At 64.0% G+C, this 55031-nt stretch carries 65 protein-coding genes and 2 pseudogenes (2 of these 67 only partly in view); 52 read left to right on the top strand and 15 right to left on the bottom strand.

The genetic code is table 11. From position 1 onward, the window contains the following. Positions 1-409, bottom strand: partial view of a winged helix DNA-binding protein gene (locus LH19_RS26850; RefSeq protein ID WP_145923693.1) — the 5' portion only. Its footprint begins 29 nt before the window's first position; 409 of the gene's 438 nt are visible here — the first part of the coding sequence; it begins with the start codon at positions 407-409; the stop codon falls past the left edge of the window. A gap of 351 nt (positions 410-760) precedes the next feature. Here LH19_RS26850 and LH19_RS26845 point away from each other — a divergent pair, with 351 nt between their 5' ends. The 5 genes from LH19_RS26845 to LH19_RS26820 all read left to right on the top strand — a co-directional run bounded on the left by LH19_RS26845 (position 761) and on the right by LH19_RS26820 (position 4479). Beyond that, positions 761-1270: a sigma factor-like helix-turn-helix DNA-binding protein gene (locus LH19_RS26845; RefSeq protein ID WP_158514510.1), complete on the top strand. Its 510-nt coding sequence runs from the start codon at positions 761-763 to the stop codon at positions 1268-1270. A gap of 29 nt (positions 1271-1299) precedes the next feature. Next, a complete protein-coding gene (locus LH19_RS26840) occupies positions 1300-1731 on the top strand; it encodes a nucleotidyltransferase domain-containing protein (protein ID WP_054735349.1) in 432 nt (143 codons plus the stop codon). Positions 1732-1793: 62 nt separating this feature from the next. Then, positions 1794-2965 (top strand): IS3-like element ISSpma3 family transposase gene (locus tag LH19_RS26830; RefSeq protein WP_145923318.1). Its coding sequence is split into 2 segments (ribosomal slippage): positions 1794-2046 and positions 2046-2965, totalling 1173 coding nucleotides; the frame shifts between segments, so codons are not numbered across the junction. 9 nt (positions 2966-2974) lie between these two features. Further along, the gene (locus LH19_RS26825) at positions 2975-3487 is read left to right on the top strand and encodes a HEPN domain-containing protein (protein ID WP_054735346.1); all 513 of its coding nucleotides are present in this window, start codon (positions 2975-2977) and stop codon (positions 3485-3487) included. A gap of 86 nt (positions 3488-3573) precedes the next feature. Continuing rightward, on the top strand, positions 3574-4479 hold the full coding sequence (locus LH19_RS26820) for a HEPN domain-containing protein (protein ID WP_054724984.1): 906 nt from the start codon (positions 3574-3576) through the stop codon (positions 4477-4479). An 18-nt stretch (positions 4480-4497) separates the two neighbouring features. Here LH19_RS26820 and LH19_RS26815 read toward each other — a convergent pair whose 3' ends face one another. The 3 genes and pseudogenes from LH19_RS26815 to LH19_RS26805 all read right to left on the bottom strand — a co-directional run bounded on the left by LH19_RS26815 (position 4498) and on the right by LH19_RS26805 (position 7412). Continuing rightward, positions 4498-5499 (bottom strand): tyrosine-type recombinase/integrase, encoded by a 1002-nt coding sequence (locus LH19_RS26815; RefSeq protein WP_054724983.1) that lies wholly within the window; start codon positions 5497-5499, stop codon positions 4498-4500. A gap of 297 nt (positions 5500-5796) precedes the next feature. Beyond that, positions 5797-6084: pseudogene (locus LH19_RS29770) on the bottom strand (tyrosine-type recombinase/integrase); the annotation flags it as partial. Between the two features lie 335 nt (positions 6085-6419). Next, positions 6420-7412, bottom strand: a complete 993-nt coding sequence (locus LH19_RS26805; RefSeq protein WP_158514395.1) for a tyrosine-type recombinase/integrase — start codon at positions 7410-7412, stop codon at positions 6420-6422. Positions 7413-8009: 597 nt separating this feature from the next. Here LH19_RS26805 and LH19_RS26800 point away from each other — a divergent pair. From LH19_RS26800 to LH19_RS26770, 6 genes are all read left to right on the top strand, one after another. Next, positions 8010-9383 (top strand): RES family NAD+ phosphorylase, encoded by a 1374-nt coding sequence (locus LH19_RS26800; RefSeq protein WP_054735343.1) that lies wholly within the window; start codon positions 8010-8012, stop codon positions 9381-9383. Between the two features lie 887 nt (positions 9384-10270). Then, positions 10271-11485 carry an IS256-like element ISSpma2 family transposase gene (locus LH19_RS26790; RefSeq protein ID WP_006954973.1) on the top strand — a complete coding sequence of 405 codons (1215 nt, stop codon included), beginning with the start codon at positions 10271-10273 and terminating at the stop codon, positions 11483-11485. Next, positions 11451-11990, top strand: a complete 540-nt coding sequence (locus LH19_RS26785) for an RNA polymerase sigma factor (RefSeq protein WP_082396436.1) — start codon at positions 11451-11453, stop codon at positions 11988-11990. The genes LH19_RS26790 and LH19_RS26785 overlap by 35 nt, the downstream gene beginning before the upstream one ends. Then, entirely contained in the window at positions 11983-12999 is a 1017-nt protein-coding gene (locus tag LH19_RS26780) for a FecR family protein (protein WP_054735334.1), read from the top strand. Before LH19_RS26785 ends, LH19_RS26780 begins: the two co-directional genes overlap by 8 nt. Positions 13000-13095: 96 nt before the next feature. Further along, positions 13096-15645 carry a TonB-dependent receptor gene (locus LH19_RS26775; RefSeq protein WP_054735332.1) on the top strand — a complete coding sequence of 850 codons (2550 nt, stop codon included), beginning with the start codon at positions 13096-13098 and terminating at the stop codon, positions 15643-15645. An 8-nt stretch (positions 15646-15653) separates the two neighbouring features. Beyond that, complete coding sequence (locus LH19_RS26770) at positions 15654-17711, top strand: Atxe2 family lasso peptide isopeptidase (RefSeq protein WP_062913038.1); 2058 nt, start codon at positions 15654-15656, stop codon at positions 17709-17711. Here LH19_RS26770 and LH19_RS26765 read toward each other — a convergent pair. From LH19_RS26765 to LH19_RS26730, 9 genes are all read right to left on the bottom strand, one after another. Beyond that, complete coding sequence (locus LH19_RS26765) at positions 17708-19444, bottom strand: asparagine synthase-related protein (protein WP_082396435.1); 1737 nt, start codon at positions 19442-19444, stop codon at positions 17708-17710. The genes LH19_RS26770 and LH19_RS26765 overlap by 4 nt on opposite strands. Continuing rightward, a complete protein-coding gene (locus tag LH19_RS26760; protein WP_054735325.1) occupies positions 19441-20085 on the bottom strand; it encodes a lasso peptide biosynthesis B2 protein in 645 nt (214 codons plus the stop codon). The genes LH19_RS26765 and LH19_RS26760 overlap by 4 nt, the downstream gene beginning before the upstream one ends. Before the next feature lie 57 nt (positions 20086-20142). Continuing rightward, the gene (locus tag LH19_RS29120; protein WP_167346309.1) at positions 20143-20280 is read right to left on the bottom strand and encodes a hypothetical protein; all 138 of its coding nucleotides are present in this window, start codon (positions 20278-20280) and stop codon (positions 20143-20145) included. Positions 20281-20417: 137 nt separating this feature from the next. Next, on the bottom strand, positions 20418-21029 hold the full coding sequence (locus tag LH19_RS26755) for a GntR family transcriptional regulator (protein ID WP_054735322.1): 612 nt from the start codon (positions 21027-21029) through the stop codon (positions 20418-20420). 270 nt (positions 21030-21299) lie between these two features. Further along, positions 21300-21710: a MarR family transcriptional regulator gene (locus LH19_RS26750; RefSeq protein ID WP_062913037.1), complete on the bottom strand. Its 411-nt coding sequence runs from the start codon at positions 21708-21710 to the stop codon at positions 21300-21302. Beyond that, positions 21698-22183 (bottom strand): hypothetical protein, encoded by a 486-nt coding sequence (locus LH19_RS26745; protein WP_054735316.1) that lies wholly within the window; start codon positions 22181-22183, stop codon positions 21698-21700. The genes LH19_RS26750 and LH19_RS26745 overlap by 13 nt, the downstream gene beginning before the upstream one ends. Before the next feature lie 31 nt (positions 22184-22214). Next, positions 22215-22586 (bottom strand): hypothetical protein, encoded by a 372-nt coding sequence (locus tag LH19_RS26740; protein ID WP_145923692.1) that lies wholly within the window; start codon positions 22584-22586, stop codon positions 22215-22217. Beyond that, positions 22552-23112 (bottom strand): helix-turn-helix domain-containing protein, encoded by a 561-nt coding sequence (locus tag LH19_RS26735; RefSeq protein ID WP_082396434.1) that lies wholly within the window; start codon positions 23110-23112, stop codon positions 22552-22554. The genes LH19_RS26740 and LH19_RS26735 overlap by 35 nt, the downstream gene beginning before the upstream one ends. Before the next feature lie 246 nt (positions 23113-23358). Beyond that, positions 23359-23838: a hypothetical protein gene (locus tag LH19_RS26730; RefSeq protein WP_054735455.1), complete on the bottom strand. Its 480-nt coding sequence runs from the start codon at positions 23836-23838 to the stop codon at positions 23359-23361. Between the two features lie 28 nt (positions 23839-23866). On the opposite strand from LH19_RS26730, the gene LH19_RS26725 reads away from it, so the two are divergent. The 38 genes and pseudogenes from LH19_RS26725 (at position 23867) to LH19_RS26540 (ending at position 49162) form a co-directional block, all read left to right on the top strand. Next, positions 23867-24901: a deazapurine DNA modification protein DpdA family protein gene (locus tag LH19_RS26725; protein ID WP_054735307.1), complete on the top strand. Its 1035-nt coding sequence runs from the start codon at positions 23867-23869 to the stop codon at positions 24899-24901. A 95-nt stretch (positions 24902-24996) separates the two neighbouring features. Further along, complete coding sequence (locus LH19_RS26720; protein WP_054735304.1) at positions 24997-25419, top strand: hypothetical protein; 423 nt, start codon at positions 24997-24999, stop codon at positions 25417-25419. Then, positions 25416-26000, top strand: a complete 585-nt coding sequence (locus LH19_RS29570) for a hypothetical protein (protein WP_234716227.1) — start codon at positions 25416-25418, stop codon at positions 25998-26000. The genes LH19_RS26720 and LH19_RS29570 overlap by 4 nt, the downstream gene beginning before the upstream one ends. Beyond that, positions 25997-26641: a hypothetical protein gene (locus LH19_RS26710; protein ID WP_054735300.1), complete on the top strand. Its 645-nt coding sequence runs from the start codon at positions 25997-25999 to the stop codon at positions 26639-26641. The genes LH19_RS29570 and LH19_RS26710 overlap by 4 nt, the downstream gene beginning before the upstream one ends. A gap of 71 nt (positions 26642-26712) precedes the next feature. Beyond that, entirely contained in the window at positions 26713-27276 is a 564-nt protein-coding gene (locus LH19_RS26705) for a hypothetical protein (protein WP_145923691.1), read from the top strand. Then, the gene (locus LH19_RS26700; protein ID WP_234716226.1) at positions 27273-28526 is read left to right on the top strand and encodes a hypothetical protein; all 1254 of its coding nucleotides are present in this window, start codon (positions 27273-27275) and stop codon (positions 28524-28526) included. Before LH19_RS26705 ends, LH19_RS26700 begins: the two co-directional genes overlap by 4 nt. A gap of 59 nt (positions 28527-28585) precedes the next feature. Beyond that, positions 28586-28942 carry a hypothetical protein gene (locus LH19_RS26695; protein WP_054735294.1) on the top strand — a complete coding sequence of 119 codons (357 nt, stop codon included), beginning with the start codon at positions 28586-28588 and terminating at the stop codon, positions 28940-28942. Between the two features lie 63 nt (positions 28943-29005). After that, positions 29006-29464: a hypothetical protein gene (locus LH19_RS26690; protein ID WP_054735292.1), complete on the top strand. Its 459-nt coding sequence runs from the start codon at positions 29006-29008 to the stop codon at positions 29462-29464. 30 nt (positions 29465-29494) lie between these two features. Continuing rightward, positions 29495-29929, top strand: coding sequence for a DUF4262 domain-containing protein (locus LH19_RS26685; protein ID WP_054735289.1), 435 nt, complete (start codon positions 29495-29497; stop codon positions 29927-29929). 77 nt (positions 29930-30006) lie between these two features. Beyond that, positions 30007-30255: a hypothetical protein gene (locus tag LH19_RS26680; protein WP_054735286.1), complete on the top strand. Its 249-nt coding sequence runs from the start codon at positions 30007-30009 to the stop codon at positions 30253-30255. Positions 30256-30325: 70 nt separating this feature from the next. Next, on the top strand, positions 30326-31111 hold the full coding sequence (locus LH19_RS26675; protein ID WP_054735281.1) for a hypothetical protein: 786 nt from the start codon (positions 30326-30328) through the stop codon (positions 31109-31111). Further along, positions 31111-31782, top strand: a complete 672-nt coding sequence (locus tag LH19_RS26670) for an RES family NAD+ phosphorylase (RefSeq protein ID WP_054735279.1) — start codon at positions 31111-31113, stop codon at positions 31780-31782. Before LH19_RS26675 ends, LH19_RS26670 begins: the two co-directional genes overlap by 1 nt. Before the next feature lie 128 nt (positions 31783-31910). Continuing rightward, on the top strand, positions 31911-32843 hold the full coding sequence (locus tag LH19_RS26665; protein ID WP_234716225.1) for an adenine nucleotide alpha hydrolase family protein: 933 nt from the start codon (positions 31911-31913) through the stop codon (positions 32841-32843). 30 nt (positions 32844-32873) lie between these two features. Beyond that, positions 32874-33095 (top strand): hypothetical protein, encoded by a 222-nt coding sequence (locus tag LH19_RS26660; protein WP_054735273.1) that lies wholly within the window; start codon positions 32874-32876, stop codon positions 33093-33095. Positions 33096-33189: 94 nt separating this feature from the next. After that, positions 33190-34400: pseudogene (locus LH19_RS26655) on the top strand (helicase HerA domain-containing protein). 80 nt (positions 34401-34480) lie between these two features. Further along, on the top strand, positions 34481-35632 hold the full coding sequence (locus LH19_RS26650; protein ID WP_234716249.1) for a hypothetical protein: 1152 nt from the start codon (positions 34481-34483) through the stop codon (positions 35630-35632). Positions 35633-35700: 68 nt separating this feature from the next. After that, positions 35701-36384, top strand: a complete 684-nt coding sequence (locus tag LH19_RS26645; protein ID WP_145923690.1) for an N-6 DNA methylase — start codon at positions 35701-35703, stop codon at positions 36382-36384. Between the two features lie 168 nt (positions 36385-36552). Then, the gene (locus LH19_RS26640; protein ID WP_054735266.1) at positions 36553-36852 is read left to right on the top strand and encodes a hypothetical protein; all 300 of its coding nucleotides are present in this window, start codon (positions 36553-36555) and stop codon (positions 36850-36852) included. A 26-nt stretch (positions 36853-36878) separates the two neighbouring features. Then, positions 36879-37103, top strand: coding sequence for a hypothetical protein (locus LH19_RS26635; protein WP_145923689.1), 225 nt, complete (start codon positions 36879-36881; stop codon positions 37101-37103). 112 nt (positions 37104-37215) lie between these two features. After that, positions 37216-37647 carry an antirestriction protein gene (locus LH19_RS26630; RefSeq protein WP_054735260.1) on the top strand — a complete coding sequence of 144 codons (432 nt, stop codon included), beginning with the start codon at positions 37216-37218 and terminating at the stop codon, positions 37645-37647. A 94-nt stretch (positions 37648-37741) separates the two neighbouring features. Beyond that, positions 37742-39424 (top strand): ATP-binding protein, encoded by a 1683-nt coding sequence (locus tag LH19_RS26625; protein ID WP_054735452.1) that lies wholly within the window; start codon positions 37742-37744, stop codon positions 39422-39424. After that, positions 39421-39615, top strand: coding sequence for a hypothetical protein (locus LH19_RS26620; protein ID WP_054735258.1), 195 nt, complete (start codon positions 39421-39423; stop codon positions 39613-39615). Before LH19_RS26625 ends, LH19_RS26620 begins: the two co-directional genes overlap by 4 nt. After that, entirely contained in the window at positions 39612-39914 is a 303-nt protein-coding gene (locus LH19_RS26615) for a hypothetical protein (protein ID WP_054735255.1), read from the top strand. Before LH19_RS26620 ends, LH19_RS26615 begins: the two co-directional genes overlap by 4 nt. A gap of 142 nt (positions 39915-40056) precedes the next feature. Further along, on the top strand, positions 40057-40371 hold the full coding sequence (locus LH19_RS26610; protein ID WP_054735251.1) for a DUF7673 family protein: 315 nt from the start codon (positions 40057-40059) through the stop codon (positions 40369-40371). Between the two features lie 39 nt (positions 40372-40410). Continuing rightward, the gene (locus LH19_RS26605) at positions 40411-40611 is read left to right on the top strand and encodes a hypothetical protein (RefSeq protein WP_054735246.1); all 201 of its coding nucleotides are present in this window, start codon (positions 40411-40413) and stop codon (positions 40609-40611) included. A 151-nt stretch (positions 40612-40762) separates the two neighbouring features. Beyond that, positions 40763-41020 carry a ribbon-helix-helix domain-containing protein gene (locus tag LH19_RS26600; protein WP_054735244.1) on the top strand — a complete coding sequence of 86 codons (258 nt, stop codon included), beginning with the start codon at positions 40763-40765 and terminating at the stop codon, positions 41018-41020. A 2-nt stretch (positions 41021-41022) separates the two neighbouring features. Then, entirely contained in the window at positions 41023-41337 is a 315-nt protein-coding gene (locus LH19_RS26595; RefSeq protein WP_054735242.1) for a type II toxin-antitoxin system RelE/ParE family toxin, read from the top strand. Positions 41338-42062: 725 nt separating this feature from the next. After that, complete coding sequence (locus tag LH19_RS26590; protein ID WP_201258493.1) at positions 42063-42641, top strand: hypothetical protein; 579 nt, start codon at positions 42063-42065, stop codon at positions 42639-42641. 162 nt (positions 42642-42803) lie between these two features. Further along, positions 42804-43316 carry a DUF736 domain-containing protein gene (locus LH19_RS26585; protein WP_054735236.1) on the top strand — a complete coding sequence of 171 codons (513 nt, stop codon included), beginning with the start codon at positions 42804-42806 and terminating at the stop codon, positions 43314-43316. Positions 43317-43590: 274 nt separating this feature from the next. After that, the gene (locus LH19_RS26580) at positions 43591-43836 is read left to right on the top strand and encodes a type II toxin-antitoxin system Phd/YefM family antitoxin (RefSeq protein WP_054735233.1); all 246 of its coding nucleotides are present in this window, start codon (positions 43591-43593) and stop codon (positions 43834-43836) included. Then, positions 43833-44219: a type II toxin-antitoxin system VapC family toxin gene (locus LH19_RS26575; protein ID WP_054735230.1), complete on the top strand. Its 387-nt coding sequence runs from the start codon at positions 43833-43835 to the stop codon at positions 44217-44219. Before LH19_RS26580 ends, LH19_RS26575 begins: the two co-directional genes overlap by 4 nt. Before the next feature lie 44 nt (positions 44220-44263). Beyond that, positions 44264-44512 carry a FitA-like ribbon-helix-helix domain-containing protein gene (locus LH19_RS26570; protein ID WP_054735227.1) on the top strand — a complete coding sequence of 83 codons (249 nt, stop codon included), beginning with the start codon at positions 44264-44266 and terminating at the stop codon, positions 44510-44512. Between the two features lie 767 nt (positions 44513-45279). Beyond that, positions 45280-45609 (top strand): single-stranded DNA-binding protein, encoded by a 330-nt coding sequence (locus LH19_RS26565; protein ID WP_054735448.1) that lies wholly within the window; start codon positions 45280-45282, stop codon positions 45607-45609. Positions 45610-45659: 50 nt separating this feature from the next. Continuing rightward, positions 45660-45989 (top strand): hypothetical protein, encoded by a 330-nt coding sequence (locus LH19_RS26560; protein ID WP_054735224.1) that lies wholly within the window; start codon positions 45660-45662, stop codon positions 45987-45989. Positions 45990-46020: 31 nt separating this feature from the next. Further along, on the top strand, positions 46021-46620 hold the full coding sequence (locus LH19_RS26555) for a hypothetical protein (RefSeq protein ID WP_054735221.1): 600 nt from the start codon (positions 46021-46023) through the stop codon (positions 46618-46620). Positions 46621-47259: 639 nt separating this feature from the next. Then, positions 47260-48288, top strand: a complete 1029-nt coding sequence (locus LH19_RS26550; RefSeq protein ID WP_054735220.1) for a DUF2493 domain-containing protein — start codon at positions 47260-47262, stop codon at positions 48286-48288. A 120-nt stretch (positions 48289-48408) separates the two neighbouring features. After that, on the top strand, positions 48409-48636 hold the full coding sequence (locus LH19_RS26545; RefSeq protein ID WP_054735217.1) for a hypothetical protein: 228 nt from the start codon (positions 48409-48411) through the stop codon (positions 48634-48636). A 301-nt stretch (positions 48637-48937) separates the two neighbouring features. Beyond that, complete coding sequence (locus LH19_RS26540) at positions 48938-49162, top strand: hypothetical protein (protein WP_054735214.1); 225 nt, start codon at positions 48938-48940, stop codon at positions 49160-49162. A gap of 111 nt (positions 49163-49273) precedes the next feature. Here the strand turns inward: LH19_RS26540 and LH19_RS26535 are convergent, their stop codons facing one another. Continuing rightward, positions 49274-49492, bottom strand: a complete 219-nt coding sequence (locus LH19_RS26535; protein WP_054735211.1) for a hypothetical protein — start codon at positions 49490-49492, stop codon at positions 49274-49276. A gap of 105 nt (positions 49493-49597) precedes the next feature. Next, positions 49598-49900, bottom strand: a complete 303-nt coding sequence (locus LH19_RS26530; RefSeq protein WP_054735208.1) for a hypothetical protein — start codon at positions 49898-49900, stop codon at positions 49598-49600. A gap of 673 nt (positions 49901-50573) precedes the next feature. Between LH19_RS26530 and LH19_RS26525 the strand changes: the two genes are divergently transcribed. The 3 genes in view from LH19_RS26525 to mobF are tightly spaced (at most 3 nt apart) and all read left to right on the top strand, a layout consistent with a single transcriptional unit that may run on beyond the window. Then, positions 50574-50864 carry a hypothetical protein gene (locus LH19_RS26525; RefSeq protein WP_054735205.1) on the top strand — a complete coding sequence of 97 codons (291 nt, stop codon included), beginning with the start codon at positions 50574-50576 and terminating at the stop codon, positions 50862-50864. Beyond that, positions 50854-53148 (top strand): type IV secretion system DNA-binding domain-containing protein, encoded by a 2295-nt coding sequence (locus tag LH19_RS26520; RefSeq protein ID WP_054735201.1) that lies wholly within the window; start codon positions 50854-50856, stop codon positions 53146-53148. The genes LH19_RS26525 and LH19_RS26520 overlap by 11 nt, the downstream gene beginning before the upstream one ends. Positions 53149-53151: 3 nt before the next feature. Continuing rightward, positions 53152-55031: the 5' portion of a MobF family relaxase gene (gene mobF, locus LH19_RS26515; protein ID WP_054735197.1), read on the top strand. It continues 1135 nt past the right edge of the window; the window shows 1880 of its 3015 coding nt (coding positions 1-1880); its start codon is at positions 53152-53154; the stop codon falls past the right edge of the window.

Here is a 55031-nt window from a genome sequence, read left to right as displayed (position 1 = left end):
CTCTCTGCCTATCAGTCAGGATTCCCCGGATTTCTTCGACGACTTCGGCCATCTGGCGATAGGTGTCCTCCGTAAGTCGAACGAGTGTCCTCCGCCCATCGCGCGGGTCGGCCTCGGTTTCCAGATGACCCTGGTCGACGAGGCGCGCGATCGTCCGGAGCGTGGTCGCCTTTGGAGCCGAAATCGACGTGTAGAGATCCGATAGCGACAGGCGGCCATCGTGCGCCTGCGAGACGAACAGATCGAGCAGCATCACCCAAGTCGCATCCGCGAAGCTGACATCGCTCAATATTCCGTCGCGGGCGTGATTTGCTGCAAGCAGCGCTTTGGCGAACGCCTTCGTGTCCGAGGATTTGAGACGAGGGTGAGAACCCTCCGTCTCGAACTGGCGGGCGCCGGCGGGCTTCATCCGTACCGGGCCCACGACCCGCGCTCAGCAGACGCGAGAGGGCAGGGCGATGCTTCGAACAAACGACCTCCAACCCTGACGGCCACCATTTTTGCCCCCTCCAGAAATCTATCGGCCTTGGCCGATCTGCGGCCGATCAAAATGCCTCAGAATTGCCTGAACTTGCACGGGATATTTGGTCCAAAAAGGTAGTCCCCACGCTTCGGGTCCGCGCGCTTGGCTGCCCGTGGGCGGTGTCCCGCCACTCGCGGCCGGTGGATCGAGAAAAGGGGGAGGGGAGCGGTCGAGGGATGCGGTGGCGGAAGGCCCCCGGCGTCCCGACCTTCCGCAAAGGACACCCCCATGGACCTATTGATCACGCGCGCACTCCTCCTGCAGATTAGCGATCGGCTGTCCGCCGACGATGAGTTTTTTGCTTGGCTCCGCGGCCGTGCCCGCCGCCGCGCGCTTGCTCTGAGCCTTCGGCATATCCTTGAGGAGCACTGCCGCACCGCGGCGACGCCCGATCTGATTGCTGCGACACGGCGCTACTGGCAGGAAGACCCTGGCGTCCATATCGACGATGATGCGCGGCAGCAGATCGACCGCGACGGCATCTGGCTGAGCGGTTGGCTCCGGGCCCGCACGGGTGTGACTGCCTTCGATCGTATCGATCCCGCGCGCCTCGCCGCTGCTATCGCCGGGCTGCCGTCGATCGCCCGCCAGGTCTTCCTCCTCCACTCGCGCGAAGATCTCGACTATGGCCGGATCGCTGCACGGCTCGGGATGTCGGCGGCCGATGTACAGGACGAACTTGCGTCCGCGCTTCTCTCGCTCGACGCGGCGCTGCAAGACGACGACGACGGCAAACCCATTGCCTAGCGCCCAACCCTCATGCAGGTAGCAGCGTCATGCGTTCCGACATTTCCCATCTTCCCCCGAAAAATCAGCGCGAACTCGAACAGATCGTGCGTGCGATCTTCGAGGAGTTCGAAGAAGCGCACAAGCTTGCCATCGGTGATCGCAAGGCCGGCCGGATCCTGAAGGTCATTCTCTATGGATCGATTGCGCGCGGCGAAGGCATCTATGAGCCCCAGACCGCCAAGGGATATGTGTCGGACTATGATATCCTCGTCATCGTCAATCAGGACGAGCTCGCCGAACCGGAACATTGGACCAAGCTCGAAGACCGGTTCAGCCGCGACCATGTCATCCTCGGCCGCCTGCGCCATCCGGTCAGCCTGATCGTTCATACCCTCCAGCAGGTGAACAACAATCTCGCCGACGGCCGGTTCTTCTTTCTTGACGTTGTCAAGGACGGTGTCGTCCTCTACCAGTCCTGACGTGACCCCCTGATTTTCCTCCAACAGTGATTAGAGTCCGGCCTTGAAGGAAGGACGGACAGATGAAGCGTTTGAGGTTTTCGGAAGAGCAGATCATCGGGGTATTGAAGGAAGCGGAGGCGGGCGCGAAGACCGGCGAGCTGGCGCGGCGACACGGGGTGTCGGAAGCAACGATCTACAACTGGAAGGCCAAGTATGGCGGCCTGGAGGTGTCCGAGGCGAAGCGGCTGCGCTCGCTCGAGGACGAGAACGCGAAGCTGAAGCGGCTGCTTGCGGACTCGATGCTCGACAATGCGGCGCTGAAGGATCTTCTCACAAAAAAATGGTGACGCCCGCCGTTCAGCGGGAAGCGGTCGCCCATCTCCAGGCTTGCCATGGGATGAGCGAGCGGCGGGCGTGCCGTGTCACAGGGGCCGATCGGAAGAGCATGCGCTACCGGTCGCAGCGTGGTGACGATGCCGAGGTTCGGGAGAAGCTGCGCGAGCTGGCGCAGCAGCGTCGCCGGTTCGGTTATCGACGCCTGCATATCCTGCTGCGCCGGGAGGGCGTGATGATCAACAGGAAGAAGACTCAGCGCCTGTATCGGGAGGAAGGACTGATGGTCCGACGAAGACGTAACCGGCGCCGGGCGATCGGTGCTCGGGCGCCCGCACCGGTGCTGGCGCTACCGAACCAGCGGTGGAGCCTCGACTTCGTGCATGATCAGATGGCGTCAGGCCGGCGGTTCCGGGTGCTCAACATCGTCGACGACGTGACGCGGGAGTGCCTGCGCGCGGTGCCCGACACGTCGATCTCCGGGCGCCGGGTCGTGCGCGAGCTCAGCGATCTGATCGAGGAACGCGGCAGGCCGGGGATGATCGTCAGCGACAACGGGACCGAGCTGACATCGAACGCGGTGCTCGCATGGTGCGGTGAGGTCGGCGTCGAGTGGCATTATATCGCACCCGGCAAGCCGATGCAGAACGGCTATGTCGAGAGCTTCAATGGCCGGATGCGTGATGAGCTTCTGAACGAGACGCTGTTCCTCGACCTCGACCATGCCCGCACAGTGATCGCGGCCTGGGCCGAAGATTACAACCAGTCGCGGCCGCACTCGGCACTTGGATATGAGACACCGGCGGCGTTCGCCGCCGAACTGCATAAGCAATGGCCTGCGCAGCTACGCCCTTCGGGCTCCGCTGCGCAGGCCATTGCTTACACCGCGCTCATGCGCAACAAAGCTGCTGGGCTCTAATCCCGGCTGGTGGAAACCAGGGGGTCACGTCAGTCCGACGACAGCGAACTCGCGACGCCAAAGCCGAAGCGCCCCGCCGATGCGTTGAAGCTTGCGCGCGAATATTATGAAGAATGGTTCCCCAGCGCTGGCGCCTTCTACAAAATGTTTGAGTTGGCCCTTGCCGAAGGTACGAGCCAAGTTTTCCTCAAAAACGCCGCCTTCCAGCTCCACCAAACGACCGAGCGGCTCTATCACACTCTGTTGCTGACGTGCACGTTCTACACATCGCACAGCCACAACATCGAGAACCTCCGCAAACAAGGGCGGAGGCTGGATCCGCGCCTCGTCTACGTCTGGCCGGACGATACGAAAGAAGCGCGCCGACGGTTCAGTCTGCTGAAAGAGGCCTATGTGAAGGCACGCTATTCGAAATTATGCCGAGTTCGGCATAACTTTGATTATGCCGAGCGCCACACTATGCCGAGCGGGCGCGGTAGGTCCCGGCTTTCCAGCAACTTTGCGGTGATCGGCTCGGCATAGTTTTACGCATCCGATCTGGGGCAATCGATGCCGATCGGCCGCAATGAGGTCTTGCCACCGGGCGTGAAGATGGCGAGACTCCGGGGATGAAGAACGATGTCGATCATCTTCCGCCGGCGCAGCAGGAAGAACTGGCGCTAGCAACGCGGATTTTGATGGACGAATTTGCCGTCGCGATCTCGCGCGCGACGCAGCCGTGGAAGAAGAACGGCAAGGTCCGGAAGGTCATCCTCTTCGGCAGCTATGCGCGCGGCGACTGGGTCGATGAGCCCGAGAACGGGTATCAGTCTGATTATGATCTGCTGATCATCGTCAGCCACGCTGACCTCGCCGATATCGCGGAATATTGGTATGTCGCCGAGGACAAGATCCTGCGTGATGCGGCGATTGCACGGCCCGTGAACATTATCGTCCACACGCTCGAAGAGGTGAATCGGGGGCTCACTCGCGGCGAGTATTTTTGGGTCGACATCGCGCAGGACGGTGTCGCTCTCTACGAGTTGCACGGCACGGCGCTCGCCACGCCGCAGCCGCTGACCGCGGCGGATGCCTATGAAATGGCGAGCGGCTATTTTGCGGACTGGTTGGCCAAGGTCGACACGGCGCTTGAGGGGGCCGATTTTTATATCGGCAAAGGACACAAGAACGACGCCGCCTTCACGCTGCATCAGGCTGCCGAGCGGGCGTACACCTGCTTCCTTCTGGTGCGCAGCCAATATGTTCCGCGTTCGCATAATCTGAAGTTTTTGCGTTCGCTCGCCGAGGACCGGGAGACGCGGCTCGTCGAGGCCTGGCCGAGGGCAACGAAGGTCGATCGCCGGCGCTTCGAACTGGCGAAACGCGCTTATGTCGAGGCGCGCTACTCGGCTGCGTACGATATCGGCAGCGATGATCTGCAGGCGATCAGGGCGGCGGTGGCCATGCTGCGCGACACGGTTGAGACGGTGTCGCGCGAATGGCTCGATGGGCTCCGGCAGAAGGCCGACCTCTGATCGCTGCGGCGGTCCGAGCTACAGCGCGTCGAGAAAGGCCAGCAGTCGATCTTCCGGTTCGAACCGCCCGGGTCGCTTCATATTATGCGGCTGGAGCTTGGCGAGCGCGGCGGTCTTGAGTGCGATATGAGCATGGAGATAGGCCTGCGTCGTCAGGATCGACTCATGTCCGAGCCACAGCGCGATCACCGACAGGTCGACACCCGCCTGGAGCAGTTCCATCGCGGCGGTGTGCCGAAGGACATGCGGCGATACCCGCTTGTGTCGCAGCGATGGGCAATGCGCGCGCGCCGTCCGGACGTGCTTGGCGAGCAGATACTGGATGGCGTCGGGGCTGAGGCGGCCACCGTGGATGTTGGGGAACAGCGCCGATGCCCCGCCGCGTGGCGACTCCTTCAGCCAGTTCTGCATCGCAGCGCGGACCTTGCCTGCGAGCGGCGTGCGCCGTTCTTTGCGGCCCTTGCCGACGCATCGGACATGCGCGCCGGTGCCGAGCATGATGTCGCTGCGATCAAGGCTGGCGATCTCCGAAAGGCGCAGGCCCGTCTGGATCGCGAAGAGCAGCAGCATATGATCGCGGCGGCCGAGCCAGCATGTTCGATCGGGCGCGGCGAGGACCGCGTCGATCTCCGGGCGCGACAGGAAATGGACCTCGCGCTTCTCGGTGAGCTTGCCGGGGATCGCGAGAATGCGCTGAATCTGCCCGCTGCTTGCCGGTTCCTCGAAAGCGAGAAAACGGAAGAACGCCCGTATCGCCGTCAGCCGGAGGTTGCGGGTCTTGGCTCCGATCGCGCGGCCCGCTTCGAGATCGTCGAGGAAGGCGATGATGAAGGGGGCATCGAGATCGGCGAGATCGAGGTGCGAAGGCGGCTTCCCGAGCCTGCGCTGTGCAAAGCGCAACAGCAGCCGGAACGTGTCGCGGTAGGATGCGACGGTGTGCGGGCTGACACCGCGCTGATGCATGAGGCGCTGAGCGAAATACCGCTCGATCAGTGGCGCAATGGACGGGGACCGGGTCATGACGCCTGCTCCCATCGGGCATCGAGCCGCCGCGCGGCATGCTCCATCAGCTCGGGACAGGCCGACAGATACCAATATGTGCAACTGGTATGGCTGTGCCCTAGATAGGTCGACAGGATGGGCAATCGCTGCTCGACGTCGTCGCCGGCACGGTACCAGCGCAGCAGGGTGGCGACCGCATAGCTGTGGCGCAGGTCGTGAATGCGCGGGCCGCGATATGCATCGCCGGGACGGCGCAAAGCCGATCTGGCGAGCGACCGTACGAAATATCAGATGGATCGCGCTATGATTTAACGCGCGACCTTGTTCCCCGACGAAGAATGTCGGGCTGATCGGCGTGAAGCAGACTGCATCGCGGCGCTTGGCGTAATCGGTGAGCACGGCAACCGTGGTCGAATGGATCGGAACGAGGCGGGACTTGCCGAACTTGGTATCGCGGATAGTCAGAAGGCCAGCGCCGAGATCGACATCGTCATGCTTGAGCCTGAGCGCTTCACCGATCCGTAATCCAGTGACCGCAAGCAGGCCGAAAATGCAGTAATAGGTCCAGCGATGCAGGCCCTTCGCCGAGCGAACCGTCAGCATCGCATTGAGCAGGCTGCCGATCTCCTGGTCGGTATAGATATAGGGCGTTCGGCGCTGCCTTGCCGCGAGGATGTCCGTCGGCGGAATCTGGGTGCGCGGCTCGGTGCTCGACAAATGCCTGGCAAAGGCGCGGACGGCCGACAGGCGTCCCGGCCAGGTTGGCGGCCTTGCCTCCTTGGTGGCCCAGTCGAGGGCAAGCTTGGTGGTGATAATCGCCGCACCCTGTTGCTCCATGTCGGCGACGAAACGCGAGAGCAGCAGAGCCTGGCATCGCAGCTTGTATCCGAACCCGCGGCGCATGGTGATGTAGCGCTCGAGCGCGTCGCGTAGCGGGCTCATTGCACGCCTCCCGGCCATGGCTGGCTCAGGGTACGCAGGCTTGCCAGATCCACCTTCGCGTAGATGCGCGTGGTATCGTGATCTTTATGCCGCAGCACCTGGCTGATCTGGGTCAGAGCGGCGCCCGAACGCAGAAGTTCGGTTGCAAGGCTGTGGCGGAATATATGCGAACCGCGATGGGCGATATCGCTGATCCCCGCCCGCCGGAGCGCTCTCCCGGCAATATCCCTGATGCCGCTCGTCGGCGGGAATCCCGAATGCGGCGGGTAGGCCTTCAGGAAGAGCTGGCGTCTATCGGATACCGGGCGACCGCTCTGAAGATATGCGGCGATGGCGGCGCCAACATCGGGAGGCAGCGGCATGATCGCCTGTTGCCGTCCCTTGCCCTGAATGCGGAACTGCCCAGCGCGCCAGTCGATGTCATCGAGCGTGAGGGTCGCCACTTCTTGTGCCCGCAGTCCAAGCCGGGAGAGCAATAGCAGGATCGCATAATCGCGGCGCCCTGAAGCGGTGTTCTGGTCACAGTGCTGGAGCACCTGCTCAAGCTGCGCGGCCGAAAGATAGGTCGGCAGCGCTGTAAAGCGCCACTTTTTTACCGAGGGGACGCAGGCCGCAAGATCGTTCGCGATCAAGCCTTCGACCTGAAGATATCGCAGGAACGATCGGAGCCGTGAGCACATCGCCACCGCCGTCGCCGCACTGGCGTCGCGGGCACGCCGTTCGACATATCCGAGGACGTCGGCCGTTGTCAGTTGAGCGAAATCGCCAGGCCCGGTAATCGACATGTCGCGCAAAAAGGGGCGCGTGAACTTGACATAGGCCGCGCACGACCTCGCGTTGAGACCGTGCCGATGATCGAGATACGCGCGGAAGCGCTCGAGTATCTGATCGGTGGGGCTGGACGGAAGCGGTAACGCCGGAGCGACAATCTTCGCCTCGCGGAGGACCTCCACAAATCTACCGATCGCCGCCGGGTCGCCGCCCCGCAAACGGCAACCCCGATCCCCATCCTCAAAAAAGCGAGCGGCGAGCTGTTCGTTGATGTTGCGGCGATCGAAATGGCGCTCGGTCAGCCACCGGATGAAACCGTTGACGATCCTGACCGAATATCTTGCCGTGACCGTGCTGTAGCCGTCGTTGCGAAGCCGGTCCGAATACAGGTCGATGCAGTCCCTGAATGGCCCCGCCCGCAAATCGCGGATCGTCCAGCTTCCGTTCAAAAAATCATTTAGCGTCATAGCTTCCTCCTCTGCGATGGGTGCAGGGAGGAGCGTAAAACTATGCCGAGCCGATCACCGCAAAGTTGCTGGAAAGCCGGGACCTACCGCGCCCGCTCGGCATAGTGTGGCGCTCGGCATAATCCAAGCACTACCGGATCGAAGCCGACGATCTAGCGTGGCTCGGGGAACGTGTCCGAGAGTTGAGCGCGATCGTGCAGGAGGTTTGTGCCGAGCATCTGGCCGCGCTCGCGAAAGCGGTTGACGACGACCGCGCGAGACTGGACGCGCCGCCGCCGTGATGCGCCTCGGCAGCAGCTATCCCGCTTGTTATCGGCGGCTTCGCGATCGAAATTGCCGCATCGCACGATGATGACCCATCCCGTTTGTCTCGAATGCATCGGCAATGTTCACTTGCGCACCCGGCTGGCGTCCGATGCCCGGAACGCGACCTGCGCCGAATGCGGCGAAATGCGCGCGTCGGTCCCGTTCGTGCTGCTTGCCGAGCGAATTGACGAAGCTTTCCGTCCCAACTTCGAGCTCACGCCCTACGACCAAAGCCCCGGGGCCGCCGCCATCTTCGCCGACATCGCGGGTATAGGTTCCGACTTGGCCTTCCGCATCGAAGAACACCTTAGCGAAATTTACGGCGAGGACTCAGAAGGCAATCCCTACGATTATTCGACAGGTTTCAAGCGCTGCCGCACGCCCCAATTCTGGCAGGAAGAGCGGTGGGAGCGGTTTTGCAACACCCTGCGCAAGACCGCGCGGCATATCAACGCGGAAGCCATCGCCTGGCTCGACGATGTCTTTGCGGACATCGGCAATCATCGCACTAGGAACGCCGAATCAGTGATCAGGCGCGTCCTTCCCGGAGAACCGGGAAGCCACTTCTATCGCGCCCGTGTCGCGTCGAACGAAGACGAACTGCGCCGCATCTTGAGCCAGCCCGTCCTCCAGATCGGTCCGTTGCCGCCGGGCATCGGGCAGGGCGGCCGCCTCAATGCCGCCGGCATCCCGGGCTTCTATGGCGCGATCGACGAGGCGACCTGTGTCGCCGAAATCCGGCCGCCGGTCGGCGCGCAGGTCGTCGTAAGCCGCTTCGAAGTTCTGCGGCCCTTGCAACTGCTCGACTTCAGCGCGCTCGAAAATCTCGTGCCCGAGGCAAATCCCTTTGATCCCGAGTTCGAGGTGAAGCGCGACCGCGCACATTTCCTGCGTTCGCTCGGCGAACAAATTTCGCGTCCGGTCATGCCCGGCGCCGAGATGCTCGGATACGTCCCGACGCAGGTGGTTGCGGAATATCTCGAGCACCGCCTGGCGCCCCCGATCGACGGCATTCTTTATCATTCGACGCAGCGCGGCCTGACCGGTGGCAACGTCATGCTCTTCAATCGGTCGGCCCGCGTCGAGCCCTTCCCGCATCACACCCATTACATCGATCTCGACATACGAACCATCGACGTCGACGCAGATGACTACGACGACAGCATCCGTCTCGACGTGCAGGAGATCGATGCGATCCCGCTACCCGATCCGCTGGCTCCTCTGAACGGTTCCGTCCCTCAGATAGCGGCGCCCCTTCCGGATACTTTCGTCCAACCCGACATCGATGATGACCGACCCCTCAGCTTGCGTCTGATGCCAGAGGACATCGCTGTCCATGAGATCCGGGCCGTAGCCTACGAGCTTTATGCGCGGCAGGTCGTGACCTCCACGCCTTGGCCGCGTCCGCACGAATAGTACCGGCGTGGTGTTGTTGAGCGAACCGCGCTCCATCGATCGGTGATGTCCGAAGGCAAATTCGCTGGAACTGAGGCTAAATTGTAGCCCCAATCCGGTCCGCTCGAATAAGTCAAAACACGTCACGCGCGCAATATATGCCCGCCCCTCCACGCAAATATCGCGGGAGAACAGCATTGATTACCTCGGCGCTGAACGGCTCCGTTTCTCGCCTGCTGCCGGATAGACCAAAATCTCAGAAAGTCCTCCCGTTCCAACGGCGCGAACTCCCGATGTTGATTGTTGGCGATCATAAATGTTCGACAATCATACTATTTACGGGCGCGAGTGAGTTTCGTCCGGTCGTAGTAGAGCGACCGATCTATCGAGACCCGGAGCAAGACAAGCACCCGACGCCGCTGGCCTTGGACTTGCGCGGAGCGAGGCAGGTGTGCATAACATCTATCCAGCGGCCCTGCATCGCGGAGCCGCACGATCCAAATACGATCGACTGTCCATGGTCGGCCGTCACATTCTGCGCCTCAATGCCCAAGCGGGCAGGAACGCGCATGCATTGCTGAGCGGCGTTGTCCATGGTTCTCATTTCTTTTCACTCCAAGATCGATGGGCGATCGCTTGCGCGCGAGGCGAAGAGATGAGCGACGCGCCGCGTGACGGCGCCCTCTCGCCGGAAGCCACCGAACGCTGGCTGGACCGCCTGTTTCGATCGGAGGCACCGCGCCTGGCCCGCGTTAGCGTCCGCGCTCGTGGTGTAATTTCCGGTGTAGGCGATGGTGTATTCCGGGGTGGGGCATGCCCCACCCCGGAATGCGGCGTCGCTGGTGGCCACCGGGTTCATCGTTATGGTGGAGTTTGCACACTTCAACCGTGACGAAGAGGAGTTCCCGATGACCGAGGACAGATTACTGATCGAAGAGCTTGCTGCGAAGGGCGGCCAACCGGATTTTTTGCGCACCATCGCCGAGAACGTGCTGCAGCTGATCATGGAGGCCGACGTTGATGGCCTGATCGGCGCGGGTCGCCACGAACGCAGCAGCGAGCGCGCGACCTGGCGCAACGGCTATCGCGACCGTTCGCTGGATACCCGGGTAGGCACGCTGAACCTGAAAATCCCCAAGCTGCGTGCTGGGTCCTACTTTCCGGGCTTCCTTGAGCCCCGCAAGATGGTCGAGAAAGCGCTGGTTGCGGTGATCCAGGAAGCGTGGATCGGCGGGGTCAGCACCCGGCGGGTCGATGAACTCGTCCAGGCCATGGGCATGACCGGCATCTCCAAGTCCACCGTCTCCAAGCTTTGCAAGGACATTGACGAGCGCGTCCATGCCTTTCTGAAACGCCCGCTCACCGGCGAATGGCCGTATCTCTGGCTCGATGCCACCTATCTCAAGGTACGCGAAGGCGGGCGGATCATCAGCGTTGCCGCAATAATCGCCATGGCCGTCAACACCGAGGGCCGGCGCGAGATCGTCGGCCTGCATATCGGCCCCTCGGAAGCGGAGGTCTTCTGGTCCGACTTCCTGAAGGACCTTGTTCGGCGCGGTCTTACCGGCGTGAAGCTGGTCATCTCCGATGCTCACGAGGGCCTCAAGGGCGCGATCACCCGCGTCATGGGCGCCACCTGGCAGCGCTGCCGGGTGCACTTCATGCGCAATGCCCTGTCCTATGTGCCCAAGGGCCAGAACACTGTCGTCGCCGCCGCGATCCGCCAGGTCTTCCTGCAGCCCGATCAGAAAAGCGCAACGCAGGTCTGGCGACAGGTCGCCGACCAGTTGCGCACCCGTTGGCCCAAGCTCGGCGCCTGCATGGACGAGGCCGAAACCGACGTGCTCGCCTACACCGGCTTTCCCACCCAGCACCGCACGAAGTTACACTCAACCAATCCGCTCGAGCGGCTCAACAAGGAGGTCAAGCGCCGCGCCGACGTCGTCGGAATCTTCCCGAACGAAGACAGCATCATCCGCCTCGTCGGGGCTGTGCTGATGGAGCAGAACGACGAGTGGCAGCTCCAGCACCGATACATGCAGATCGAAGGCATGGCCGAACTCAACCAACCCATGATCGAGGAGGAAAATCAGCCCCTACACATCACCGCCAAAGCCGCCTGACGATGGCCCACGGCCACAGCCGAAATTACACCACCTTGACGGACGCGACCTGGCCCGCTACCTCCGGAGTGCTGTCAACAATCAAGATGAGGTGCATGACCTTGTTCAGGAGACGTTCGTCAAACTCGTCGCGTCCCCGCCACCCGCGCGGCCGCAGACCCCCCAAGCCTATTTGCTGGGGGTCGCCAGACATGTTCTGTGGCGTCGCAGGAACCGGGCGCCGCTTTGGGCCAAGGCCGTACATGTTCCGATCGACGAGGCAAATGACCTCGCGGTGGCCCCGGAGCAGGAATGGATGATCGACGCTGCGGACTTCATGCGCCGGTATGAGACGGCGCTGGCCGAGCTCCCGGAGCTTACGCGAGAGGTGTTCCGGCTGAGCCGCCAGGAAGACCTCACCTATTCACAGATATCAGAGAGGCTGGGCATCACAGTCCGCGCAGTCGAACTTCAGATGCTGAAGGCCATCAGGTATCTCGATCACAGGGTGAACTCCGATGATTGAACAACGTCGCAACCCTTTTCAAAACAATCAGCTCCATCGCGAGGCGACCGAGTGGTTCGTCAAAATGCGCGGGGACGAAGCCGAAAGCCACCGCCCGGATTTCGAGCGGTGGCTCGCACGCGGCGCCCTCCATCGCACCGCCTATAATCGCATCGCCAATCTATATTCGGCCGGAAAACGAGTGGATTGGGACAATCTTCCGCCCGCGCGACCGGTCCGCGGCGCGGCCAAGCGCCTCTGGATGACGGGGATCGGCGCCGCCGCGATCGTGGGGTTCGTCGCCTGGCGCACTGTCGCCGTCCCAATGCTGCCGAACGATAGCGGTATCCATTCAGCGTCAATCGAGGCGACCCGAAACCTCGGTGCGGTCCAGTATGCTACACGCCTCGGCGAAATCCGTACGGTCAAGCTTCAGGACGGCTCGACGCTGATCATCGACACCGACACGCTTGTGACCGTCGACTTTAGCGAGACCATTCGGCGTCTAAGGCTCGAACACGGCCGCGCCCGCTTCGAGGTCGCACATGAGGCCCGACCATTCATCGTCGACGCCGGCGAGGTGGCGGTGCTCGCACGCGGCACGGTCTTCGACATAGCTTATGTCAACGGGCAGGAGGTCCAGGTCCACCTGATCAGAGGGGCGGTCGACGTCATGCGCCGAGGCGGTGCGCGCGGGGCGGAGGCAACTCGACTCAATCCGGGGGAGGGGCTGCTTTATGATGGTGGCGCGACGCCCCGGCTCTCACCGCCGCAGGCTGAGCCCGCCGATGAATGGCCAACCGGTATGGTCGAGTTCCGGAAGGCGCCGCTGTCGGACGTCATCGCCCAGATGAACCGCTACGCGGTTACGAAGGTCAGGCTGGCCGATCCGACGCTCGGCACGATCGAGGTCTCGGGCGTGTTTCGGATCGACGATCCAGAAGCGCTTTCCGTGAACCTCGCGCAGCTGCTTGGATTGGAGATCCAACGCGCGTCGGGAGAGATAATTCTCACGCGCAGGATGAAATAATCTCGCTTCCAACGTGGATGTCAAAATCCAAAGCGTCCTTACCATGTTCGAGCGGGATTTCGTCCGCTCCAGATTGATAAAGTGGGGGGAAAATCCATGACATTTCGCACCGGTGTGGCGAGCGCGCTGCTCGCCACAGCAGCCATTCTCGCGCCTGCTGCGCCCGTCGCCGCTCAAGTCGCCGCGACCGCCAACTACGACCTTCCGGCGCAGGATCTGGAAACGTCGCTGCGCGCGGTGGCAAGGTCATCTGGTCACCAGATCATCATCGCGTCCTCTGCCGTGGAGGGGCGCACTGCGCCAGCACTGAAGGGACAGTATTCATTCGAGCAAGCAGTACGCGCGCTTCTCGCTGGAACGGACATTCCGATCCAGATCACGCAGAGCGCCATTCTGATCGGGGATTCGGGATCTGCGGTGGCTGCCCCAGCCGACAACCAGGTCAGCGACGAAGATGCAATCACCGTTACGGGCTCGCGTATCAAGGGCGGAAGGCTGGCCTCCCCTCAAATCACAATCAACCGTGAAGGAATAACCCGCGCCGGCTTCGGGGATATGGGAGAAGCCCTGCGGGCCCTGCCGCAGAATTTCGGCGGCGGACAAAATCCAGGTGTAGGCCGTGGCGCCGTCGCGGGCGGCCTCACCAACCAAAATGTGACAGGCGGCTCGGCGGTCAATCTGCGCGGAATCGGCGCAGACGCGACATTGACGTTGCTCAACGGTCACCGCTTGGCGTTCGGCGGGCTCGCCCAAGGCATCGATATCTCCGCTATCCCTATTGATGCGATCGAGCGCGTCGACATCGTGCCGGACGGCGCCTCCGCGCTCTATGGCTCGGACGCCGTCGCTGGCGTCGTGAACGTCATTCTCCGGCGCTCGTTCGACGGCCTTTCGCTGCGGACCCGGCTCGGTTCGTCGACCGACGGTGGCGGCTTCTCGCAGCAGTATCAGGCCGCCTTTGGCCAGCAGTGGCAAGGAGGTGGCTTACTTGCCGCCTATGGCTATCGGCGGGACGCAAGAATCGACGCAGCCGATCGAGACTATACGACCTATCTCGGGGAGCCTTTTCCGCTGATCCCCGGACAGTCAAATCATTCGCTCACTCTCAGCGCGAACCAGACGATCGCGGGCGGCGGCGAGTTCAGCATTGACGCCAATTATAACAAGCGCAAATTCTCGGTGAACCGCTTGGCCGCCGGCGTTCTGCAACGATCGAACACCGATGACGAGACTTTCGCGGTCGCGCCGAGCCTTTTGCTTCCCGTCGGCCCCGCCTGGCGTCTTTCGATAACGGGCGTTTACGGCGAAACGCGGACGAATAATTTCACTGCCGGTTTCTCGGGAAATACGCAGCTCTATGCAAGTGGCCTTTGCTACTGTCACCGGATCTACGGTGCCGAAGGCTATTTCGAGGGCCCGGTCTTCGCCATTTCGGGCGGCACTGTCCGTGCGGTCGTCGGCGGTGGTTTTCGAAGCAATCGCTATCAGGCGATCGGCGTGACGTCGAGGAATGGTGGGAGCGAACAGGATCGCTTTCTGTTCGGCGAGATTTCGGTCCCCTTGGTCTCCGGGCTCAACGACGCGCCGTGGCTTCACGCTCTCACCCTCTCCGCCGCTGCGCGATACGATAGCTACAAACTCGCGGGAGACGTCCTTACTCCGCGCTTGGGGCTCGTCTACAGCCCGAGCGCTGCTGTCGATTTCAAGGCATCCTGGGGCCGATCTTTCAAAGCGCCGAGGCTCAGCGATCAGTTCGAGAGGGCAGGGGGTATTTTGTTCCCGCCAAGCTTCTTTCTCGGGTCCAATGCTCCGCCGGGATCAACCGCGCTTATCCTCGCAGGCGGATCGCGCGATTTGCGGCCCGAGCGCGCCACGACCCAGTCCTGGTCGGTTGATATACATCCCGAGAGCGTTCCGGGCCTTTCGGTCGAGCTTTCCTATTTCCGGATCAATTATAGGGACCGCGTTCTGGCCCCGATCGGAAATTATTCCGACAGCCTGAATGCTATCTATTCGGATGTGGTCATCCTGAATCCCACGCTCGATCAGGTCAACGCGGCGATCGCAGGCACCGATTTCTTCCAGAATGCAACGGGTGGGGCCTTCGATCCGGCCAATGTCGCCTATCTGGTCAACAATTATGTCCGAAACGTTGCGTCGCAGAAGATCAAAGGCGTCGACGTCACCTTGAGTTACAGCACGCCAATGGCAGGTGGGCAGCTCGCGGCGTCAGTCGGCGGAAGCTGGATCGAGAGCCGTCAAAAGAACAGTCAGAGCACGAACTATTTCGATCTGGCAGGCACCGCCTGGAATGCGCCGCACCTACGTTTTCGTGGCAACATCGGATGGAGCGGTTCTGGCTTCGACCTGTTCGCATACTCAAATCTCATCGGCGGTGTGGAAGATCGTCGCAGGCTTCCCTACCGCGATGGGAAATCCATGCTGACCTTTGATCTATCGGCAAGCTACACGCTCGCGAGCAACAATCCCTGGTTGGACGGTCTCAAAGCCCAGCTGACCGTCAGCAACCTCTTCAATCGGAGACCACCCTATCTGCAGCCTGCGGCGTTCGCAGAACCCTATGACTCGACCAACTATTCTCCGGTTGGCCGTTTCATCGCTCTTTCGCTGTCGCACAGGCTTTGATCTGCGCCATGAAACAGTTGAGCCGCGCGTGGACCCAGCTGGCGTTGTGCCTGCTCGCCAGTATTTCCGTGGCAACGGATCGAGTTGGCGCGACGCCGGTCCAGGCAGATACGCCTTTGATCTGCCGCGGCATCGTCCCCATCCCCCGCGCGGCTTCCGAAAAACGCGCGGTCCGCCCCGACGATCTTATAGGGCTTCGAGATTTCGGTTCGAGCGCGGTCTCCGAAACATTCGCGCCCGGCTTTGCTATGTCGCCGGATGGCACCAAGCTGGCTGTCCAGCTTCGGAGGGCCGATCCAGCGGCAAATGATTATTGCCAAGCGGTGCTCCTGTTCGACCTGAATTCTCCAACCGCGCCGCCGGTGCTGTTGGACGCGGGAGGAGAATATATTCGGGAAGTGTTGGACGTTTATGGTTTGAAACGCTTCCCGAGGGGGATGGCGGCCGCGCTGACGCCAAAATGGTCGTATGACGCTGGCTGGCTCGCTTTCCTGCGCCGGGAGCAAGGCGAAACGCGGCTGTACGTTCTATCGCCGGCGACTGGCCAGTCACGGAGCTTCTCCAAGGCCGGGGCCGATGTGAGGGATTTTACCTGGAATCCCCGCGAGGCCATTCTATCGGTGGATTTCGTTTCCCATGGTTCTCCCGAGCAGGAACGCTTCAGGGCCGAAGGGCTCTCGGGCTATCGGTATGATGCCCGTTTTTGGATGCTGGCGACGACCGAGCCTTTCGAAGAGCAGGCGCTCGAGATCGAAAGATATCGGGTCGATCTATCCGACGGCTTGCATTGGCAAGATGCGCCCCTAAAAAGGCTGCCCGCGGACGCGGCGGGCGCTGTCACGGCAAGCGATGAGGCAGAGATTGTTACCGATCCGTTGCCGGTCGGCGCCTATCGTTCGCGCGTGCGCGCGACGGTCAAAGGCAAGCCTGTCCCTTGCGAGGAAGAAGCATGCACCGATGTAAGCGCCGCATGGATGGAGGCCGCGTCCCACCGTGTCGTCTATCTACGCCGCCAAGGCTATGCAGGCGCTGCCACGGGAATCTATGTATGGCAACCGGGAGTAAGGCCACCGAGACAAATTGCTGAGACGGAAGACGCGTTCACAGGCTGCCAACTCGCGGCGCAGTTGATCTGCGGACGCGAGACGTCCCTACGTCCCCGCGACGTCATCGAGATAGATCTTGAATCGGGCGAGACCCGCCCGCTTGCCAACCTCAATCCCGAATGGGACGCGTTAATGCCAGGTCCGGTCACCCGCCTTCGCTGGGTCAATCGGTTTGGGCTGGAGGGCATAGGCGACCTCGTCCTGCCCCCTGGCGCGCAGTCGCGCGCGCCGCTGCCGCTGGTGATCGTCCAATATAACACGCGTGGCTTCTTACGGGGCGGCGTAGGAGACGAGTATCCGATCCAAGCGATTGGGGCCGAGGGCTTCGCCGTCCTTAGTATCAGCCGCCCGCTCGACTATGGAGTGGCAATGGCGCGCGCCAGAAAATTGGTGTCACCGGAAAAGATTGTCGAACTGCGCCTCGACCGGGCCAGCGCGCATGACTCGCTGCTCCAAGGCATTGCCGAAGCGAAGCGTGTCGCTGCTATCGACGGTAACCGCATCGCAATCACTGGCCTAAGCGACGGTGCGTCTTCGGCGACATATGCGCTCATCAATTCGCGGGTCTTTTCCCTGGCCCTGCTGAGTACATGCTGCGAGGATCCACAGATCACGATGACATCGATCGGTCCACGCTACGAGCAATGGATGAATGATCGGGGCTATTATCTTCCACCGGGGAAAGACCAGCGCGGCTGGAAGCGCACAAGCGTGGCGATGAATGCCTCGAAAATCTGTGCGCGGATCGTCATTCAGACAGCCGACCGTGAGGCACGCATGGCGCTGGCCTCTTTCGCCGCGCTGAAGCAAGCCGGGGTTGTCGTCGATATGTTCGTCTTCCCCGACGAGTATCACAATAAATGGCAGCCGGCCCACCGCGACGCCGTATATCGGCGATCGATCGCGGAGCTGAAGCGTTGGGCAACGGAGCCGATGCCGAAATGCGGGGCGCGTCGCTAAGCGTTGCACCAAGTCTCAATATCGTGCAGCCGCATGAGCCGATACAGGCTTTCGATCCGGTAGGACCCATCATTTTCGAGTTCGCGCCCGATAGCGTCAGCGTCGATGAAGCCCTGCCGCGCAAGCTGGCCATCCAGCAGTTTTGCGCGGATATGGCCCCGCTTTTTACACATGATATCGCGTTGCAATTGGCCAAGGCCACCTTTCGATATTCGCCAGATCGCCATCGTGGGGAGTTCGCCTTCCATCGCCAATCTCGCGATCAATCGGTTCCTTCCTCCGCCGAGCCAAAGCCAACTCGGTATCCGCAAGCAAGCCTCGACGAGCGGCTGCGACAGTAACGGAAAGATGCCCTTCATGCGGTCCGAGCGAGCAAATCCGTTGATGCTCGATAGCGAGCGGTAAATGCCGTGCACCTGCTCAACCTTGCCAGGCAATGGACGCAGCCGAGGGGGTGGGAGGGGCGACGCGCCTTGCTTCACCTCCAGTGCATCGCTCACAAATTCCCGGTTCGCGGTCATTCTGTCCGCCGGACTTCCCCGCCAGAGCTTCTTGCCGGATTTCGATATGACGTCCCATACATTGCACTGCGCGCTGCGTGCTACTTCAAATGCCATCCGCGCCGCACCCGGGGCGCGGCCGCGAGACCGCAATGCGTCGACAACGGGCGCCGAGCTCTGAAGATGGCAAAAGACAGAGTCTCCGCCGCCGCCATTGAGGAAGGTGGTGGCGCCGATGTCTGAGGCGATCTTATAGGCGCTATGATCCAGCGCCTGGACAAAGGCCCGCGCATAGGGGCGAGGGAGATGGCCGCGGGCGCATCGGTCCAAATCGATATCCCCAGCCTTTGGCATTCCTTCCTTAAGCGCGAGTCCTAGATGATCGGCGACGCCTCGTGCGAAATGCCGTTCGTCGCCCTCGGTCCCAGAGTCGAACAAGTTTATGCCCGTGGCCTTCATGCCCGCCGCGCCGCATGCCGCGGCGACGATAGATGAGTCGAGGCCGCCCGAAAGATCGATGGCGTAATGCGTGCCGGGTGTCTTGCGCGCGGCGACACAGCGGTGAATCTCCTGCCTCACAAGTTCGATCGCCTCCCGAGACTCCCAGATCGAGACGTCCGCTTCGGTAAAGCGCCACGGATCCCAAATTGCTTCAACGGAAACCGCACCGGGCGGCCAACGCCCGCACTCGCCCGACCGGATTTCACCTATTCCGTCGATGCAGGTTTTGCCGCAGCTTACGTCGTCCCAGAGAATGGCGTGCGCGATCATATCCCAGTTCAGACTTCGATGGCTTCCAGCTATGCCGAGCAGCAAAGCGGCGTCGGACGCCATCAGCAGGCATTCATCCCAAGGCATGTAATAGAGATTGAGACTACCGCAGGGCGAATGCAGAAACCGCAAATCCCCATCACCTCCAAAATATATGGCGACATAATCTCCCCACATGTCCATCGACGCCCGGCCATCTCCAACAATGCGCGCCGCCTCACTGGCGGTATGCTGGCTGTCACATGTCTGGGTTGGGGTCAGCCGGCGAAAGGCGTCTCCGATCAAGGCACCTCCACTGGCGCCGAGAGCATTTACTTTGATATCGCCCGATGTCAGGACGACCAGCCCATCGGCCACGACAGAAGGCGTAAGACCTAGGGATCGAGCTCGTTCGACACCCCGTTCGAGCCGGTCTTTATGGGCGGTCGATGGAATCGCGATCGCGGCGAAGCCCCGGGTCATTCGATCACCCGGAGCGCAGTAAATAGGCCTGTTTGTTCGATTGTATCGTTCAGCACCACTTGGCCTTGCTGCAACCAGCAATGAGCCCGAAAAGGATTTAATCGCGCGGCGAAAACCAGCGCCGACGCGTGTCCATGCTGGGCGAGCAATCGGTGCAGCGCGAGGGACCGCACAAGGCAAGCCCGCGATCCCGACAGGACCCGGTCCACCATCTCGGAGGCAGCAACGATTTGGCCCGGGGTCGTGCCCGGCGATAATCGGGCGGCGCTGTCATTCGCGGCTTCCACCCGACGGAGAAGCGTTTCGAAACTCTCGGTTGTCAGGCGGCATCGGGTCAGAAGAAGCGATGCCAATGCCGAGCCGACAAGTCGGAGGGGTGCGTCTTCAAAACGACTCATCGCTGAAAGCTCGATGCTCGGCTTTTCGATCAGGCGCCCGCCGCGTAGGCGCTCGTCGCCGTCGCTGTCCTGCCATCCCCAATCGCCGATCTGCTTCAGGATCATTGGCGGAACGGCGGCGTAGTCACCCGACTTCAGCGCGCCGGCAATGTCGGACCCCATCGCCGTATAGCGATTGCGCCTGACGTCCAGAAAGATCGTGCGCCCGTCAATGTCGCAGCTCGAGACCCACGATGGTAGCATGCGCGCTCCTCGCAAGAGGGGGCTGGCGGACAGACCGTCCGCCAGCCCGGACGGGCATCAATCGACGATGATCCCGAGCGGGGCCCGCGGATCGGGCGAGTCGGGGAAAGCGCCGAGAGGGCCGCCGTGGGTTTCGTCGGTGACCGCACCGAGATCGATCAGCTCGTCGTCGCGATAGTCGAGTTCCTTTTTCATGGTAGGTTCCTTTCACATCCAGCTGCTGGGTCGCAGCATCGAAAGGATCACCGCGCGGCGGCATATATCCAAACATATATGGTCCCGCTTCTGACCTATATATCCGATGCTTAGGTCCAATATGGATAACGCCGGCTTTACGCGTGCCTCGATGGTGGGATCGCGCCCACGATTTCAGGCAGATGGCGAAGCCGGCGCTTGTGGTACGCGATGAGAGAGCGCCGCACCGATGGTCGCTCATCGCGCCTGATTTGGCCAAGCAGCGCCGCGAACTCGCGTTGCAAACCGCTTAATCTGCTCTCTTCGGCCCGTCGAACCCGACGCATCTGATCATTGAGACTCTGCACGCGCACCAGGAAATATGGGTTGCCGGTCCGCGCCGCGAGAAACTCGAACAATCGCTCGATCGCAGGCGCTCGATTGGTTGCGTCGCGCTCGTCGAATGCGAGGGGCGACGAGGCGCCCACCTGGCACGCCGCCGCGTCGAGAATGGTGCACTGCGCGATCGCATAGAGATGCCGGACCGCCGTTTCGTCCAGTGCCGGAACCTCGAACCCGCCTCGCACGGGCATGATGAGAAGGCCCTCGCCGACGAGCCGCAGCATAGCTTCGCGCACAGGCGTCGCGCCGGCCTGATAACGCTCGACAAGATGAGGGATCCGCACGCGGCCTGGCGGTAACTCCCCCTCGACAAGATCCAGCTTGAGGGCCGCATAGGCCCGTTCACTCAGTCCATGGTCCGCGCCCATGTCCGATACCCCTTATTGGGGAACCCGTCAGGCTGCTGGCCTGCCAGGCCTGCGCGAAATCCCGTCAGACGGTGACCGAACCCCGAGGGCACCCACCGCCGCGGCCAGTTTGCCGCAGCGCCGAGCATCGGTCATTCGCGCGCGGTTGCAATGACATTTGGTCTCATATTGCGACCATATATGCTCCGCAGCGGGTGGCAGGGCAGGGTGAATTTCCCGAGGCCGCGGTGCAGCGCCGGGCGGCATCGGGACGAACACATCTCCCCGACTTCACCCTGTTTGGAGGAGTGGAGGCTTGATTTCGCGCCGGTAGCCAGCTTCGCCGAGCACGCGAGCCATCTCCCGCAACATGTCTTCCATCGACGCCTTGCCCTCGGGGGTCAGTTCCAGCCCGAGCATCCGCTTGTCCTTCAAATGGCTGTAGCGGACGGCGAGGCCGCGCGACGTGAGCTTCTCGATATAGCGAAGCCCGGTTGTCTGCGGCACGTCGGCGGCAACGCAGGCATTGGTAACAGTCGTGAGCTGGCCACGCTGCGAGGCGACATAAAGGTCCAGCATCATATCCCAGATCGGATCGGCGAAGAGGTCACTTGCCGCGGCCATGTATTTTTGGCGTGCGCGGCGTAGCCGGTATACCGCCTGGCAGAGCCGGGCGAGGCCTTCGGCGTCTAGCTCGTCCATTGTCTTTCTCCGGGACGCGCTTGGGCGCGGTGGCGCTCAAGGGTCCATCCAAACTCTGGTCCGCCAAGGCGCTTGCGGCGATCGTGCCGCAGCGTGCCGATCGCAAGTATCGCGATCATCGGATAAGAGATCTTGCCCACGATCCACCAATAGGCGACGGGCAGGATCCCTGGGCTATAGGCGCTGGCACCATGGGCGGCGACTGCCACCAGCTGGAATGCCGCAAGCCACATCGGCCAAAACCGGTCGGCAAAATTTGCGAGCAGACACAACGCCACAAACAGACCGAAATCCACGAGGAGCAATTCCCACTGCGTTCCCCTGAACGACGGTCCGTGCGAGCCCACCCATAAAGTCGCGAGCATCGCGCCGAACATTGCGGCCGCCCCGAGCTTCTCCGGGGCGCCGCCCCGCCACTGGGCATAGCCAGCAGCGAGGGTGAGCAATCCAATAAAGACCGCAATGACAATCATGAGGTTGCAAGGAGCCCTTCCGCCCTTGCTGTCATGCGGCAAGGCCGATCGGGGTCGCTTCGCGCGCGGCCGGCCGCTTGATCACATCGCCGAAAGCTTCCGGATCGATGCCGAGCTTCTGCGCCATGACCTCGAGCTGACGATGGCCTTCGGCCATATAGCCGATGGCACCGCTCACGGAGAGTTGAGCGTTGCTGATCGCCGAGAGGATCTGGTGCCCGGCGACGGGCGAGAGATTTTCATGCGACTGCGCGGCTACCACCGCGCTCGCGAGGCGCCCGCCTTCCGAGAAGAGCCGCTGCAACAGATTTTCGTAGCCGAATAACGCGTCCGTCAGCTCCGCCACATGGGCGTCCGGTGCGGCGACGTCATCGGAGGATCCTTGAAAGGACTTCGAGGCCAACTGCGAGCATCCCGAAGCCGACGGCGAGCGCGATCCCGAGCTGGGCGATCCAGAAGAAGCGGAGGAATGGACTGAGGTCATTGAACGGGACTCCCTTGGTTCGAAACGGAAGCGACTGCAGCCATGTGAGAGGCCTGGCTTCCGACGACCCGGATGTCCTGTCAGGTCGGCTTTCGACTACCCCCGTATTTTCCAACTCGAATTTCCGAGGGGTGCCTGCCGCCGCCTCAAAAGCGTGCAGCAGCTCAGCAGCATGCCGGCGGTTGCGCGCCTGCAATGTCGAGATCGCCTCGGTGATATAGGTGTCGACCGTGCCAACGCCGAGGCCGAGCTCTGTCGCGATCTCCTTCGACGTCTTACGCCGATAGACCCGGCGCAGGCACTCCCGTTGCCGCGGGCTCAAACGCTCAAACAGGTCCTCGGCGCGCGAAGAGTCACCTTTACTAGACTCCATCGCCGGACGTGCTGCCAACAAAATTCCGTCCGACAACTCTTCCCAACGACCCGTCCCCTTCGCCGATTCCATGATGGCAAGCCCGCCGGGCTTACAGACCCGTTTTAGCGCGCGTTGCTCATTGCGACGACGACTCTAACGGCAATAGAGGTAGCACTAAACCCCGCTGACAGAAATCTGTAACAATCTTACTCCTGTATTTCTTGTATTAATTGCCGCTCCATTCGGACGCATCTGAAAGCGACAAATGCGAAAGAAGAGGTGGAGAAGAGTGTCCTGAGCCGGGGGCAGGAGCTGATCAGGGGGGCGGCCAGCTTCCTAATCTGCCCACCACGACGGCCCCTGACGGAAGTCTTCGACCGCCGCCACGACCGGGCCGTCGGGCGCATCCGCGACATAGGGTGACACGAGCGCGCGCAGCCGGCGCTGCCCACGGTACATGGTACCGCCGACGCGCCCGCGCGCTTCAAGCAGATGCTCGAGCCACAGCAAATCCTCGATCATCTCCACAACGCCGCGGCCCGCGAGGCAGAAATAGATGCAGCGCTGAAAATCGTCGCCGTCCGGGTTGGAGAGGAGCGAGGTGAGCTTCCGCTTTCCGCCTGCCGCGCCTTCATGAACCCAGATCACGGCTTCGCGCAGTTCGCGCACCGAATAATAGGCATCCTCTAGATGCATCGCGAGCGACGCATTCGCAATCATGCGGCGCGTCGGACGATTGGCTTCGTCCAATGCCGCATCCAGCAACACCACATCGCAGTCGAACGGATCCAGAAAGAGGGTCGAAGGCGCGGTCATCATAAATCTCCTGCGCCGGGGCCATATCATGAACACACCCTCCATCCATTCCGCCGGAATCAAGATCATGCTCGGACTGCCGCACCTGCGAGACGGGCCGCTGCTCGCTCGGGCCCGGGCGCTAGGCCAACCGGTCCTTGTCTCGGCCAACGCCTTTTCGCGCTGGTCGCGCCGAAGCGGGGTTCGCGAATGGGCCGGCTGGTCGACCGGCTCGTTGCGCAACGCCTCGGGCCTCCACAGCCTGAGTCTCGACAGCGCGGGGTTCACCGCGATGGTCGCCTATGGCGGCTATCCCTGGACGATCGACGACTATCTTGATCTGGTAGCCGCCCATCCCTTCGCCTGGTGGGCGAGCCTCGACTATTGTGTCGAGCACCAGATCGCAGCCGACCGCGACGAGGTTCTCGACCGGATGTCGCGAACGATCCGGGCGACGATCGAATGTCGAATCCGCGCACGCGACCGGGGTATCGCGGCTCGCTTCCTGCCCGTTATCCAGGGGAGGCGCCCGCAAGATTATGAACGATGCGCGGACGCCCTCAGTCTCACGATCGAGAGCTCGCCTCTGATCGGGGTGGGGAGCATGTGCCGCCGACCGATCCATGGTCCCGAAGGCCTCGTCGCCGTCGTCGATCATCTCGACCAGATCTTGCCTCGCGGCAAGCTGCTCCATCTCTTCGGTGTGAAAGGCGAGGCGCTTCCGTATCTCACGAGGTTCGCGGGCCGGATCGCGTCGATCGACAGCCAAGCTTACGGGATCGGCGCCCGGATTGCCGCCCGCCGCAGCGGTCATGCCAAACCGGAGCATTTCGTCGCAGAGCATATGGCGCATTGGCTCATCGCGCAGCAGGCCCGCCTTCGCGCGATGCCCCGCGCACTCCCGATCGAGCCTGTCATCCCGGCCGATCCCGCGCCTGCCTGCCCGTGGCAGGCGGCCATCTCGCAGGCCCGCGCGGAGATCCGCGCGCTCATCGAACATGGGGAGCTCGACCATGACGCGATGACCACAGGCTGGATCGAACAGTGGGCGGCCGACATCTACCGCGACCAACGGAGCGATTGAGCGAGGGGAGGGGGAGGAGGGTGTCGGCTCGGGGCAGTGGAAGCGATGCTTCGCCCCGCGAGGCCGCGACGCCACTTCGACCAAGGACGATCCTCATGCCCCTCCACAAACGCCGCGATTTCGCCGATCTTCAGTCGCGTGCCCGCGCCGCACTCGAAACGCCCGCCGACCTCAGCCCCGCGGATCGCGAAGCGCTCGTCGCCGACCTGGCCGAGGCCGAGGACCGACTTCGCCTCGATTCTGTCCCCTGGATGGTCGACATCCATGTTGCCCATATCGACCATCCCCATGGCACCAATCTTTATGCAGCGTTCAGCCGCGATGCGCTGATGCGCGAGGTCGCCGATTATTGCCGCGAATATTGGTGCGAGGTTTCCGACGAGCGTGACCCCGCCGACCTTGACGATGACGAGATCGCTCGCAGCTACTTCGACGCGCACCCAAGCGAATTTCTCCAGTCTGACCGTGTTGCGATCGAAGCGACGGAGGCGGCAATCCCGGCCGTTGATCCGGTTTGATCGCGCGGGCCCGGCGCGCCGAGGTGCGCAACCCGGTAATCGCCTTGCCCGCGGTCCGCGCGCTCGCAGCGCTCGATCCCGCGCTTCGCGCCTTGCTCGCCGCCCTGTTGCTCGACCTTCAACGCGACGCCCGCGCCCGCGCCGACCATAGCTGGAAAGCGCGCAAGGCAGTCATCGCGGCCTATTGGTCCGCGGTCGCTGTCTATGCAGGACATATAGCGCGCTGCGTCTCTCCCGCCGGCAAGCGCGGGCGCACGCCTTTCGTGCTCGTTCAACCGGGATTTCCCGATCAGGCCGTAGGGAATTGGGCTGACGCCTCGTCCGCCTTTTCGGCGCGCCGCGAGATGTCCGGGCTCGGCGCAAGCGAGTTTCCCGAAGGGGCACTACACCTCGCCGGGGTCGCGATCGCGCGGGTCAGCTACAATGGCCGCATCTGGCCACTCGGTGAATGGACACGTCGATCCGAGCCGATTTACGACAATAGGGACCCACCAAGCGGGCGCGAAGATCGGGCGGCAAAGGGGAGGGGGAAGGGAGGGGCGAGCGGACCAGCTGCTCAGGCCCCGGAGACCCCCGAATGACCTATGATCTTGCCTTCAGATTTCAGCAGGTCCTCGATCCCAGCGCGCTCGTGACCATCGCGGCGACGCTCCATGCGATCGACGCCGCGATCAGCGACGGCCGCAATGCCGGCGTCGCGGTCGAAAACGACCCGGCCGTCATCCTCCTCTGCCGGCATCTGAGCTCGGTCTGCGCCAGCCGCGGCGAGGATGTGGCCCTGCGCCAGGCGTGTCTCGAACGGATCGGGGACCTGCGTGCCAAGCCGGCGCTCCGGACCCTCGCGGTGCGGGGTGTCGCCTATGACGAGGCGGCGAAGCGCCTCTTCCACGCCGAAGGCCGCATCGCGCTGCGGAGGCTTGCCGACGCCCTCGCTCTTGCGCCCGATCAGTTCGAGGTTCGCTCGAACAAGGGCGGCCCGGCAGTCTCGGGCGAGATCACGCTTCACGCCGACACGTTTTGGATCCAGCTCTCGCTCGGGCCGTTCGGACCCGGCCGCGAGATTTGCTTCCGCCGTGTTCATGGCCGCGACGACCATGTCGGCGAACGCAACTACTGGGGATCGGTGAGCGAGCTTCTCGCGCCCGATCGCCTTGCCGAGCGAATCTACCGCGACCTTCGGCTCGACCCGGCCACGCCCAGCGCGCCCCGCCTCGTCGCCTGACACCCTTCGCCACTGCGGCCAGATCGCCGCTCAGTCCCACTTCCTGTTCAACAACGCCGATGGAGATCCCGATGACCGCCAAGCCCATGTTCGCAGCCCGCCACAGCGCGCACGTCGAATTCCTAAGCGGAGACGACGTCTTCGCCGCCGAGACACTGGCTTTTGACGTGAAGGCCGGTGAGAACGCCGAGGCGGCCGCCGCGACCGCCGCCGAAGCAAGCCACTATTATGACGATCGCGTGCCCGATCTTCGTTACCGCTTGCAACTCAACCCCGACGAGACGTCCTCCGAACCCGGTGAGAAGCCGGTCTGCAAATCCTGCGGCGCGGACAGGATCTCCCGCGATGCCTGCGTGCGCTGGGACATCAAGAACCAGAGCTGGGAGCTTTCGGGCATCTATGATTCCGTCACCTGCGACTTTTGCGGTGCCGAAAGCGACTCACTCGCGAGCTGGATTCCGGTGGACCGCGAGACCGCGACCGAGCGCTTTGTCCGCGAAGTCGCTGCGCGGCTCGGTCGCCCCGAACTGGCCGGCGACCCGCATTTCGAGGAGGTCGTGCTCGGCCATTTCGTCGCTGCATCGTTCGACGAAGCCCTCGCAGCCTGGAGCGCCGCCGAAGCGCGCAACCGGTGACAGCCGCTTTCGACCCGGCCAGCGTCGACACCTGGATCGCGCGGGGCCGCGCGCCGGATCATGCGTCGCTCATCGCGGATGCGTGGCTTACCTTTCCCGACCTCGCGCCGGACGCTCCGCTCGAGCTACGGATGGCGCGTTCACACGCGCGCGTCGCGGCGATGCGGCCCGTCATGGAGGCGGTCCGCATCGCGACGGACCAGGCACGGCAGTCGGCGAACTTCGCTTTCACCGAGCGCCGCATCGCAGCCGGCGAAGGGGACGAGCGCGATCGGGCGATCCTGCGGGGACGCGACCGTCACGGGCTCGACTGGGACGCCGCCGTTCAATTTGCCCATGGCTGGTACGCAGCGCGAGCGGGCTGGGAAGCTCGACCGCCCTGCGAAAGGTCGGATGAGACGCACACGGCGGCCTATATGACGGGCTTCCGCGCCGGCGGCGGCGACCCCGACGATCTCTTCGACGCCGCGAGACGATCGCTGCTGGGCGCGCCCGACGCGCCCAACGAGCCTCTGCGGGCCACAGTTCGCGGGCGACCGCTGCCGAGCAGTTGGCCGCAACCGGGCGACGCCGGTCTGCCGGCGCGCTCAAGCCGGCGTCTCCTCATCCTCGGCGCCCCGGAAACGGGAATGATGGTCGGCGACCACGGCACATCCGAACTCTCGGCCGAGCTCTTGACCCTGGTCCGGGCCGACCCGGCGAGCCACGAGTGCCTCATCATGACGGTATCGGGAACAGGCTTCACGCTTCTTCCGGCTGCGGGCAGCCCGCTCGTGCCACTGGACACCGCCGAGGCCGCCCGCCTGTCCACCGATCCGGGCACGGCCGACAGATTGCGCGCGCTGGTCGGAGCCCGTGAGTTCGACGACATTCTCGTCGCCGCTCAGGGTCCATATCTGGCGCTCGTCGATGCCCACCATGCTGCCTTGCCGCTCTGCCGGTCGATGGAGCGCACACGCAACAGCTTGCGCCTCCAGCGCGCACAAATGCGGACCTGGCTCGCGCGCGGCATGGCGGCGGGCGAGAGCCGCGGGGCGGGGCACATCCGCTGGGGCAAGGCGATCAAGGGCCTGGTCGGGCGACTTGGCGAGTTCACCGCGCGCTACACGGGCAAGGTTGCGGGGAAGGGCCACCGGATCATCGTCGAAACCGGCGACCGCGAACCCGCGACCGGCTTTTGGACCTCGAGCGGCGAGCCCCTTCATCGGAGAGTTTCATCTCCAACCGCGCCCATCTTCGCGCCGCCATGACCGAACGGCTGCGCGCCTTCGGTGGCGCAACCCGCCTCACGCACGCAAGGAATAGCTGAATGCCGAAGAGTGAAGCTCATCAACCGGAACCGGACGGCGCCCCGCGCCCCGCCGCGATCACCCGGCACCTCGATTTGACGGAGGACAGGTTCCTCGAACGTTTCGTGCCGATCCCAAACCCGTTCGATGCGACCGCGGACTTCGACTTCGGCGACGGCGGCTGCCTCTTCGCGCCCACTGGACGGGAGCTTGAATTTGTTCGCGGCCAACCGGCCGAAAATATCTGGACCATTGTCGAAGGCGATGATGGCATCGAGATCACCAACGGTATGCATTTCGTCAATCGCCTCGGCTATCTCGTATCCGAGCATCCTTGCCCGCAGGACACTTTCGTTTCGGTCAATCTCGACGCCTAGCCGCCGCGAGCACCCCCTCGGCGCCGAGAGGCGCCGTCATCTGCTACCAAGGGACATCCCAAAATGGTCGAGACGCATCAGCTTCTCGGCGCGCTGCGCCGCGCCGCCCTTGCGGCCACGCCCGCTGAAATCGCCGACGCGCACGAGCAGGCCGCCAGCCTGCTCGTGGACGCAGGATGGTCGGAGGCTGCGGAGGCGGTCCGCGCCGTTCTTTCCGATGAGAGCCACGGCGCTGCCCCGCGCCCTTGCGCGGAACCGCCCGCGGATATCCCGTTCTCCGTTGCGCTTAGTCCGGACGAATATGACGTGGCGACGATCCTCGCCTTCGACCCCGATGCAGACATTGCGCCGGGCGCCTTCTCCCGAAGTGATCCGGGCGGGCGCTCGTTCCTCCTGCCCCGTGACGCGATGCCGGACCGCTCCTGGCGCAAGCTTGCCCGGGCCTGTTCGGCCGACCACTCGGCAGACGGCGATACGATCCTCCGGACGTTTCTCGCCGCGCGCCGCGCGTCAGCCGCCTGATCCCGAGCCTGCCCTTCGAAGAGGTTCCTCATGCTCGACGCTAGTGATTTCCGCGCCATGCTCGATAGCAACATCGCGCGAAGCGGCCAGCAGCTGATCTCCGTGTTCGGCGCTGGCGATGAACCCGGCTTCTCCTATACGATCGGCAACGCCCGCCTGGGGCTTCCCGAGCTCCTTATCGTCGGCAGTTTCGATCCCCGTGTCACCGGAGAAATCCTCAACATCCTTGGCGCCCGAATGCGGGGCGACCGCAGACCGCTCGAAGGCGATCTCGAGTTCGGCGCGCAATTTCCCGCCCGCGCGCGCCGCGCCAGCGGCGCAGCCAAGAACCGGTTCACGATCCAGGCGAGCAGCTATCTCAGGCACGACGAATATGACGTCATCCAGCTGCTGCTCTGCGATCCTGCCGGCGTTTATCCCGGCGAACCGGGCTGCGTCCAGAGTTACGATGTGCCGCTCGCCTGATGCGACATTTCCGGAAGCCGTCCCGCAGCAATACCGAACCGTGCTTCCCCTCTTCACCCATCACGGAGGATCATCACATGGAAATCCATTTCCGGCTCGAAGGCTATTGCCAGGTCCCCGACGGCACCAGACCACTCGACGAAGTGCGCAACCAGTTTCGGCTTCCTTCGGGCGCGATCGTCTCGATCTGCCCCGTCGTCGAGCTCGCAACTAGCGAAAATGCCGACGACCATCGCGATCTCTCCCATGACGAAGGCGTCGAACTCGGCCTCGTCCTCGAAATCCTGGAGCGCGACTGCGCACTCGTCGAGAAGACCGGCACGTAGATCAGACTCGCAATTTCAGCTATTTGTGCTATATGATACATACATAGTAGCGAAACTAGGAACCCCATATATGGTAGCCGCGTCCACTCTCGACAAGCTTCCTCCCATCGGCGGGCCCCGCCGCGGGCGAGGAAAATCGCGCCCAATCTACGCATCGAAGAGCCTCGCGGCATCCGCAGTCGAGGACGGACGCGTTCTCGTCGACCTCTCGATCGGGGATGATCCCGGCAACCTCGATCTGCTCAAGGACGCGCTCGCCACCGCCGGTTTGCGGACCGGAGCGAAGGGTAAAATTCCCAAGCTGACGGTCGAGGCCGCCGAGCTTCTTGGGAGCGTCTTTGAGCAGGTCGCCGAACGCTTCATCCGAATCGCCTTCGCCGGCGAATTCGAGAAGCTCGTCTCCGAATATCGGGTTATGCTTCGCGAGAATCTTGCGAAGGGCGATGACGCACAGCTCAAGGCCGCGCTCAACCGGGCGCGGCTGCAGGAGCGCATCCTCGCGGGAACGCAAATGGCCGATCAGGCGGAGGCCTGCGAGCTGCTCGGTCTTTCCGGAGCCAACCCTTCGGCGACGATGAAGCGCAAGGAAGAGCGTCGCGAGCTGCTGCGCTTCACGGTCGATGGCCGGGCCGTCTATCCGCTGCTCCAGTTCGACGTCGAGGGCCGCCGCGTCTATCCGGCGATCAGCCGGATCATTTCCGAGAAGCCCGCCGACTGGAGCGATTTCCGACTTTTGCACTGGCTGAGCAAGCCGCATCTGGATTTCGACGGGACGCCGGCTGCTGCGCTTGGCAGCGAATCTGATGCCGTCCTTGCTGCCTTTGAACGGGAGATCGAGCCGCAGGTCCACGGCTGATGCGGTTCAGCATCAAAATACCCGCGCCTGCCACGATGAAGGCGGGAAAGGAGGATTATCACTCGCTCGCTGCGGGAACTGAGCTGCACCGGATTCATCCGGGCGCATTTGGCGCAACCCAGTTCAACGACACCGACCGCGGAAATGCCCGTTTCTCACCTATCCGCGACGCGAACGGCGACCTCATTCCCACAATCTATGCAGCGCAGTCTTTTGCCTGCGCGGCCTGTGAAATCATCCTCCGCTGCCCGGATACGCCGCAACGCATTCGAACGTCGGTTGCTCCGCGCGAGATCGTGCATCCGTCCGATTATTTCTCGCACGCCCACAGTCATGTCCGCACAACGCAGAACCTCAGCCTGGTCAGCATCACGTCGACGGGCCAACGGAAGATCGGCGTGAACGGCAACGCGCTCCTTGCCGGGCCCAAAAGCACCTACCCCATCACGCGAAATTGGGCCGAACGCATTCACGCGGTCTGCCCGTCCGCACAGGGCCTCTATTATCTCTCCTACCAATATGGACCTGAGTTCGCTGTCGTCCTCTTTGCCGATCGCGTTCCCGGCGATATCCTCGAGGCCCTGTCAACGCGGTCGGTCGCCGATCCGGATTGCCACCATGAGATTCAGACGATCGCGGACGCATTCTCCATCGATTATGAGAATGTCTAAGGCCACCGAGGCGTGACGAACTCAGTCGGCCATTACTCAGCGATCACCATCCGAGACCGGTAGACCCAAGAATCAAAGAGAAGAGGGAGCCGACGGCATGATCTTTCATGCCGTCCCGGAGAACGCTCTTGTCCCGCTCAATCGATTACCTGGCGGTTCCCCCGCCGGCGCCCGTCGTCCTCGCCTATGGCATCGGCGTCGACAGCACCGCGCTGCTCGTCGAGCTTGAAGCGAAAGGAATGCCGCCGGACCTCGTGCTCAGCGCCGATACTGGCGTCGAGAAGCCGGAGACCTATGACTATCAGCGGATGATCGCCGCGTGGATGGCCGCGCGCGGCATCCCCTACGAGGTCGTCCGCTATGTGCCCAAGCGCTTCAAGCACTGGCCGCCCTATTTCGATCTCCTCTCGAACGTGCTGACCAACGCGACGCTGCCGAGCATCTCGCTCGGGCGCCACAGCTGCTCGCTCAAATGGAAGGTCGCCCCGCAGGACGCCTTCCTCAAGAGCTGGGACCCGGCCCGCGCCGCTTGGGCGCGCGGTCAGAAGGTCGTTCGCCTCATCGGCTACGACGCATCGCCGGCCGATACGCGCCGCTACGCCCATGCTGCGGAAATTCCGAACGAACTCTTCGAATGCCGCTACCCTTTGCGCGAATGGGGATGGGACCGGGCGCGGTGCATCGCCCGGATCGAGGCTGCCGGGCTTCCCGTGCCGCCCAAGTCGAGCTGCTTCATCTGCGGCGCCATGAAACCCGACGAAGTTCGCGCGCTGCCGGCTTGGTGTCATCGCCTGATCGTGCTGGTCGAGGCGCGTGCCGCGCCGCGCCTGCGAACGGTCGAAGGCCTGTGGCGACGCTCGACCCGAACGAGGCCGGGCCGAATGACCGAGTTCATCGCCGCCGAAGGGCTTCTTCCCCGCGCCGAGATCGCCGCGATCATCCGCGACGCACCCGCCGACCTCATCCGCTTCCAGGACGTCGCCGCGCACGTTCCGATCGCCGAGCGGCCCGCCATGTCGGAGTGGCTCGAAGCCTTCAATGCCGGCCGCCTCGCGGCCTGAACCTCGACTCCGCCCGCTAGAGGACAACACATGCCCGACACCATCGCTTTCACGATCCGCCTCTCGATCGGGAGCTTCGACGGCGAACCCGCGAAGTCCAGCGAGACCGACTGCGCGGACATGGCGCGGTCCATTCACCACGTCGTCGAGCATTATCGCGCGGTCGAAGGTCTGACCGAGGCGGATTCCTCCATCTATGTCGAGACCGTCCTGGACGTCTCGCGGGCGCCGGACCTCGCGCGCCATCCATAGGGTTCGCCGACGCGGCTCCGCTGCGCACCGCCGGAAAAGAGAAGGGGGAGGGAGGGACAGGCGGCCAATGAGGCCGGGTCCAGGAGTTTCCCGCATGGCAACGATCCTCTCCTTCGAAACCGCGACTGACTCATGCTCGGTCCCAATTGGCACACACAGCAACGGCGAGCTCAATCTCAACCTCGAACGGCTGATGTCCGGTCGGTTGCTGATCCAGGGGAGCAGCGGCGCCGGCAAAAGCCGCACGCTGCGAAAGATCATCGAGGAAGCCTTCGACTTCACGACCATCATCCTGGTAGACCCCGAGGGCGAGTTCGCCAATCTCGCCGCCATATCGGCGCGACGTCGCTGAAGGCCTGCGAGCTCACCGCCGACGGCCTCACCGCCGCCGCAGCGCGCGCCCGCCAGCACCGGCTCGCGCTCCATGTCGACCTAACCGACCTCGATCCCGACCAGCGTATCCTGAAGGCAGCCGCGCTCTTCGCCGGGCTGATCGGCGCGCCGGTAGAGCATTGGGCGAACACCGTCCTCGTCTGCATCGACGAGGGGCATCTTCTCGCGCCCCATCATGCGGGCTCCGCGCGCGACGCCGAGACTCGCCGCATCGGCGTCGCGACGCTCACTGATCTCTGCGCCCGGGGACGCAAGCGCGGGATCGCGCCAGTGATCGCCACGCAGCGCCTCGCGAAGCTCAGTTCCTCGGTGGTCTCCGAGCTGCAGAACTTCCTCGTCGGGCTCAATGTCTTCGATCGCGATATCGCGCGCGCTTCCGACCTGCTCGGCTTCTCGACCAAGGAAGCCGACCGCCTCCGCAAGCTGGCTCCGGGCGAATTCTACGCCATGGGTCCCGCGCTCTCGCCGCTCCCGGTGCTCGCGCATATGGGCGAGACCATCACCGAGCATCTGGGCGCCACGCCGACCCTCACCGCCGCCGCGGCGGTCGACGCTGAAGAGGCCAACCGGCTGCTCGACATCGTGGCGCTCCGCGAGGTGTCGGCGCCGCGCCGCGACGCCGCGCTCACGATGAAGGGCGCCCGCGCGCTCGATGCCTTCCTCCTCGATCCGGCGGCTCCCGAGGCCGCGGCGATTATCGCTGCACTGCGACGCATCGCGCCCAATGCGACGACAGCAGCCGATCTCGCGGCGCATCTCGGGCAGCCGCGCGAGGCCGTCGACAATGCCCTCGACATGCTTTCGGCCCTGGCCGCGGTCGACACCATGCCGCGCGGCGATCAGCGAATCGCCCGGCTCCACGCTCGCCTGCGAGCGCGAATCTCCGACATGCCCGTGGTGGCGCTCGCATAAGCGCGCTCGACCTCGACGCCGATCTCGTCGAGCTCGCACCCGCGCCATCGGCGACGGCGGCTGTCGCAGCCTTGCGCGAAATGGCCTTTCGCGCCGACGCATGGACCCCGCAGGAGACCGAGCGGCTGCGCAGGCTCTTCGCCGCCGATACCGCGCTCGCCGACATCGCTGCGGACCTCGGCCGAGGCCGCGCCGCGATCGCAGAGCGCGTGACGCTGCTCGGCCTGCGCCGCAATTCGACGCGGACGTGGACCGAGCTCGATGATGCCGAACTCGTCCGCCGCTACGGCGACGAACCGACTGCGGCGATCGCCTCCGACCTCGGCCGCTCCTGTTCTGCCGTCTATGCCCGCGCCGGCCTGCTCGGCCTCGCTGAGAGCAATCCGCCGCAATGGACGGCATGGGAGGACGCCCAGCTCATCGAGGGTTACCGGCGCGGCGTGCCGGTTCGCCAGATCGGCACCCTGATCGGACGGCCGTTCGGCGGACTCTCCAGTCGCGCCGCAACCCTCGGAATTGTCCACGCCAATCAACCCGCGCGATGGTCGCCAGAGGAAACCGCCCGTGCACTCGAGCTCGCCGGGGCCGGGCACCGCTATCATGCGATCATGGCGATCATGGCCTCGGAGGGTTTTCCGGAGCGGACGATCCGGGGCTTCGGGCCGGCGCTCCGCAAGCTTGGCTATGGGCGGGGATGGGGCCGGGCCTGGACGCCGGAGGAGGATGCGCTCCTCACGCGGGCTTATGCCGAGGGATTGAGCCTCACGCCGCTCCGCACGCAGCTCGGCCGCACTGCGGGGTCGCTTCGCCACCGCGCCGAGTATCTCGCGCTTCGCGGAAGCCATGCCAACCGCAACGGGTTTCGGCAGGGGCCCGACTGGACCGAAGACGACGAGAAGATCCTGCGCGAACAATATGGCCGCGTTCTGACGCGCGAGCTGGCCGCGCGGCTCGAGCGGACCAAGGCCGCAGTGACGACGCGCGCGAACCTGCTCGGGCTTGTCCACGGCTATATCCGCCCGTTCAGCGACGAAGAAATCCGCGCCCTCGACATCGCCTATCGCACCGGCGTCTCGATCGCCGATCTTGCCGAGGCCCTCGGCCGCAAGCCGATGTCGCTCAGCAAATATGCGAGCAACCATGGCTATGCCTTCGGACGCCGCCCGAGGCATGCGATCACGCTCGCGGCGCTGCTCGCCTCCGAGGCGCTGCCCGACCCCGCCGCCGCCTGACCTTCCGGCCCCACCGTTAGCATGGAGCCGCGCTCGTCCCACGGGCGCGGCCGCCCAAGGAGCGCGCCATGTCCCCGCACGACCAGCACATCAAGGCCATCCTCGGTCATTTCCAGCGGGCGAGCCAGCGCCACGACCGCTACACCCTCTTCTCCGACTGCATCGAAATGATCGCCCTTTCCATCTCGAACGCCGTTGACGCCCGAGCCTTCAAGCGGCGCGAGGCCCGGTATCTCGAGATCGCCGCTCGCTACGACCGGCCGACCCTGGAGCTGTTCCCATGCATTCTCGCCGAAATCACGATGGTGCTCGAAACCGGGCCGACCGATGTTTTCGGCGAGGTATTCGGCGCGCTCGGGATCCACAACAGCGACCGCGGGCAGTTCTTCACGCCTTATACGGTCTGCCAGATGATGGCCCGCGTGACGCTCGGCGATACCGAAACGGTGCGCGCGCGCATGGCCGAAAAAGGGTTCGTCGAGGCGCTCGAACCCGCCTGCGGCGCAGGCGCGATGGTCATCGCGCTCGCCGAGGCGATGCGCGCGGAAGGCATAAACTATCAGCGACAGCTTCATGTCACCGCGATCGATATCGACCCACGCGCCGTCCACATGGCCTATATCCAGTTCTCGCTGCTGCATGTCCCGGCCGAAGTCGTGGTCGGGGATTCGCTCGCCCTGGAAGTACGCGACCGCTGGTTCACGCCGGCCCATATTCTCGGCGGTTGGGGCGCACGGACTCTGCTCGCGTAGTCACGCCACGCGGAACCAAATGCCGCCGCATCATTCGCGAAGGACGAGCGCAGCGATCCTGGGGGCGGTGCCGCCCCGCCGCCGCAACCCGGCGTACAGCTTTCGCTCTTCTGACGCGCCGCGGCCGAGGCCCTCGGCCCATCCTCTACCAGCCCAGGAGACAACCCCATGCATACCCATCGCTGCGCCGGCCTCGTACTCAACGTGCCCGAATTCTTCGCCGATCCCGCCTTCCGGCAGTGGCTCGGAAACGACCAGCCTAAATTCCCATGGTACAGAGGCGGCGACGTCGACGAATGGTCCGACGTCGTCGTGCTCATCGATCCCAGCCTCAACGGCGAAGGCAGCGATGCCGACATGCCCGCGCCGCTCTGGAACCGCCTGGTCGAGATCTGTCGCGAGCATCTTGGTCCCCGGCCAACCATGCCGAGCCATTATATGGTCCGGCTGACGAACCTCGCCGAATAGCCCACCCCGCCTGAAGGAGCCGCGCCATGACCCTGGTGAGATTTCATCCGCAGGCCTGGGTGAACGCCTATGCGATCGCAGTCGACCCCGAGGGCGAGACCGAATGGGACGTTGGCAAGGTCCCGGTGGACCTCAAATCGAACTCGGACGAGTCCGACAGTTTGCGGGATCATCCAAACGCGCCGGCCTGGGTGCGGGCGTGGCGCGGACCGTTTTTTATCGAAATCCTGGGCCAAGACGAACCTGGCTGACCACCCGAGGGAAACGGGACGCCGCAAGGGGAGGGGGAAAGGAGAGGCGCCAGAAAGGCGTCGAAAGTGCGGCGCCACCTGGTCGTCCGTCAATCCGTTCGGGAGACCTTCCATGTCCAGTTCAGCATCCGCCCTCGCCAACCTCGCGCCCACAGTCACCATCGTCCCCGACGGTCAACGCATCGAATTCCTGCCACGCCTGTTCGGTAAGCGCCTGTTCTTCGTGGGCGAGATTCGCGCCTTCGGTTTCATGGACAGGCTCAGCCCTGACTATAAGGGCGGCTTCTGGACCTTCTACGAGCAGGGCGGCGAGCCGCTCTTCCTCGCGCCGACCCGGAGCGAACCCTTCCGGATAAGCTGGCATGGGAACGGGTACGAGGGCGCGGTCAGCGCCGAGGCCGCCGGCATCATCGTGACCCTGTTCACGCTGTCGGACCTGTCGATGGAATTCAAGGACGACAGGCTCGCCGAGGCCTACCATCGCCTCCTGGACCATGCCTGCCGCCATTCCGAGGCCGCAGACATCTTGGCCGCCATCGACTGACCCGCCGCGGCCACGCGGCAGGCCCGCGCTCGCGCGCGCGGCCTGCCGCTGCGCGCCCGCTTCCTTCCACGACCCGGACTCCATGGGGACGACCATGCTGCCTCAAACCATTTCGACGCGCGTCAGCCAGGACGCGATCGGGAAGGTCACCCGACTCTTCAACAACACGATCGACGATGTCCTCGCCGAACTCTTCCAGAATGCACGCCGCGCCGGCGCCTCGCGCGTCACGCTCGAGACCCGCATCGAGGACAATGTCCTCTGGCTCGGCGTGACCGACAATGGATCCGGCATCGCCGACCCCTCCGTCCTCCTCTCGCTGGGCCAGTCCGACTGGGACAAGTCGCTCAAGGCGCGCGAAGATCCCGCGGGCATGGGCGTCTTCAGCCTCGCCGGGCGCCGCGCCGAAATAACCTCGCGCGCAAAAGGCAGCGGCAAGGGCTGGCGCATCGCCATCGCTACGGATGACTGGGAAAGCGCCGCGCCGATCGCGGTCATCGAGACCGCGCATCCGGTGGGGACGACGATCCGCTTCGTCCTCGACCCTCTTTGGCGCGACCGGCTGGAACCGGTCGCGCGGAACGCGGCACTTTACGCCCCCATCGAGGTCAGCCTGAACGGCGCGAAGCAGCCAAACAAGCAGTGGCTCGCCGAGGCGGAGGCGATCGTCGAGCGCGACGGTGTCCGCATCGGCATTTATCGTCGCTCCCGCATGTTCAATCCGGCCGCGTCGATCAATTTCCATGGCGTCACCGTTGCCTGCCGCCTCCCCGGCGTCAGCGAGCCTGATCGCCACTGGACTGCGTTGATCGACATCGTCGATGCGCCGCAGATTCAGCTCGTCCTCCCCGCGCGCAAGGAGGTCGTCGACAATGCGGCGCTCGCAAGTCTGCGCACCGCTGTCGCCATCGCGATCTACGAGCATATCCGCGGCCTCGGGACCCACCGCCTGTCCTATCGTGACTGGTGCCACGCCCGCGATCTCGGCGTCGACCTTCCCGAGGCGACCCCCCACCTCAATCCGTGGACTCCCACGCAGGCCGACAGCGACAGCGACCTTTCCCATGGCCGGCCACCGCTGACGGGCGAGCCCATCCTCATGTGCGAATTCGGCGCCGCCCTCGAACAATGCGCCGCGTTCGCCCTTGCGAAGGAAGAACGGTTCGCCGGACGCCTTGCCGACCTGGACCCGCCCATGCAGGGATATGGGTGGTACGACGCCTTGCCGCGCGTCACCGGAATGCACTTCGCCTTTGAGCTGAATGGCGCGATCTCGACCTTCGACGCGGGCGATGATGTACCGGAGATCGAGAGCGGGCCCGTCGACGGGCTCACGCTCTTTGTCGAAGTTTCCGCGGCGACCACGGAAACCTTCACGGTGCCCGCACCCGTCGCGATCATCTTCGACGATGGATGGCATTGTTACCTCGAAGACGCACGGATCGTCTTCGCGTCGCCGAAACTCATCTCCGCCAACGAACTCGTCGACCTTCTCGAAGGTACATGCTTTTCGCCCTCCACCGAGCGCGACGCCGACAGCTGGGAGACCCAGCACGATCACTTCATCGCCGATGCCCGCGAAATCGCGACCAGTCTGCTCGAGGGCGAGGACGCCGCCCTGATCGAGAAGGCCCGCAACATTCTTGAGGAACGCGTCCGGTGGTTCATTCCCAAGGGCCGGACACTCCACGCCGCAATCGGCCACGACGGACTCGAGCTTCGCCTCGACCCGGCAAGTCCTGCGACGGGGGCCGAGGTGATTGAGGAAGGGCCATGAGGCGGATCAGCCCGGCCATGCCCGCCGATCTGAAACGGACCAATCAGGCGATTGATCATCTCCGCGCCGCGCGCGACCTCTTGCGACAAGCCGGATGCCCGCGCGCCGCGGCCGCCACCATGCGCGCGCTCGCGAGCGCCGAAGGCGCCCGGCGTCATGTTGACCACCGCATTACCAGGAGCAGGACATGAGCCGCCACAACCTCACCCCCATACCTGACCAGACGGACGTCGTTGCGGTCGCGATCGGATGGGACCGCCCCCTGCAGACTTTCTTCGCGCAAGTCTTCACGCGGACCGAGGCCGAGCCCGACGAAGGCGAGGCCACGCTCTGGGTCGGGGGCGAACCTGGCGAGCTGCTCGAGCCCGAGGCCGCGATCGCGCTCGTCGCGCCCTTCGCCCAAATCCCGGACGACCTGGCATCCCGGCTCCGCGCTGAGCGAGACGTCGGCGCCCGCCAGGCCGACGGGCATTGTCAGGCCGAAATGTAACGGCGCTTCTTCGGTTCGATCCATTGAACCGCCGAGGCCGCGCGCGCCGCTCTTCTTGCCCGGTCCTGATATTAGCTGCTTGTGCGCTCGCCCGCATCATGATGAGATGGCCCGAACTCTTTATGCGTGACTGGACAACGGCATGACGACAATCACCATCGACAGACAGAGCGCCGCCGAAGCACTCGATCGACTGATCGCTATCGCCCGGTCCGACACGGGCCAGTCGCGCCGCGTCGCCAATTTCCTTCTCGCCTGGTGGTGCGGCGAGAAGCATGGCCATTTCCCCATCGCCGACATGTTCGGCCTCGACCGCGCGATCGCCGCCGACATTACCGCGATCATCCGCTTTATCGGACAGCAGCCTTGTGCCATCTACGCCGACGAATTCGGGCGCCGAGAGGAGATTCGGGATCTCACCCGCCTCTGGCGTCCAGCCCGGACCGAGGCCGCCTGACCCTCGCCTGACCGGCGACAATCTGCTAAAGAGACAGCCATGGCCGAGATCGATCCCCACACGCTTCGCGTCGCCGCCTCGCTCATCCGCTCGCGCATCGCGCGCCTCGACCAAGATGGCCGGCTTGACGGACTTCAGCGCCTTGGCGCGCACCGAACCCTGACCCAGCTCGCAACCGACCTCGAAATCTCGGCCGACCATGTCGGGCCGCGGCCGCCCCGGAGCCGCCGCACAAATTAGGCCGCGAGCGAACGACAGCTGTCCGAACAACCGAAACCCTCAGGTCGCCATCCGACCTCGTCCTGCCGGCGATCGCAGTCGCGCCCGCGCTTTCGTTCCGCCTTGTAACCGTCCACAATATTCCATAATATGGAGACAAGAGGTGCTAAGCATGAACAAACCGATGACATTGAATGTTCGCATCAGCGGTGTGCTCAGCGACTTCGTCGCCGCGCATGTCGGCGATGACGGCGCCTATGAAAATGTCAGCGAATATGTCCGCGATCTCATCCGGCGCGACAAGGAGCGGAACGAGAGAGACATGTACGAGCGACTGAAGGCGGAGCTGACCCACGCCTTTGGCGAACCCGAGAGCAGCTACGCTGCGCTTGATGCTGACAGCGTAATCGCGCGCAACCGCCGGGGCTGATCGTGACATCTTTCCGGGTTTCCGCAGTCGCGAGCCAACGGCTTGATGAGATATTCAGCTACACCCGCGAAACTCGGGGCGAGGACCAGGCCGAAGTCTATATACGCGGGCTCTTTGCCTGCTTTGAGCGGATTGCAGCCCGTGAGGTCGTCTCGCGTGCGATTCCTGCCGAATTCGGCGTATCCGGCTATTATTGCCGATGCGAGCATCACTATATCTATTGGCGGCGTCTGAGCGAGGACGCTGTCGGCATCGTCACAATCCTGCACGCGCGTATGCATCAGTTTGATCGTTTCCGCGATGATAACGGCGATTGACGGCGCAGCACCCTAATATTCCCCAATTCACTCCCACCGGCTCGCCGTCGACCCAAGGTCCTTGCCGGCCACTCCGGCCCGCTACGGGGCCTTGACCGCCGCCGGCTCAGTTTATCCCGATCGTCCTGTCAACGCACGGCCGCACCCCACCATTTAATCGCGAAAGATCGTGATCCCCTCCATCGCGTAACAATCGCCGCGCCTGCCGCCCGCGTTCAACAAGCTCATTGGCAAGGATCTGCTCCGCCGCCTCCCGCAGCGCCCCGAACAAACGAGGGGAGGGGGATCTGCCTAGCCTGGTCCCGCCGGTGCCGGCTGCTTCCCCGCAGCCGCGGACGCCCGACCCGACCCGAACCTCTCATCCGAAAGGACTTCCCATGCCGACGACCCCCATGACGCTTCGCGCCAAGCTCACTGCCGAAATGCCCAGATAGGCGGCTTCCGACAGCGAATACCGCACGCGGACCTGGCTTCTCCATGAAGGATGGAATCGTCGGCGCGAACTCGACTGGACTCTCGAGGCATGTCCGATCTCCGAAGGCCGCAGCCCCACGTTCCACCGCGCCCGGCTCGAACTCGACTGTCCGCGCACGGCCCGGCCGCGCTGCGGCGACCTGTGTCTCACGGTCGATATCGCCACCTCCGGCGATGCGGATCCCGCCGCGAAGGCGCGCCGTGTCCTCGATCTCGCGCCGTCGTCGGCTGTGCCGGCCGCCGAACGACGGTTGGCCGATATTCCAAGCTTCGCATCGCTGCGCCCGCCCGGCATCATCGGGCCGATGACCGACGACTGGCCCGTCGGACGCCATATCACCGGCTACAACCATCATCATGGAAGCTATGGCCAGGGCGGTGTCCGCCTCTCGGGCTGGCAGCTCAACGGGGGCTCCTGGATGGTCCTCCCCCTCAAATATTCGGCGAACTGGATCACCTTCACCCGCGAGGGCCTGACGCTGCTGGCGGATGCCTTCATGCTCGACATCACGATCGACCAGCGCATCATCGACGCACATCCGAACCAGATAGCCGACTTTCCGTCCTGGGATCACCGTTTTGCTGGCACGCCGCCCATCGAGGAGCTGCCGGACTTCGCGGTCGCGCGCCCGGTGATCGATCATTTCGAGAGCCGCCCGGACGGTTTCCGCCTCGACGCGCGCATCGGGCACCAGATCTACCGCTTCGCCATGGGCGACCATCTGCCGCGACCCGACTGGGCGGGGTCCAGGGGAGCGCGGATGCTCGGGCAAGGCGAGAGCGTCGCGGGGGCGTTTCTCCCCGCGCATGATTGCTACCTGACCCTCTGATCGAGGGTCGAGCGGTGCCCCCGGGGCATCCCGAGGCCGCGACTGCGGACCTCGGATTCGGGCGCGTTCGCGCCCGCTCGGCCGAGCGGCCGAGGAGGGAAGGAGGATCTGGAGATTTGGTCCGGACATGCGGTCCGCGGCCAATATCCAGGAGACCTTTCCATGAATATCGGTTCGATCAAGGAAAATGCCCAGGGCATTTTCGTCGGCAAAATCACGACGCTCACCATCGCCATGACCATCGCGCTTCGCGTGGTGCAATCGGCCAATGAACGCGCGCCCAAATATGACATCCTCGCACTCGGCACTTCGCGCGCATGGGTGAAGGTCGGGGCGCTGTTCGAGCTCTTCGCCAACGGCACTGGCGAAGCCTTCCTGAACGGCAAGCTCGAGGATCCGAGCCTCGCGTCGCCGCTCTACGTTTCGGCCTTCCGGCAGACCGACGGAAGCTACAACCTCGTCTGGTCGCGCCCGACGACCCGGCGCCGCGATCTCGCGAGCGAAGTGGCGGCGAAGTCCGATGACGCGCTGCCCCCGCTGCCCGGTGAGGAAGGGGGCGAGCCCCAAGTCCAGGAGGGCCTCGGCGAATCTTCGGCCGAGCATGGCTTCGGCGGCGAGCCGCAGGAAACCGGCCGCAAGCAGCGCGGCAAGCGCGAGACCGAGGCCGCCGAATAGGGCGCACCCGCACCGTCCTCCCATCCCCCGCGCGTCGTGCCTCGCGCGGGGGCCACTGGGGCACGCTTCGCTCACCCCGCGAAGCGGGCCCTTTTTCTGTTTCTCGAGGGTCCGCAGGTCGCCTGACGCGATATTCTCGTCGGAGGTCTAGGGCGAGTTCTCTTCATGACAGACAGGGAGGGAAGACGCGCTCCGCTCGAGGCAGGCTATGATTTGCATTCTGGTACGGATATGAGTAAACTAAGTCGTTCAAACTAAGCCGTGAGGGGCTCATATGGAAACCGTCAACATTCATCAGGCCAAAACCCACTTGTCGCGGTTGATCGATCGCCTGGCGAGCGGAGGCGGCTTCATCATTGCAAAAGCCGGCAAGCCGGTTGCCAAAATCGTACCTTTGAGCGCGCCGGAGGCCGGGAAGGCAAAACGCCTCGGCTTCATGACAGGCCAGCTTAAGGTTCCTGACGACTTCGACCGGATGGGCGGAGATGAGATCGAGAGCCTGTTCGGCGGTCAATCATGAAACTGTTGCTCGACACCCATGTCTTGATCTGGGCCGCCGGCTTACCGGATCGATTACCAGTCGATGGGCGTAACCTCATCGCAGACCCTGAAAACGAGCTTTTCTTCAGCGCGGCAAGCCTGTGGGAGGTCGCGATCAAAAGCGCCCTTGGACGTGATGACTTCACCGTCGATGCGCGCCTCCTGAGACGCGGTCTCCTCGACAATGGGTACGGCGAGATGCCGATCCTGAGCGAACATGCCGTAGCGATCGATGGTCTTCCTGCAATCCACAAGGACCCCTTTGATCGTCTTTTGATCGCCCAGTCGATGGTCGAGGGCATCACCCTGCTCACCGCCGATGAGCTCGTCGCGCAATATCCAGGACCAATCCGCAAGGTCTGACCAATGCTTCGAAAAATTCCTGCTCAGTATTATGGAGACATCGCATGGGCGTTCTGACGATCCGGAACCTCGACGACCCCATCAAGATGCATCTTTGCATCCGCGCTGCACGCCACGGCCGCTCCGTGGAGGACGAGGTCCGCGATATCCTGTTGCGCGCGCTTTCGGCGGAATCGCCAGCTCCAGAAGATTTGGGCAAAACCATCCACTGCCGGTTCACGTCGCTCGGAGGTATTGACCTCGTCCCGCCGCCCCGCGAATCCATCCGTCGGCTGCCGGATTTCGGTGAATAATCGTCCTCGGCACAATTGTCCCGCGCACGTAGCGGGACCAGCTTCCGCATCCGGCCAATCTCCGCGGGCCCGCGCTCTCTGTTTGACGGCCTGATTGCGTGCCGGACATGCGCCGGAAGCGCAGATCTGCCCCCCATACGGGGACCGAACCGCTCCTCTATGAACTTCTGACGGTGCGATAGAGCGGGATTGGAGCAAGCGTTACTCCCGCTCGTGTCGCTATTGCTGGCGGCCGACCAGTCGGGTCCGCCAACGCGCACCCGACGCCGCCATGGCAGCATCATCACCAGCGCACGGCATGCAAACCTCCTCGGCGAGACCCTGCGCATCCCCTCCGCCATTGTCCCGTGCCGGACGCACGAGCGCCGCCACCTGACCTGAAGCAGGCCCGTCCCGGCGCGCGATTTCCGAACAGCCCCTGCACCCTCAAATGAACCTGCGCGGGTGCGGCAATAGCTGCCGTCCGTCCGGTCGCTCCGCAGTCGATGACTCTCGGCGATGCCTGCAAGTTCGCCTTGCCCGTTGGCCGACTTCGCTGGGCTCCTCGGGCGATCCCGCCTGCTGGGATGAACGCTGCGCCCGTGCGGGCGCGGCGCAACCCCGGATCGTCCGGCCGTGTTGCCGGCCTGCGGCCGCCTGCCCGCACCACCCGGACAATCCGGGGTTTCCCTCGCTCGCGCTCGGTGCGCCCCGCCCTCGGCCACGGGCTTTCGCTTGAAGTTCATCCCGGCGGGAACCGCCCGCCGGCGCAAGCGAAGGACAGTCACATGAACAAGGTTTTTCTCGCAGGCCGCATCACTTCGGAGATCGCCCGCTTCGGGACCGAAGCCAAGGCCGGCGCCAGCTTCACCCTCGTCACCAGCAAGCCGGTCATCAAGGACGGCGAAGTCCAGAAAGACGGCAACGGCTACACCGAGACCTGGGACGAGTTCCACACGGTCAAGGCGTTCGGCGGCCTCGCCAAGTCGGTCCTGGCGCACAAGAAGAAGGGCGACCAGCTCATCGTCGCTGGCGAGATCCGTTACAGCCGCAACGAGCGCGACGGGCGCACCTATTACAACACCGACATCATCGCCGACGAAATCAAGTTCGTCTGACGCCACGGGGCGGCCGCTTGCGGCCGCCCTTCTTCATTGGGAGACCGCAGATGTTCCAGTTCCGCCCCTTCGACGCGCTGCCCGATCTCATCGACGGCATCGAGGCCAGCAATCCCTGGATGGTCGATCGTATCCGCCACGCCGCCGACAGTCTCAGCCACTACGAAATCTCCGCTCATCTCGCCAACGCTATCACCGGCGCCATGGATGCCACCCATCTTCGCCGCTGGGAGGAAAGCCAGTTCGGCGAGGCGAGCGCCGACGCCCTGGTCGACGCCGAATATCATGACGACCTCGCCGCAGCCTGGTCGCTGGTCGCGGCCGAGCACCAGCTGCTCGCCGCCGGCCTCCATCTCGCACTCGGCGGGTCAGGAGACTGACCCGCCATTTCCTTAAATCAGGGGACTTCCTATGGTCCGCATCGAACGCGCCCGCTGTACCAGCGATCATGAGCAGGGGATCGTGCTGCACTATCGCCGTCGATGGTGGTTCGTCGGCCTGCCAGATGACGCCTGCCCGTCGCGGGTAAAGACCCTGTCGGGCCGACTGACGCCCGCGCTTGCCGCCCGCCTTCGGCGGGAGGCGGAGAATGAGGCCCTGCCGCCCTATGTCAGCTCCTTCATCGGTTACGAGCAGCCGCGCACAGGCGCGTTCGCCTGTATCGCATCCGCGCGTGACAGCACGACCTTCGACCTCGATGCCCATGACCGCGGGAAGCCCGCGAGCGATGCCGAAGCCCGCCTCGCCTGCACGATGGTCGATACGACCCTCTATCCGGTGCCGGATGGCTTCATCTCCGTCTTCGAGGCGCTGCCGCGCGACGAGAAGCCCGTCCTTGCCATCCGTGTCAGCGCCTATGTCTTCTCGCGCTTCGAGCTGCTGACCGCCCGCTACCAACCGGTCTTCCGGCCGCTTGCGCCTTGGCGCAATCTCTCCGGCAATGCCGTGACCGACAGCGGGAGCGATATTATCGGCTGGCGCGATGCGGGCGCGTGGCTCGGGCCGGGATGACGCCGCCTCAAGCGACAATCCACGCCGATCGCACGTCATCCAGTCCTCCTCTCGCCTCCTGGAGCAAGCCTATGGGGGGTGGTGCGCGTCTCGGACGACGGCGGGGCCTGACGCGGTCGCGGTCCTAGCGCCCGCGGCCCCGATCGGGGCGCTGAAGGCCGCGAGACGTCCCCCTCAGGGATCGGTCGGCATCGAGCCAATCAACGCGGGTAGGGTGTAGGAGGGGCAGGCCCATCCCGCACATCGCGTCCGCTCGGCGCGCGGCCTGGACTCTCGTCGCGTCGCGCTCCCGGCACCCTGCTACGCGCCTCTCCGCCCATCCGCTGACGATCCCCGTGGCTAGGGCTCCGCCCAAGAAGACCCGTGAATATCCATTACCTTCCTGTGTCTTTCTAGTGTGGCATGGGGGGATACGCGCCCGTCAAGGATGAGCGGTCCCCCCAATTTTCACGCGTCTTCGCGCCTTCGCTGCGCTTGGCCGCGAACCCACGAGAAAATCGGCTCCCCCGCTCGGCGTTAACCCGGGTCCGGCCCTTTCGGGGCCGGCTTCCCGATTAACGTCCCTGACCGGCGCGACCGCCCCATGCCTTCCGAAATGCCTCATCGGAGGATGAGAAAATCCAACAATCGGAGGCACTTATGTCAAAGGGATTTGCAAATTTCGCCGAACTCGCAAGCTTCATCGCGAGCGAAACCGGCAATCACGACCGCGGCTCGACCTATGAGCAGGCGTTCATCGAGCATGACGAGCGCGCCAAGCTCTCGCCCGTCGCCGAAGCCGAACAGCTCGACTTGCCCGATCCCGACCAGGCCCGCGTCGCCGTCGAGATGGTGATGCAGACCCTGTTCGACGTGTTTCGCGACACGCGCCTCGAACAGTTCGCCGCCGACCTGTCGTGGGGGTTCGCCAACAGCTTCCATGTCGTCGCCAAGCGCATCGCCGATCGCGAGGATGATGCAGCCAAGGAGCTGGGCGAGCTCGCGCGAAACTTCGATCCCTCGGAAATTTACGCAGTCCAGCTCGAAGACGCCGAACTCCTCTGCAAAACGCTCCAGAGCTGCCGCGAGGCGATGGAGTGCATGCGCGACCATGCCGGCGAGGTCCACCGCGTCGAAACCGGCCGACCCTTCTCGCCGACGCGGGGCAGCCGCGTCTCGAAGGGCGTCACCGCCTCGATGATCGATGCCCGCAACTATCTCGCAGAGCGCAGCCGCGAGCGGCGCGAGCAGCTCGCCCCGGAGGGACCCGTCGTGATCTTCTCCGGCGGGCAAGCGTGGGAAGATCATGAACTGCTCTGGGACGGCCTCGATTCGATCAAGGCCCGCGTCCCGGAGATGATCCTCGCGACGACCGCCCAGACGAAAGGCTGCGATGCCATCGCGCAGGCCTGGGCAGCGGCGCGCGGGGTCAAGACGATCCTCTTCCGCCTCGACCGCAGTCTCGGGGCCAAGGCTGCCTTCGTCCGCAACGACCGGCTGCTCGGTCTGCGTCCGGTCGAAGCCGTGGTGTGCGACGGTTCGGGAATCCAGATGAACCTCGCACAGAAACTGCGCCAGGCTCGCGTTCCGCTCCACATCGTCAAGAGCGAGCATCAGCGCGGGGTCACCAAGCTGGTCGCAGCCACGCCCCGTCCCCGAGGCGGCGCCCGGTCGCGCGAAGCCATGTAACGATCGCTTGCGAGGGGTTCCGGCAACCACCGGGGCCTCTCGCTCTTCATCTTTAGTGTCGACGCAGCGCGCTGGGGCATCGAACCCCCGCGCGCCGCCGCCATTATCGACGCCTGGGCGATGCAGCTCTGCCGCGATCTCCATGCCCTCGACCGCAAGGAAGACAGCATCCGCCGCCTGCTCGCGGCACAACGCCGCTTCGCCGACACAGTCGACTGGGCGGCGCTGGGCCCAGACCAATGCCGGCGCGTCGCTGATCACCGCACCTGTCTGGAGTTCCATCTCGATCAGGTCGGCGCAGCCATCGACCGCCGTCTCTTCGACCTCATCAACCTCGCCGGCCCCTGAAAGCAAGGCAGAGCCCGCACTCAGATCAGGGATACGCGGCGACGTCCGCGGATCCCCGCAAGGGAAGGAGAAATCTCTCACAGCCTTCCCATTGTGCCAGACGCCCGGGACCGCCTCAAGGACGGCGAGGCCCCACCATTTTCTTCGGCGGATCGGAGGTCGGCGCGCTCATTCCGACGCCGGCGGCCGCCAAAGAAAATCGTGACCCCCACCGCCGCTGCGCGGTCGCTTCGCGATCCTTGACCCGATCCCGGCCGCCCGACCCGCCGCTCCTGTCTTTCAAGATCGACAGGAGCACATCATGACCATCATCACGACCACCGCCGCAGCCGCCAACGCCGCCTACTTCGCCGCCGTCGCCAACGCCGAACGCCGGGCGCGGGGCAGCTACTTCGACCAGCATGTCCTCGCCGACGAGGACCATCGCTACATCGCCATCGACGAGGGCGACTACGGGGCGCTCTCGCAGGTGATGATCGACCGGATCGTCTATACCGCGCAGGGTGGTCTCATCGACGAATATTAACGAGGGGAGGGGCGGAAACGCCTCTCTCTTTTTTGTTCGAGGGCAATGCGGAGATGGGGGGCATCGAACCCCCCATCTCCGCGCGGCGTCGGTCGCCGTCGCGGCGTCGGCTCAGGCGGCGAGCCTTTTCTCCACTTCGGCGAGTCCGAGCTTGCGGATTCGCGTCAGAAGCCCGGCGAGACGACCCGCATCGAGCTTCAGCAAACCCGCATTTTCGATCGCGCTTATCGCCTGGTCGCGCTCGCGTTCCTCGAGCCGCTGGCGTCGCTGTTCGAGCTTCAGCGCCTCCGCCTCGATGGCGGCTCTTTCCTGTTCCAATGTTCGTGCCATGTCAGGCCTCTTCGTTCACGCTGATCGGGCTGCGAACAAGCACAACCATAAGCGGCGCTATGGCCCGCGTCGAGGCAAAGAATGGCAGGGCGGAGTTGGCCCGCGTCAATGATGGATCCAGTCGCCGCGATCCGCGACCGGCGCGCCCTGCGTCCTCCAATCCTTCGCAGGGTAAGCGGCGAGATGGTGGCCCATCGGCGCAAGATCGAGCGGTCCGAGAATGCGCGTCATCGTCTCGGGATCGAGCCGGTCGCCCTCGCGCATCGGCGGCTGGCTCTCGGCAATGTCGATCGCATGTTGGAGCGTGGCGGCGGCGTCCGATCCGCCTCCAGAATCGAGCAATTCGAGTGCCTCGCGCATCAGCGCGATCGCCTCGGCTTCGAATATATTGCGCACCGTCCCGGCCATCGTCGGTATCTCCTTCCGGACCCATATCGCGCGCCGTGCACATGCCCGAACTCCCGCGAGATCCTCGCGGGAGCCGCCGGGCCTCGCAACATGTGAACACACATGCGCCGCCGCCTTTAACCCAAGGGCCTGGACATACGCGACGGCAGCCCGGAAATGGATGTTTCCGAGGTGCTTGTGTTCACGGACTTGCGAGGTCCGGCGCTGCCTTTTGCGCAGCGCGCCACTTCCCTAGCAGGCCTTGCATCTGGAGCAAGACTCGCTGCGTCTTGTGCGTCTCGCGGATATCGGCGCCTCGATCGCGCGAAGCCGCCCGGCGCTTCCGTCCTTTGGACGGCATCCTGCCCGGCCGGATGGCGATTCCGTGGCCGGCCGACAAAACGCCCTGAACATCCTCAAGCCCCGATCAGCCTGGGACAGAGAAGCACACCGAACGCACCTGAAGGTGCATGGTTTCTCTGATAAATGAGCACGTTATGTGAGATCCTGGGTGTGTGCTCGCGTGGGACAGCAAAGCCTTGAGGGAGTTAGCCCAGAAAAATGCGACTCTGCCGTGTTCGCCGGGAACACACCTTCCCCGACGCTCGCCGCAAGCTTGTTCGCCGCGCCAAATACCGCTATAAATGCCAGCGTCTCCTGAGACCCCGCCAGCCTCCCTGCCAGGAGGCCTGGTTTGTCCACTCCCAACAAGCATTGCACCGTGCGCCTCAACCGCGCCAAATATGAGCGCGTCGTCGAGCTGGCGGCCGAGCATGAGTGCACGCCGTCGGACATCATCCGCGCGGCCGTCGACCGCTATCTCGCGGCAGGCGATCTTCTCGCTTCGAGCAGCCGCCGGATCGCCCGTATCAGCGAGTATCAGCACCTCGCGCTCGACATCATTATCCGAGAGCAATTCCCCGAATATCGCGACCGGCTGATCGCCGAAACCGATCGCCGACTGGAGCAGTTCCATGGCGCATGAGGACATCCGATCCGATGGCCGGCCCATCCCGTTGACCCATCATTCGGCGCGCGGAAACGTCCAGCGCAATGCCGGCAACTTCACGCGCGGCAGTCAGCTTCTCACCCACGAGGTGCTGATGTGGATCTCGGGCGCACGTCTGCCTTTCATCCTGTGGTTCGTCCTGTTCTTTGCGGCCTGGTTCTCCATCATGTCGATCAAGCTCGACGAGCATGGTTTCCAGCTCGTGTGCATGAAAATCTATTCCGCCTTTTGGGGCTGGGTCGACCTCGATCCCGCCAAGCGCGTCAATGTGACGCTGCCCACCGGCGAGATCGAGCGCACGATCATGCGCGCGGTCCCCTATATCCCCGAAGTCATCAAGGCCTGGGATACGGCAATGCGCGGCCTGCTAGGTGCCTTTTTCATCTCGGTCTTCATTGCGATACCGGTCGCCATCTGGTTCGTCGACCTATCGCACCGGCGCGGACGTTCGATCCTTCAGGAACGCCATGAGCGGGGCGCGATGCTCGTCGATCGCGCGCTGCTGCGCGCGGAGATCCTCGAACACAACCAGGCTCGATATGAAGAGGATGTGCATGCGCTTTGCCCGGGGCATTCGCCATCCGCGGTGCTCGCGATGCCGTTTCGTGCGCGCAAGGAAGCCGGCATCCACCACCCCTATCTGCTCGCTGGCATTCCCTTCCCGCATCGCACCGAGCAGTCGCACGTCATGCTCATCGGCACGACGGGCTCGGGCAAGACCACCGAGCTCAGGAGCCTCGTCGCACAGATGCGCGTGCGCCAGGATACGGCGGTGATATTCGATCTCACGGGCGCCTATGTCGAAGCCTTTTACGACTCGGTTCGCGACACGATCCTCAACCCGATGGACGCGCGGTGCCCGTCCTGGTCGATCTTCAACGACTGCCAGACCCATAGCGAGTTCACGGCCGCTGCGGCCGCGCTTATTCCGTCCGATGGCGGGTCATCGGAACCCTTCTGGGCGCTCGCCGCACGCACGCTCTTCGTCGAGATGTGCATCCGCCTCCAGGAGCGCGGGCAGACGACCAATCTCGCTCTTTCCGAGAATTTGATGACTGCGGATCTGAAGCGCGTGCATCGCTTCCTCGCAAACACTATCGCCGACCCGTTGACCGCGCCCGAAGCTGCACGGATGGCGGAATCCATCCGCGCCGTCATGAACACGAATGCGCAGGTGCTGCGCTTCCTGCCCGACGAGGGTGAGCCCTTCTCGATCCGTGACTGGATCACGCGTGACAAGAAGCCCGGATCGATCCTGTTCGTGACCTCCAACTATGTCGACCTGCCGATGAACAGGGCGCTGCTCACCCTCTGGATGGACCTCGCCATCAACCGCCTCATGACCCTCCCGCGTACACGGTCCTTGCGCACCTGGTTCATGTTCGACGAGCTTGGCGCGCTGCACCGCTTGCCCGCGATCGAGAACGGACTTCAGACCGGCCGCGCGTTCGGCGGCGCGATGGTTCTCGGCATCCACAGCTTCGAGAAGCTGGTCGAGGTCTACGGCGAGCAGGGCGCGCGCAATCTCGCCTCGCTTGCGCGGACCAAGCTCATCCTCGCGACCGCCGATCTCGACACGGCCGAGCAGTGCGCGCGCTACATCGGCAACCGCGAGGTCCGGCAGATGGATGAGGCCTATAGCTACGGCTATAACAACACGCGCGACGCATCGACCCTGACGCCGCGCAAGCAGGTCGAGCCTCTCGTGATCGCCGACGACATCACCAATCTTCCGTCGCTTCACGGCTTCGTAAAGTTCCCCGACGGCTTTCCAGCCGCGCGCATCCTGCTCGAGTGGAAGGACTATCCAGCGGTTGCCGAAGGCCATGTGCCGCGCGCCGATGTGAGCCCTGTTCGATCCAAGCGTGCAGACCAGGCATTCACGGAAGAGGAAGATGGCGAACCCGGAGGCCGGGATGGGGGTGCGCAAGTCTCGGAGGGCGATACCGAAACCCGCAATATCGCGCGCGACCTTGCCGCTCGTATCCTCTCGGCGGAGGCAGAGCCGGTCGACGAAGCAGTTCCCCGCGAAGCGCCGTCCACCGACGCGCAGGAAGGGGCGTCTCTTCCCGCGAGCGAGGCGCCGGCGCGGTACGAAGGCAAGCCGGTAGCGGAAGTCGAAGCGGTAACGTCCACCCGCGATCACAGCGCCAGCGGTCAGGCCGCGGCTCCCCCCGTGCAGGAGGATTTGACGCTCTTTGAACTGCGCCAGTCCTTCGGCAGCGGACTGGAGGATGACGACCTCGATATCGGTATCTAAGCCATGCTTTCGGTCGCAGCCGTCCGCTCCGCCTCAGGCGCCGCGAACTATTTCGCGAAGGACGATTACTACACCGTCGAGGGCTCCTCCGAGGCCAGCCTCTGGGCGGGGGATGGCGCGGCCGATCTCAAGCTTTCGGGCGAAGTGACGAAGGACAGTTTCGAAGCGATATTGAACGGCTTTCTTCCAAGCGGCGAGGGCGTCGCACAAGTCGAGAACCGGCGCCCCGGACTCGATCTCACCTTCTCGATGCCAAAATCCGCCTCGGTTTTGGCCTATGTCGCAGGGGACAAGCGCATCCTTGCTGCAAACATGACCGCGGTCGCCAAGACGATGGCCTGGGTAGAGAAGAACCTCGCCGAAGGACGCCGCGATATCGAAGGCCGCAAGGTTCCGGTTCAGACCGGCAATCTCGTCTATGCCCTGTTCCAGCACGACACGAGCCGCGCACTCGATCCCCAGGGCCATGTCCATGCCGTGATCGCCAATCTGACACGCATGCCCGGCGGCAAGTGGCAGGCGCTCCATGCCGACAAGATATGGAGCCGCAACAGCGTCATCGGTGCGATCTATCACGCTCATCTGCGCGGCGAACTCGAGCGCCTCGGGTACAGCCTCGACCTCAAAGGCAAGCACGGAACGTTTGAGATTGCGGGGATCCCGAAGCGTGTGCTCGCGGAGTTCAGCCAGCGACGCGCCGAGATACTCGAGCGCGCGACGAAGCTCGGCATCAAGTCGCCGGAGGGACTGCGCGAAATCACAAAGCGTTCGCGCGATGCCAAGCTCGGTGTGGAAGACCGGGCGGCGCTCAAGAAGGACTGGGTCGACCGGGCGGCCGCGCTCGGCTTCGACGGAAAGGCGCTGGTCGAGGCAGCCCAAGCGCGATCCGCCTTCGATCCCACCGACACCATATTCGAGAAGGGCTATCGCGCGATAGTCGATGCCATCGATGCGGCGCGCCAGCGGCTCGGCGGGGTTCTCCGCCCCCACGATCCTCTCGTGGACACCGGCCTCGGCCGCGCCGTTGCATCGCCGGCCGCGGCGCGAACCCAGCTTGCCGTCGCATCGGCGGTCCGCATCCTTGGCGAACGCGAGGCGGCCTGGCCGGTCCATATGCTTGCCAAGACCGCGCTCGATCTCGGCCTGAAAGGCGTGACGATCGATGGCGTCGAGCGACGCATCGAGATGCTGGTCGATCGGCAGCAGCTAATCCTGGGCATTGCCTCGGCGGCAGACCGGACCGGCCGCATGGTGACGACGCGCGAAGCGCTCCAGACCGAGGAGAAGATTCTCGGCGCCGTCGAGAAGGGAAGGGGATTGGCTAGCCCGGTCCTTTCCGCAGATGTCGCAGCGGGGCGCCTTCAGGAGGCGGCCGAGCGGCCCCTTAATCCGGGCCAGCTCGCGGCCGCGACTATGATCCTTTCATCGCCCGACCGTTCGGTCCTTGTCCAGGGGGTCGCGGGCGCCGGCAAATCGACGATGCTCCAGGCGGTCGCGCGCGTTGCGGAGGCCGAAGGGCGGCCGATCACCGGGCTTGCCTTCCAGAACAAGATGGTCGCGGATCTTGGGGAAGGCGCCGGGATCAAGGCGCAGACCATTGCCTCCTTCGTCCTCGCGAACGAGCGGTTCATCGCCGAACAGGGGACGGAACGGCACGCGGCGGCGCGGGAGGCCTTCGCGGGTTCCATGCTCGTCGTCGATGAAACCTCGATGGTGTCGAGCAGCGACATGCTGAAGATTCATGAGATTGCCGACGCGCTTGGCGCCGACAAGCTGGTTCTCGTCGGCGATCGGCAGCAGCTCTCCTCGATCGATGCCGGCAAGGCGTTCGCGATGATCCAGGCGGGCGGCGGCACCATGGCCCGAATGGACACGAACATCCG

The sequence above is a fragment of the Sphingopyxis macrogoltabida genome (genome assembly GCF_001314325.1).
In the GTDB taxonomy this organism is placed as follows: domain Bacteria; phylum Pseudomonadota; class Alphaproteobacteria; order Sphingomonadales; family Sphingomonadaceae; genus Sphingopyxis; species Sphingopyxis macrogoltabida.
This window is presented reverse-complemented; position numbering and strand designations above follow the sequence as displayed.

Coding starts and splice junctions, on each gene's coding strand:
- LH19_RS26770 (WP_062913038.1), top strand. CDS start 15,654: ATGAAACAGTTGAGCCGCGCGTGGACCCAGCTGGCGTTGTGCCTGCTC.
- LH19_RS26710 (WP_054735300.1), top strand. CDS start 25,997: ATGACCTATGATCTTGCCTTCAGATTTCAGCAGGTCCTCGATCCCAGC.
- LH19_RS26840 (WP_054735349.1), top strand. CDS start 1,300: ATGCGTTCCGACATTTCCCATCTTCCCCCGAAAAATCAGCGCGAACTC.
- LH19_RS26545 (WP_054735217.1), top strand. CDS start 48,409: ATGCAGCTCTGCCGCGATCTCCATGCCCTCGACCGCAAGGAAGACAGC.
- LH19_RS26775 (WP_054735332.1), top strand. CDS start 13,096: ATGACATTTCGCACCGGTGTGGCGAGCGCGCTGCTCGCCACAGCAGCC.
- LH19_RS26605 (WP_054735246.1), top strand. CDS start 40,411: ATGGCCGAGATCGATCCCCACACGCTTCGCGTCGCCGCCTCGCTCATC.
- LH19_RS26815 (WP_054724983.1), bottom strand. CDS start 5,499: ATGACCCGGTCCCCGTCCATTGCGCCACTGATCGAGCGGTATTTCGCT.
- LH19_RS26540 (WP_054735214.1), top strand. CDS start 48,938: ATGACCATCATCACGACCACCGCCGCAGCCGCCAACGCCGCCTACTTC.
- LH19_RS26640 (WP_054735266.1), top strand. CDS start 36,553: ATGCATACCCATCGCTGCGCCGGCCTCGTACTCAACGTGCCCGAATTC.
- LH19_RS26755 (WP_054735322.1), bottom strand. CDS start 21,029: ATGGGCGCGGACCATGGACTGAGTGAACGGGCCTATGCGGCCCTCAAG.
- LH19_RS29120 (WP_167346309.1), bottom strand. CDS start 20,280: ATGAAAAAGGAACTCGACTATCGCGACGACGAGCTGATCGATCTCGGT.
- LH19_RS26745 (WP_054735316.1), bottom strand. CDS start 22,183: ATGATTGTCATTGCGGTCTTTATTGGATTGCTCACCCTCGCTGCTGGC.
- LH19_RS26600 (WP_054735244.1), top strand. CDS start 40,763: ATGAACAAACCGATGACATTGAATGTTCGCATCAGCGGTGTGCTCAGC.
- LH19_RS26630 (WP_054735260.1), top strand. CDS start 37,216: ATGTCCAGTTCAGCATCCGCCCTCGCCAACCTCGCGCCCACAGTCACC.
- LH19_RS26760 (WP_054735325.1), bottom strand. CDS start 20,085: ATGCTACCATCGTGGGTCTCGAGCTGCGACATTGACGGGCGCACGATC.
- LH19_RS26555 (WP_054735221.1), top strand. CDS start 46,021: ATGGTCCGCATCGAACGCGCCCGCTGTACCAGCGATCATGAGCAGGGG.
- LH19_RS26790 (WP_006954973.1), top strand. CDS start 10,271: ATGACCGAGGACAGATTACTGATCGAAGAGCTTGCTGCGAAGGGCGGC.
- LH19_RS26685 (WP_054735289.1), top strand. CDS start 29,495: ATGCTCGACGCTAGTGATTTCCGCGCCATGCTCGATAGCAACATCGCG.
- LH19_RS26705 (WP_145923691.1), top strand. CDS start 26,713: ATGACCGCCAAGCCCATGTTCGCAGCCCGCCACAGCGCGCACGTCGAA.
- LH19_RS26550 (WP_054735220.1), top strand. CDS start 47,260: ATGTCAAAGGGATTTGCAAATTTCGCCGAACTCGCAAGCTTCATCGCG.
- LH19_RS26750 (WP_062913037.1), bottom strand. CDS start 21,710: ATGGACGAGCTAGACGCCGAAGGCCTCGCCCGGCTCTGCCAGGCGGTA.
- LH19_RS26730 (WP_054735455.1), bottom strand. CDS start 23,838: ATGACCGCGCCTTCGACCCTCTTTCTGGATCCGTTCGACTGCGATGTG.
- LH19_RS26650 (WP_234716249.1), top strand. CDS start 34,481: ATGGCCTTTCGCGCCGACGCATGGACCCCGCAGGAGACCGAGCGGCTG.
- LH19_RS26570 (WP_054735227.1), top strand. CDS start 44,264: ATGGGCGTTCTGACGATCCGGAACCTCGACGACCCCATCAAGATGCAT.
- LH19_RS26575 (WP_054735230.1), top strand. CDS start 43,833: ATGAAACTGTTGCTCGACACCCATGTCTTGATCTGGGCCGCCGGCTTA.
- LH19_RS26780 (WP_054735334.1), top strand. CDS start 11,983: ATGATTGAACAACGTCGCAACCCTTTTCAAAACAATCAGCTCCATCGC.
- LH19_RS26610 (WP_054735251.1), top strand. CDS start 40,057: ATGACGACAATCACCATCGACAGACAGAGCGCCGCCGAAGCACTCGAT.
- LH19_RS26735 (WP_082396434.1), bottom strand. CDS start 23,112: ATGGAATCGGCGAAGGGGACGGGTCGTTGGGAAGAGTTGTCGGACGGA.
- LH19_RS26725 (WP_054735307.1), top strand. CDS start 23,867: ATGAACACACCCTCCATCCATTCCGCCGGAATCAAGATCATGCTCGGA.
- LH19_RS26560 (WP_054735224.1), top strand. CDS start 45,660: ATGTTCCAGTTCCGCCCCTTCGACGCGCTGCCCGATCTCATCGACGGC.
- LH19_RS26680 (WP_054735286.1), top strand. CDS start 30,007: ATGGAAATCCATTTCCGGCTCGAAGGCTATTGCCAGGTCCCCGACGGC.
- LH19_RS26695 (WP_054735294.1), top strand. CDS start 28,586: ATGCCGAAGAGTGAAGCTCATCAACCGGAACCGGACGGCGCCCCGCGC.
- LH19_RS26625 (WP_054735452.1), top strand. CDS start 37,742: ATGCTGCCTCAAACCATTTCGACGCGCGTCAGCCAGGACGCGATCGGG.
- LH19_RS26800 (WP_054735343.1), top strand. CDS start 8,010: ATGATGACCCATCCCGTTTGTCTCGAATGCATCGGCAATGTTCACTTG.
- LH19_RS26530 (WP_054735208.1), bottom strand. CDS start 49,900: ATGGCCGGGACGGTGCGCAATATATTCGAAGCCGAGGCGATCGCGCTG.
- LH19_RS26535 (WP_054735211.1), bottom strand. CDS start 49,492: ATGGCACGAACATTGGAACAGGAAAGAGCCGCCATCGAGGCGGAGGCG.
- LH19_RS26765 (WP_082396435.1), bottom strand. CDS start 19,444: ATGACCCGGGGCTTCGCCGCGATCGCGATTCCATCGACCGCCCATAAA.
- LH19_RS26820 (WP_054724984.1), top strand. CDS start 3,574: ATGAAGAACGATGTCGATCATCTTCCGCCGGCGCAGCAGGAAGAACTG.
- LH19_RS26565 (WP_054735448.1), top strand. CDS start 45,280: ATGAACAAGGTTTTTCTCGCAGGCCGCATCACTTCGGAGATCGCCCGC.
- LH19_RS26620 (WP_054735258.1), top strand. CDS start 39,421: ATGAGGCGGATCAGCCCGGCCATGCCCGCCGATCTGAAACGGACCAAT.
- LH19_RS26635 (WP_145923689.1), top strand. CDS start 36,879: ATGACCCTGGTGAGATTTCATCCGCAGGCCTGGGTGAACGCCTATGCG.
- LH19_RS26690 (WP_054735292.1), top strand. CDS start 29,006: ATGGTCGAGACGCATCAGCTTCTCGGCGCGCTGCGCCGCGCCGCCCTT.
- LH19_RS26615 (WP_054735255.1), top strand. CDS start 39,612: ATGAGCCGCCACAACCTCACCCCCATACCTGACCAGACGGACGTCGTT.
- LH19_RS26645 (WP_145923690.1), top strand. CDS start 35,701: ATGTCCCCGCACGACCAGCACATCAAGGCCATCCTCGGTCATTTCCAG.
- LH19_RS26585 (WP_054735236.1), top strand. CDS start 42,804: ATGAATATCGGTTCGATCAAGGAAAATGCCCAGGGCATTTTCGTCGGC.
- LH19_RS26675 (WP_054735281.1), top strand. CDS start 30,326: ATGGTAGCCGCGTCCACTCTCGACAAGCTTCCTCCCATCGGCGGGCCC.
- LH19_RS26660 (WP_054735273.1), top strand. CDS start 32,874: ATGCCCGACACCATCGCTTTCACGATCCGCCTCTCGATCGGGAGCTTC.
- LH19_RS26580 (WP_054735233.1), top strand. CDS start 43,591: ATGGAAACCGTCAACATTCATCAGGCCAAAACCCACTTGTCGCGGTTG.
- LH19_RS26720 (WP_054735304.1), top strand. CDS start 24,997: ATGCCCCTCCACAAACGCCGCGATTTCGCCGATCTTCAGTCGCGTGCC.
- LH19_RS26670 (WP_054735279.1), top strand. CDS start 31,111: ATGCGGTTCAGCATCAAAATACCCGCGCCTGCCACGATGAAGGCGGGA.
- LH19_RS26520 (WP_054735201.1), top strand. CDS start 50,854: ATGGCGCATGAGGACATCCGATCCGATGGCCGGCCCATCCCGTTGACC.